This is a genomic window from Streptomyces curacoi, from assembly GCF_001513975.1.
GTDB lineage: Bacteria > Actinomycetota > Actinomycetes > Streptomycetales > Streptomycetaceae > Streptomyces > Streptomyces curacoi.
The window spans coordinates 634226-690434 of sequence record NZ_KQ947984.1; the positions used below are offsets into that span (position 1 = coordinate 634226).

Genomic DNA, 56209 nt, shown 5'->3' on the forward strand with positions numbered 1-56209 from the left:
GCCTCCCCCGTCGATCCATAACGAACACAGGCGGCGCCCGGATCAGCGGTCCGGCTCCCGCCGCGCGCCTCGCGCGTGACCTCTCCGGCGCCGGCCGTGCTCGGGCGAGGGATGTGCTGGGAGCCGGTGAGCGGGGCCGTGCCTTCCGCTGTCGGTGGGCTGTAGGCCATGTCGGTGATCTGTCGGCCGTTTGTCGGTGGCCCCTGACACCGTCGTCTGCATGACGCGAATCGACAAGAACCCCGACGGTGCGAGCACCGCCGTCTCTGTGCGGGGGTTGGTCAAGCACTACGGCGAGACCAAGGCTCTGGACGGTGTGGACCTCAGTGTGCGGGAGGGCACCGTCATGGGGGTGCTCGGGCCGAACGGGGCCGGGAAGACCACCCTGGTGCGGATCCTGTCCACCCTGCTCGCACCGGATGCCGGACAGGCCACCGTGGCCGGCTACGACGTCGTCCGCCAGCCCCGGCAGCTGCGGCGGGTGATCGGGCTCACCGGGCAGTACGCCTCCGTCGACGAGAAGCTCCCCGGGTGGGAGAACCTGTATCTCATCGGACGGCTGCTGGACCTGCCCCGCAAGGAAGCACGCGCGCGTGCCGACGAGCTGCTGGAGCGGTTCTCCCTGACCGAGGCCGCCAAGCGGCCCGCCGGCACCTACTCCGGCGGTATGCGGCGGCGGCTCGATCTCGCCGCCTCCATGATCGGGCGGCCCGTCGTGCTGTTCCTCGACGAACCGACCACGGGACTCGACCCCCGTACCCGCAACGAGGTGTGGGACGAGGTCAAGACCATGGTCGGGGACGGTGTGACCGTGCTGCTGACCACCCAGTACATGGAGGAGGCCGAGCAGCTCGCGACCGAGCTGACGGTCGTTGACCGGGGCAAGGTCATCGCGGGCGGCGGCATCGAGGAGCTCAAGGCCAAGGTCGGCGGGCGGACGCTGCGGGTCAGGCCGGCCGATGCCCTGCAGTTGCGGCCCCTCGCCGGATACCTGGACGAGCTCGGCATCACCGGGCTCGCCACCACCACCGTGGACACCGAGACCGGCGCGCTGCTCGTCCCGCTCCTCAGCGACGAGCAGCTCACCGCCGTCGTCGGCGCCATCGCCGCGCGGGGCATCACGCTCTCCTCCATCACCACCGAACTGCCCAGCCTGGACGAGGTGTTCCTGTCCCTCACCGGCCACCGTGCCAGTGCCCCGCAGGACGCCGTGCCCGCCGACACCCGCGAGGAGGTCGCCGTATGAGCGCCGCCACCACTGTCACCACCACCGACGCCCGCATTCCACTGCGGGCGCATCTGCGGCACACCGGCGCCCTCGTCCGCCGCAACCTGCTGTGGGTCCGGCAGAACCCGGAGTCGATGTTCGACGCGATCTTGATGCCGATCGTGTTCACCCTGCTGTTCGTGTACGTCTTCGGCGGCTCGATCGGCCAGGCACTGGGCGGCGGCCAGGACGACTACGTGCAGTACGTGGTGCCCGGAATGATGGCCATGATGGGCATGAGCATGGCCATGTCGGTCGGCACCGGCTTCAACCAGGACTTCAACACCGGCGTCATGGACCGCTTCCGGTCCCTGCCGATCGGACGCGGCTCGGTGCTCTTCGCCAAGATCGCGGTGGAGCTGCTGCGGATGCTGGTCGCGACCGCGATCATGCTGGTCGTCGGTGTCCTGGTCGGCTTCGACATCACCAGCTGGGGCGGGCTGCTCGCGGCCGTGGCACTGGCCGCGCTGTTCGCCACGGCGCTGATGTGGGTGTTCCTCACCCTCGGCGTGGTGCTGCAGAACGCGCAGTCCGTGCAGGCGATGGGCTTCCTGGTGCTGATGCCGCTCCAGTTCGGCTCGTCGATCTTCGCACCGACCGAGTCGATGCCGGGCTGGCTGCAGTCCTTCACCGACGTCAACCCGCTGTCCTCGCTCGCGGACGCCGCGCGCGGGCTGATGGTGGGCGGCCCGGTCGCGCACGACCTGTGGGTGACCGTCGCCTGGTCGGTGGGGATCACGGCCGTCATGGCGCCGATCGCGATCCACAAGTTCCGCACGAAGAGCTGAGACGCGGTCAGATCAGGGCGGCGGCCTCCACGGAGGAGAGACCGCTGCCCTCCGCGTACGCCGCCTCGTACGCCGCGTCGCCCAGTACGGCGCGGGTGTGCCGCACCGCCCGGTGGCGCACCTCGCGCTCCTGGGACGACGGGACGTGCCGGGGCGGCAGCAGGGCGTCGGCGGCGCCCAGGCAGCGGGCGGCGTCGCGGGCGCGCCGTCCGCCGTCGACCCGGGCGAGGGCGAACGCGGCAGTGGTCAGATACGCCGAGCGCATCTGCGGGGCGATGGCCTCGGACAGCGGGTCCCCGGCGCGTTCCAGGGCACGCCTGATCGTGTGCAGGGACTCCGCGTAGCACCCGTCGACGGCGTCCAGCCAGGCCTCCGCGCCGAGGATGAACGCGTCGAAGATGATGAAGTGCGCGATCTTGAACTGCTCGCGCAGCAGCCGGAGCTGCTCACGCGCCTGGGGAACCCGGTCGGTCATGCCGAACAGGCCGGCCAGGATCAGCCGGGCGAAGGGCATCGCCTGGTCGGTCGCGCCGCTCGACTGCTCGATGACCTCGCGCAGCAGCCGCTCCCCCCGCTCGGCCTCGCCCCCCTCGATCAGGACTGCGGCGAGCCGGGCGCTGAGCACGCCCGTCTGGGCGCGGGCGCCGAGGCGTTCGGCATGGTCGATCGCCGCCTGGTAGTCGTCCGCGGCCGCCCGGTAGTCGCCCCTGCGCTCATGTGCCTCGGCGCGCGCGGCGAACGCCTCCGCGGTGCCCCACAGATCGCCGAGGCGGCGGTAGATCGCCAGCGACTCGTCGGCGTCCTGGGTGGCGTCACCCGCCCATTCGGGGCGGTTGGCGAGCAGATTGGCCCTCATCTGCAGATTGGCGGCGAGGTCCCACTCGAATCCGGGGGCGCCGCGGCAGGTTTCGACGGCGGCGTCGGCGATCGTCCGCACCCGCCGCACGTCCCCGGTGAGCAGGACGGCGTAGAACCACAGGGAGCCCGGGAACCGGCACCCCTGCGGGAGCCCGGGCTCGTACGTCTCGCCGACGACGCGCAGCTTCCGCTGCCTCTCCGGTGTCTGCCAGGCGTCCAGTTCGGTGTCCATGCAGGCGAGGTGGACCAGGTGGACACCGCGCCGGGCCTCGGCGAGAACCTCGCCGGTCCAGGGCGGCGGGGTGGCCGTGCAGCGCTCCCACAGCGGGGCGGGGGGCCGGGCGGGCTCGGTGAAGGGGTCGGGGCCGAGGTCATGGACCGCGCGGCACCAGTTGCGGGCGAGGATGCGCTGGTCGCGCATCTGCCAGTACCAGGCCATCGACAGGACCAGGCACAGCGCCTCCTGCTCGTCGCGTACGGCGACGGCGTGGTGCAGGGCGGCGCGGATGTTCTCGCTCTCGCGCTCGATCCGCTGGATGGCGGCGAGTTGACCGGCGCCGTGCAGCAACGGCTCGGTGGTGCGGGCGAGTTCGCGGTAGTACGTCAGATGCGCGCGCTCGGCCTCCGCCCGCTGTCCGGCCTCGTCGAGCCGTTCGGCGGCGTACTCGGCGACGGTCTCCAGCAGCCGGTAGCGCATGCCGCTCCCGGCCTCACCGTCCGGTAAGGGGGTGGCCACGACCAAGGTCTTGTCGACGAGCGAGCCGAGCGAGTGGAGGGCGGCGGGCCCGCACACGGCCTCGGCGGCGGCGAGATCACAGCCGCCCGCGAACACCGACAGCCGCCGCAGCACATCCCGTTCGCCCTCGTCCAGCAGCTCCCAGGACCAGTCGACGACCGCGCGGAGGGTCTGCTGCCGGGGCAGGACGGTACGGCTGCCGGAGGTCAGAAGGCGGAAGCGGTCGTCGAGCCGGTCGGCGATCTGGCGTGGCGTCAGCATGCGGAGCCGGGCGGCGGCCAGCTCGATCGCGAGGGGGAGGCCGTCGAGCCGCCGGCAGATCTCGGCGCAGGCCGCCGCGGTCTCGTCGTCGGCGTCGACGCGGAAGCCGGGCCTCGCGGCGGCGCCCCGGTCGGCGAGGAGCCGCAGCGCGACGGGCTCGGGCAGCGGCTCGACGGGGCGCAGCAACTCCCCCGGCACGCCGAGGGGTTCACGGCTGGTGGCGAGCACCGTCAGCGCCGGGCAGCGCTCCAGCAGCTCCTCCACCAGACGGGCGGCGGCCTCGACGACGTGCTCGCAGTTGTCGAGGATCAGCAGCATACGGCGCCTGCCGCAGTGCTCGGCGAGCCGCTCGACGGGGTCGTCGTGCCGGTCGGTACCGGCGCGCATCGCCTCCGCCCCGGCGCCGTACAGCACGGTCTCGCGGGCACCGACGGCGGTGAGCACGGCGTCCGGTACGGCCTTGGGGTCGTCCACCGGCGCGAGCTCGGCCAGCCACACCCCGTCCGGGGCACTGTCCCGGACCCTCTCGGCGGCCTCCTGCGACAGCCGCGTCTTCCCGGCCCCGCCGGGGCCGAGCAGGGTGACGAGCCGGGCGGTGCCGAGGTCGCCGCGGATGGCCTCGATGTCGGACTCCCGGCCGACGAAGGAGGTGAGCCGGGCGCGGAGGTTGCCGGGTGGGAGTGGGGCGGGTGGCAGTGGGGCGGGTGTGGGGGCGGGAGTGCGGTGTGGGTGGGTGGTGAGGTCGGGGGCGGGGCGCTCGGCGGGGCCGGTGGGGTCGCCGGAGGGCCCGCACGGGGGCGGGACCGTCGGCCGCAGCAACTCCTCGTGCAGGGAGCGCAGTTCCGGCCCCGGGTCGGAGCCGAGGCGGTCCGCAAGGAGTCGGCGTACGTCCTCGTAGGCCGCCAGTGCCTTCGCCGTGCGGCCAGCGTCGCGCAGGGCGCGCAGACGGAGGGCCTGGAGGGGCTCGTCCAGGGGGTGGGTGTCGCACAGGGCGGTCAGCTCGGGCAGGCACTGTTCGGCGTGGCCGAGGGCGAGGGCGGCGGTGTGACGGGCGCGCAGGGCGTCGAGCCGCCGGGTCTCCCAGCGGGCCGCCTCGGCGGTGCGGTCGGGGAGATCGGCGAGGGCGGGGCCGCGCCACAGGGCGAGGGCGTCGTCGAGGACGCCGGCCGCCTTGCCGGGGTCGTCGTCGGCCAACGCGCGCGTGCCCTCGCCGACGAGGCGTTCGAAGCGGTGCAGGTCGATGTCGTCGGGCGCGGCGGCCAGGCGGTACCCGCCCTCCGCCGACAGGACGGCGTCCGCTCCGAGCGCCCGCCGCAACCGCCCGACGAGCGCCTGCAACGCCCCCGTCGCGTCGGCGGGCGGATCCCCGTCCCACACCTCGTCGACCAGCAGCCCCATCGGCACGGCCCGGCCACCCCGCAACGCCAGCACGGTCAACAGAGCACGCAAACGCGCCCCACCGACCGGAACGGGGCTGCCGTCGGGGCGGAGTACCTGGGTGGTGCCGAGGATGCGATAGCGCACGGGGTCCATTGTCTCTGGTGGGGTGGGGGCGGTCAGGGCAGTGGGGCGGTCAGGGGTGGGGGCGGCCGGGAGATCCAGGGCCGGGCCGGATGGCGAGGTCATGGGGCGGCGCACGAGAGCTCGCCTCCGCCAACCGACCTCAGCCCGCCCCTCCCCCTGGCCGAGGGACTGTGCTCAGGGTCTCCAGCAGGTCTGCCGGCGCGGCCGGTGGCAGGCCCGTCACCTCTGTGCCCGGTGTCGTGCCGTCGTGGGGCAGGCCCCGGGCCTCGCGGACCGCGTGCGACAGCCAGGAGTCCGTGCCCGGCACCTCAAGGGTCACGAGGACGCCCTTGTCGGCCTCCGCGAACCACTTCGGGCACTCCCGTACCGACCGCAGCGACCGCTCCCCGGCACCCGGCTCCCCTGTGCGCGAGCCCGGCGCCGCCTCGGCCAAGCCCTGCCTCAGGACCTGGATGGCCCGTACCCGGCCCCGCGTCTCCGGCAGGTCCGGGTCGCCGTGGAACTCGGCCGTGAGCAGGCCGGTCAGGCGTAGCCGGTCCCCCGGCACCACGTCGCCCAGCTCCTCCTCCGCGAGGACCTCGACCGGATATGTGTGCAGAGCCACCACGAGCCCGCTCTCCGCCCGCAGGACCCGCACCGCGCCCCCGTCCCCCGGCACGTCCTCCACCGGACCGGCGATCTCGGTGAGCCGGTCGTGCCGGCCGCCGCCCAGCAGGTCGTCGGCGGGCTGGAACAGCAAGGGCCAGCTCACCTCGTCCCCCAACGAGAACGGCGTACCGCAACACTCCATCTGCCAGTCCGCGTAGAACACATGCCACAGCCCCATGCCCCCACCTTCCCCGGAACCACCGGCCGACCGCGAGACGTTTTCCCCCCATGCCCGGTACGGTCGGGCAGTCCCGACACCCCGTCCCACAGGAGCCCCGCCCCATGACCACCGCCCTCACCCGCCCCGGCGACCGACGGATCAGCCCCGTCTTCGTCGGGATCCTGGCCGTCACGGCGGTGACCGGCTGGGCCACCTGGACCGGCTTCGCCGAGCAGCCCGGCCTGGCCGTGTTCCTGTTCGTGACCGCGGCCTGGATCGTGTCCCTGTGTCTGCACGAGTACGCACACGCGCGTACCGCCCTGCACAGCGGCGACATCTCGGTGGGCGCGAAGGGCTATCTCACGCTCAACCCGCTGAAGTACACGCACGCGCTGCTCAGCATCATCCTCCCCGTCATCTTCGTGATCATGGGCGGTATCGGGCTCCCCGGCGGTGCCGTCTTCATCGAGCACGGACGGATCCGGGGGCGCTGGCGGCACAGTCTGATCTCGGCGGCCGGCCCGCTGACGAACGTCCTCTTCGCCGTCGTGTGCACCGCCCCGTTCTGGCTGGACGCGCTCCACGGCGTCCCCCACCACTTCCGGTTCGCGCTCGCCTTCCTCGCCCTGCTCCAGGTCACGGCCGCGATCCTGAACTTCCTGCCGGTCCCGGGTCTGGACGGCTACGGCGTGATCGAGCCCTGGCTGCCGCACTCCGTCAAGCGCCAGGTGGAGCCGTTCGCCCCGTTCGGCCTGCTGCTCGTATTCGCGCTGCTGTGGCTGGGGCCGGTCAACGGCGTGTTCTTCGACTTCGTCGACGCCGTCCTGCGCGGGCTGGGCATCAACGAGTTCGAGACGTACTGCGGCTACAACCTGTTCCGCTTCTGGCAGGACCCGAACGAGCTCTGCTCGATCAGCCCCTGACGGCGTCCTTGCGGGCGGCCCGGCCGCGCTTGACGTAGTACCAGGCCATGTTCGACGACAGCCCCGCGAGCAGCACCCACACGATCCCCAGCCAGCTGCCCCGGGTGAAGGACACGACCGCCGCGGCCACGGAGAGCACACAGAGGATCAGGGTGTAGTAGGCGAGGCGGGGCATGGGGTCGGCTCCTGTCGGGGGACACTGCTTGCACTGCTTGGACTGCTTTGGTGAAGCCAGTGTCCCCCATCGGCTCATACGTCCGTGACGCGGAGCCCCGCGTGCGCCTTGTACCGCCGGTTCACCGAGATCAGGTTCGCGACCAGCGACTCCACCTGGTGGGCGTTGCGCAGCCGGCCCGCGAAGATGCCGCGCATCCCGGGGATACGGCCGGCCAGCGCCTGGACGATCTCGACGTCCGCCCGCACCTCGCCCAGCACCATCACATCCGTGTCGATCTCGTCGATCTCCGGGTCCTGGAGCAGGACCGCCGACAGATGGTGGAAGGCCGCCGTCACCCGCGAGTCCGGCAGCAGGGCCGCGGCCTGCTCGGCGGCGCTGCCCTCCGCCGGCTTCAGCGCGTAGGCGCCCTTCTTGTCGAAGCCGAGCGGGTTGACGCAGTCGACGACCAGCTTGCCGGCCAGTTCCTCGCGCAGCGACTCCAGCGTCTTGCCGTGGCCCTCCCACGGCACGGCGACGATCACGATGTCGCTGCGCCGCGCGCACTCGGCGTTGTCCGCCCCCTCGACACCGTGCCCGAGCTCCTCGGCGGCGGTCTGGGCGCGGTCGGCGGCCCGCGAGCCGATGATCACCTTCTGGCCGGCCTTGGCGAGCCGGTAGGCGAGGCCCTTGCCCTGCGGCCCGGTCCCGCCGAGGACGCCGACGACGAGACCGGAGACGTCGGGGAGGTCCCACGGGTCCTTGGCGGGGGCCTTCGCGGGAGCCCCCTCGGGCTGCTGTGCACTGTCGGTTGAGGTCATGGCCCGACTTTACGTGCGCCCCGTCCGCACCGGCGGCTCAGGTGAGCTGCGTCACGGGCAGCCGCCGGAAGGTGATGGTCTCGTACGGGCCGAAGTCGCCGGTCTCGTAGAGGAGTCCGACGGTCCCGGCGTCGATCCGTACGAGGTCCGAGTACGCGGCGGGCAGCCCGTCGACCGTGTGCACGGGCCGCCAGGTGGTGCCGCCGTCGGTGGAGGCGCGGATGGTCATCAGGGCGCGGGCGGCGGGGTCGGCGGGTCCGGAGAAGAGCAGCACGTCGGGGTCGCGGAGCTGGAGCACACTGCCCTCGCAGATCGGGGCGGCCAGGCCGGCCTGCGGGCGGAAGGGCTTGACCAGCGTCTTCCCGCCGTCCGCGGAGTGGGCGTCGGCGCGGTTGCCGGGGGACGGGGAGTCGTTGCGGGTGTTGAAGTAGACGCGGCCGTCGGGGAGTTCGGCGGCGGTGGTCTCGTTGACGTTGACGTAGCCGTCGGTGTTCTCGTCGACATAGCCGAGGTACCAGTTGGCGCCGCGGTCGTCGCTGAGCAGACAGTGGCCGCTGTTGTACCGGGCCTCCGTGCCGGTGTCGGTGCCGGTGGGCGGGATCGTGTGGTTGGCGGGGACGACCACCCGGCCGGTGCTCAGCTGGATCGCATGGCCGGGCGTGGTGGCGTACCACCGCCACCCCGGCCTCTTCACCTGCGCGGTGATCTCCTTCGAGCTGGACCAGGTGAGGCCGTCGTCGTCGCTGTGGCGCACCCAGATCCGGCGGCCGTCGGCGTCGCTCACCTCGCCGCGCAGGATGGCGTCCTCGGTGGCGGTGGCGTGGTTGCGGATGTAGACGAGCAGGATGCGGCCCGTGTCGAGGACGACGGGAGCGGGGTTGCCGGCGAGGTGCCAGTTGTTGTCGGCGGCGACCTGCAGGGGGCCCCAGGTGCGCCCGCCGTCCGTCGACCGCTTCAGCACGATGTCGATGTGGCCGTGGTCGCGGGCGGAGTCGACCCGGCCCTCGCAGAAGGCGAGCACCGTGCCCGGCCGGCTGACGACGACGGCCGGGATACGGAAGGAGGCATACCCCTCCCGGCCCGCGCGGAAGGGGACGCTGGTCTCGGACATGGTCGGACTCCTCAACATGGCCACCGGGCCCTGTGCTTCCCCATGCCGGGCGAATTCGTGGTGAACTCCGGGTCACGAGTGTCCGTTTGCGGCAGGATGCGCCCTATGGACGCCGTACGGGTCGCGTTGCTGCGGGAAGTCCTCGCCGGGACCGAGTGGTTGGGGGCCACTCGGCGGTTCGCGGGGGCCCTGCGGGCGTCGGCGGTGTCGCACGGCGGCGGGCTGCTGCTGGTCGGCACCCGGGAGTACGAGCCCTGGCATCTGGCGGCCCATCTGGTGGACGAGGCCGCGTGGACCGGGACACCGGAGCTGGCCCCGACCCTCGTACGGCATCACGCGCGTGCCTCGGATCCGGCTCATCTGGCGGTCGGCCTCGGGCGGTTGGCGGCGGCACGGCGCGGGGAGACGCTGCTGGTGGTGTCGCCGGCCGGCCCGGGGGCGCCGCTGCTGGAACGGGTGCACGACGCCCGGCGGGCCGGGGTGACCGTGCTGGCGCTCGGTGCCGGCGAGGGGGAGTTGACGGCCATGGCGCACGAGACGCTGGCCGTGCCGGAGGGTTCGGCGCTGGACCTGGACACCGTGCAGCACCTGGTGAGCGCGGCGGCCGGCGAGAACGCGCTGCCCTCTCCACGGGGACGCCGCCGGTTCAGGGACCGTCTGTCACGCCTGGCGGAGTCACTGACGGCACCGCCACCTCTGCGCTGGTGACGCTGCACGCGCAACGGGCCGGGCCCGCGGACCGCACAGCCCGGCCACGGCAACCCTCCCTGCCACCGCCCCGGCCTCGCCCCCCCGCCTGCCACCGCCCCGGCCTCGGTCACGCCCCTACCTCCGCCCCGGCCTCGCCGTCGCCGGCCCGGACCCGCCCACCGCTCCCCACTCCCCGCTCCCCGCTCCCGGCTCACAAACCCGCTTGCCCCCAGGCTCACAAAACCGCTTGCCCCCCAGCTCCGCCCCGCCCGAGCATGGCCCCTCGTGACGGACGACTCCCCAACCGCTGCCCCGCCTTCCTCCCCGCCCTCCCGCCTGCGTGCCGTACTCCCCGATCTCGCTCCCTGGCGGGCCTCCGCCGACTTCCGGAAGTTGTGGCTGGCGGGGCTGATCTCCTCCTTCGGCAGCTTTCTGACCTTCGTCGCGCTGCCGGTGCAGATCAAGGAGCTCACCGGGTCGGCCGCGGCGGTCGGGGCGATCGGGGCCGTGCAGCTGGTGCCGCTGGTGGTGTTCGGGCTGTACGGGGGTGCGCTCGCCGACGCCCTCGACAAGCGGAAGCTGATCGTGTGGACGGAGGCCGGGCAGGCGGTGCTGAGCGCGGCGCTGCTGGTCAACGCCGCGCTGCCGAGCCCGGCCGTATGGCCGCTGTATGTCGTCGCCGCGCTGTCCTCCGCCCTCGTCTCGGTTCAGCGGCCCGCGCTCGACTCGCTGTGGCCGCGGATCGTGGCCCATGAGCACCTGCCGGCGGCCGGCTCGCTCAACGCTCTGCGCTGGCAGGTCGGCGGCGTCGCGGGCCCGGCGCTCGCGGGCGTGGTCGTGGCGTACGCGGGGGCCGGCTGGGCGTACGGCGCGGACCTGCTGACCTTCGTCGCCTCCGTCCTCCTCACTCTCGGCATCGCCCCCTCCCCCGCCTCCCACGCGGCGGCGAAACCGTCCCTCAAGGCCATCGCCGAGGGCGCCCGCTACGCCTGGAGCCGCAAGGAGCTCCTCGGCACGTACGTCATCGACATCGCGGCGATGCTCTTCGCGATGCCGCTCGCCGTACTGCCCTTCCTCGCGGACGAGTTGAACGCCCCCTGGTCGCTAGGCCTGATGTACGCGGCGGTCCCGGCCGGCGCGATGCGAACGTATGGCTGGTGCTGCTGTTCCTGACCGTCGGCGGCGCCGCCGACATGGTCAGCGGCATCTTCCGCGGGGTGATGTGGAACCAGACGATCCCGGACGAGCTGCGGGGCCGGCTCGCCGGGATCGAGCTGCTGTCGTACTCGGTCGGCCCGCAGCTCGGCCAGACCTATGTGGGCGGCGTCGCCGCCTGGCAGGGCGTGCGGACGTCCGTCTGGTCGGGCGGGCTGCTGTGCGTGGGCGCGGTGGGGCTGCTGGCCCTGTGCCTGCCGAAGCTGATGACGTACGACGCGCGCACGAACGAGCACGCGGTACGGCTGCGGGAGCAGCGGGCGGCGGCCCCCACGGCGGCGCCGGCACAGGCCCAGGCACAGCAGACCTGATCAGGCATGAGCCGGCCCCGCCCGGTGGTACGACCGCTCAGTCGTCGTCCGTGCTTGCCGCCGGGGTGTCGTGCCACCGGGGGTCGTTCTCCCACTCGACGTTGCGCTCGCGGGCCAGCTGCATGGCGTGCTCGGCCTCCGCGCGGGAGGCGTAGGGCCCGAAGCGGTCCTTGGCCGGGCACTCCGGCCCCTCCTCGACCTTCTTGTGCACCAGGCAGTAGTACCACTCGCCCGGCTTCCCGACCGTGCGCTTCTTGAACAAGGCCATGACCGGCTCCTCTCGCCACCGACATGTTCCCCCATGCCCGCTGGTTAGACTCGCTGGCATGTCTGGCCAGTCGCTGCTCGTCCCAGGGGAGCTGTCCCCCACCCGTTCCGTGCCCGGAAACATCCGCCGTCCCGAGTACGTCGGCAAGCCCGCGCCGACCCCGTACACGGGTCCGGAGGTGCAGACCCCGGAGACCATCGAGGCGATGCGCGTCGCCGGCCGGATCGCCGCGCGGGCGATGGCCGAGGCGGCGAAGCTGATCGCGCCCGGGGTCACGACGGACGAGTTGGACAAGGTGGCGCACGAGTACATGTGCGACCACGGCGCCTACCCCTCCACGCTCGGCTACCGCGGCTTCCCCAAGTCCCTGTGCACGAGCGTCAACGAGGTGATCTGCCACGGCATCCCGGACTCCACGGTGCTGCGCGACGGCGACATCATCAACCTCGATGTGACGGCGTACATCGGCGGGGTGCACGGCGACAACAACGCCACGTACCTGGTGGGTGACGTGGACGAGGAGAGCCGCCTGCTGGTAGAGCGCACCCGCGAGTCCCTCAACCGCGCGATCAAGGCGGTCAAGCCGGGCCGCCAGATCAACGTCATCGGCCGGGTGATCGAGTCGTACGCCAAGCGCTTCGGCTACGGCGTGGTCCGCGACTTCACGGGCCACGGCATCAACTCGTCCTTCCACTCGGGCCTGATCATCCCGCACTACGACAGCCCGCACGCGACGACGGTCATGCAGCCGGGGATGACGTTCACGATCGAGCCGATGCTGACGCTCGGGACGCACGAGTACGACATGTGGGACGACGGCTGGACGGTCGTCACGAAGGACCGCAAGCAGACGGCGCAGTTCGAGCACACGCTGGTGGTGACCGAGACCGGGGCGGAGATCCTGACCCTGCCCTGATCATCGAGCAACGAGCCCGCCCTGCGAGGGCGGGCTTTCTCTTGTACGCTTTTACCGACAGAGTGTCGGCAACCCATTGACTTAGGTTAGCCTTACCTTAGAGGATATGGCTCATGGACTCCTTCTCGACACTCATCCGCACGGCGTCCCATGAACAGCACATGGAGGCCGAGACCTCGACGTTCATGAGCGACCTGCTCGGCGGACGGCTCGGCGTCGACGCGTACGCGCGGTACACCGAGCAGCTGTGGTTCATGTACGAGGCACTGGAGACCGGGGCCGAGCGGCTGACGTCGGACCCGGTGGCGGGCCCCTTCATCCGGCCGGAACTGTTCCGGCTGCCGGCCCTGGAGCGGGACCTGGCGCATCTGCGGGGCCCGCACTGGCGGGCGGGCCTGTCGGCGCTCCCGGCGACGCGGGCCTACGCGAACCGGGTACGGCAGTGCGCCCGCGACTGGCCGGGCGGCTACATCGCCCACCACTACACCCGCTACCTCGGCGACCTCTCCGGCGGCCAGATCATCCGCGACAAGGCGGAGAAGACCTGGGGCTTCGCCAAGAAGGGCGACGGGGTGCGGTTCTATGTCTTCGAGGGGATCCCCAACCCGGCGGCGTTCAAGCGGAGTTACCGCGAGCTGCTGGACGCGGTGCACGCCGACGACCTGGAGAAGCAGCGGATCGTGACGGAGTGCAAGAAGGCCTTCGCCCTCAACACGGCCGTGTTCCGGGCGCTGGGCGAGGAGTTCCCGCTGAGCGCCTGAGACTCAGCGCTCCAGGAAGACCCGCCCGCCGACCTCCACCCAGCCCCCGGGCTGCGGTGCCGTGAGAATCTGCGACCCCGCCCCCTGGGTGATGTTGAGGGCGCGCCCCAGCCGGTCCGTGAGCAGCAGCGCCGCGGCCCCCGTGGCCTCGTCCTCCTCGATTCCGTCACCCCGGCCGGGGAAGCCGCGGGCCCGGACCCGTCCGCCCGCCTCGTCCTCCCAGGCCCAGGCGTAAATCCACTCGCCGGGCGGCGGGACGTCCAGCGCCTCCACCTCGGCGGCCGTGGCGTACTGCCGCAGGGTCCGCGGCGGAACCCACTCCGCCCGCGCCTCGATCCAGCTGAACTCCCCGTCCAGCCGCGCGCCCACCACACCGGCCGGAGTGACCAGCTCCGGCACATCGAGCAGCCATGCCGCACCCACACAGGGGTAACCGGCGAAGGGCAGCCGCAGCGTCGGCGTGTAGATGTCGATGACCCCGCGCTCCGGATCGTCGACGAACACCGTCTCGCTGAAGCCCAGCTTCGCGGCCATCGCCTGCCGATCACCCCGCTCCGGGATCACCGACCCGTCACGGACGACGCCGAGTTCATTGCCGTATCCACCGCCGGGTCCACAGAAGACGCGGAGGACGTCGTAGTCAGTCACGGGGGCATTCAAACATCGCGCGGGCGGCCAGGTCGTCCCAGGCGGAGGCGCCGCCCGGGATCGGCCAGGTGGAGGTATGCCGCACCTCGTACGGCAGCGAGCTCACGGCCTCGGCGTAACCCCGCTCCAGAGCGGCCCGTTGACGAGCCAGGCCGGGGTGGGCGGGGCGCGACATCAGCGTCCGCATGCGCTCCTCGTGCGCCTCGGTCACCTCCTCGACGATCCGCCGCCAGACACCCTCGCCCTCGACCCGCTCCAACACCACACACACCGGCTCCGCCCCCCTCCAGCAGCGCCGCCACGGCCCGTCACCCCCGGAGACGTCCTCGCCGAGGCGGACAACCTCCGCGTCCGCCTCGGCACCCGCACCGTCCTGCACGGCGTGTCCGTCACCGTGCGCGCCGGTGAGGTCCTCGCTCTCGTCGGCCCCAACGGCGCGGGGAAGTCCACCCTGTTGAGCGCCCTGGCCGCCGATCTCCCCGCCGCCGAGGGCGTCGTACGGGTCCACGGCCGCCCGACGGCCGACTGGTCCGCCCCCGAACTCGCCCTCCGCCGCGCGGTCCTGCCGCAGTCGGCGACGCTCTCCTTCCCCTTCACGGTCGAGGAGGTCGTACGGATGGGCCGCGCGCCCCACGCCTCCTCGCCCGCGGAGGACGACCGGGCCGTGGCCGAGGCGATGGCCGCCACCGAGGTGACCGCCTTCGCCGTACGGCCGTTCTCCGCGCTCAGCGGCGGCGAGCGGGCCCGCGTGGCGCTGGCCCGGGTGCTCGCCCAGCGCCCAGCGCGCCCCGCTGCTGCTGCTCGACGAACCGACCGCGGCGCTGGACCTGCGGCATCAGGAGCTGGTGCTGCGGGTGTGCCGGGAGCGGGCGCGGGCCGGGGACGCCGTGGTGGTCGTACTGCACGACCTGGGGCTCGCGGCGGCCTACGCGCACCGGGTCGCGGTCCTGCGCGCCGAGCGGGCCGCCCGCCGAGGTCTTCTCCGAGCGGCTGCTGTCGGAGGTGTACGACCAGCCCGTCGAAGTGCTTCCCCATCCCCGGACAGGAGCGCTTCTGGTGCTCCCGCTGCGGAACCTTTGACTTGTCTTTGACTCGGCCATGGCGGCGTTTTTGGCCACTTGGGCGATCCTTAGGTGCGTTAGGTGAGCCTCACCTTCCTGGACTGTGAGGCGCGTCACGCACTCTTTCCGGCCATCTCCTGGAGTCCTCATGCCCGCCGCCAGACTCTCCGTCACCACCGCCATCGCCGCCGTGGCGGCTCTGACCGCCGTCACGGGGTGCACCGAGAAGGGCAGTTCGACGGGTGGTGACCGGGTCGTCAACGTGACCGCCACGGACGACAAGTGCGAGGTGTCGAAGAAGGAGTTCCCGGCCGGGCACGTCGAACTCGCCATCGAGAACAAGGGTTCCAAGGTCACCGAGGTCTACATCCTCTTCCCGGACGACCGCATCGTCACCGAGCGCGAGAACATAGGCCCCGGCACCAAGCAGACGGTCACCGCCGAGGTGAAGGCGGGCGACTACACGATCGCCTGCAAGCCCGGCATGAAGGGCGACGGCATCCGGCAGACCGTCAAGGCCACCGGCGAGGGCGCGGCCGCCAAGCGCGACCCGCGGCTGGGCAAGGCCGTCGCCGCCTACCGCGAGTACGCGCAGGAGCAGTCCGACGAGACCCTGCCGAAGGCGCAGGCGTTCGCCGAGGCGGTCCAGGACGGTGACATCGAGGCCGCGAAGAAGGCCTACGCCCCCTCCCGCATCGGCTGGGAGCGCACCGAGCCGGTCGCCGAGTCCTTCGGCGACATCGACCCGAAGGTCGACGTCCGCGAGGACGGCCTGGCGGCCGGCCAGGACCCGGCCACGGACTGGACCGGCTGGCACCGGCTGGAGAAGGCCCTGTGGCAGGACAAGAAGATCGGCGACCGAGAGAAGGAGCTCGCCGGCCTGCTCATCAAGGACCTGAAGGACTGGCAGAAGCGGGTCGGCAAGGCCGAGATCACCCCGACGTCCATGGCCAACGGCGCCAAGGAACTCCTCGACGAGGTCGCCACCGGCAAGGTCACCGGCGAGGAGGAGCGCTACTCGCACACCGACCTGGTCGACTTCAAGGCCAACGTCGAGGGCGCCCAGAAGGCCTACGAGCTGCTGAAGCCGGTCGCCAAGGAGAACGACCCGGCGCTGGTCACCGAGCTCGACAAGCAGTTCGCCGCGCTGCACGGGCTGCTCGACAAGTACCGGGCTGACAAGTCGTCGTACGACTTCACCTCGTACGACAAGGTCGGCGACGCCGACCGCAAGGAGCTGTCGGACGGTGTCAACGCCCTCGCGGAGCCGCTGTCCAAGCTCGCCGCCGCCGTCGTCGTGAAGTAGGGGTACCCGGGCATGACGGACTCGACGGACCCGACACAGGCCACCGCGCCCTCCCGGCGTGCGCTGATCGGCTGGGGCGGTGCCGGGCTCGCCCTCGGTGCCGCCGCGGCCGGCGGTGCCGTGGCGATGACCCGCACGGGCGACGACGTGGACCCGGCCGGTGCCGCGACGGGCGCCGCGGTCGCCTTCCACGGCGCCCACCAAGCGGGCATCGCCACCCCGGTGCAGGACCGGCTGCACTTCGCCGCGTTCGACGTGAAGACCGACGACCGCGCCGAGTTCGTGCGGATGCTGAAGGACTGGACGGCGGCCGCGCGCCGGATGACCGCCGGGCAGCCGGTCGGTGAGGGCGCGTACGGCGGGCTGGCCGAGGCGCCGCCGGACGACACCGGTGAGGCGCTGGGGCTGAAGCCGTCACGGCTGACGCTGACGATCGGCTTCGGGCCGTCCCTCTTCGAGAAGTACGGCGCGCGGTTCGGCATCGCGGACGCCCGCCCCGAAGCCCTCGTCGACCTGCCGCACTTCGCCGGCGACAACCTCGACAGGAACCGCAGCGGCGGCGACCTGTGCGTCCAGGCCTGCGCGGACGACCCGCAGGTCGCCGTGCACGCGATCCGCAACCTGGCCCGCATCGGCTTCGGCAAGGTCGTCATCGGGTGGTCCCAGCTCGGCTTCGGCAAGACGTCGTCGACGACGCCCGAGGAGCAGACTCCGCGCAACCTCATGGGCTTCAAGGACGGCACCCGCAACATCGCGGGAACCGAGAGCGATCGCCTGAAGAAGTTCGTGTGGGTGGGCGAGGAGGACGGCCCGCGGTGGATGACCGGGGGCTCGTATCTCGTCGCCCGCCGTATCCGCATGCACATCGAGACCTGGGACCGTACCTCCCTGCAGGAGCAGGAGGACATCATCGGCCGTGACAAGGGCGAGGGTGCCCCGGTCGGCAGGGCGAAGGAGCGCGACGAGCCGTTCCTGAAGGCGATGAAGCCCGACGCGCACGTACGGCTCGCGCACCCCGACTCCAACGGCGGGGCGACGATCCTGCGCCGCGGCTACTCCTTCACCGACGGCACCGACGGTCTCGGCCGGCTGGACGCGGGCCTGTTCTTCCTCGCCTACCAGCGCGATGTGCGCGAGGGGTTCGTCCGGATCCAGCGCAACCTGGCCCTCGACTCACTCAACGAGTACATCCAGCACGTGGGTTCGGCGGTCTTCGCGGTCCCGCCCGGCGTCCGTGACAAGGACGACTGGTGGGGCAGCACGCTGTTCTCCAAGGAGGCATGAAGCCCGTGTTCGCCAACTATCTGATCGGCCTGCGCGAGGGGCTGGAAGCCGGCCTCGTCGTCTGCATCCTCATCGCCTATCTGGTCAAGACCGGCCGCCGGGACGCGCTGAAGCCCATCTGGACCGGCATCGGCGTCGCGGTCGCCCTGGCGCTCGGCTTCGGCTGCGCCCTCGAATTCGGCTCGCAGGAGCTGACGTTCGAGGCGCAGGAGGCGCTCGGCGGCTCCCTGTCGATCCTCGCGGTGGGCCTGGTGACCTGGATGGTGTTCTGGATGCGGCGCACCGCCCGGCATCTGAGGTCCGAGCTGCACGGCAAGCTGGACGCGGCCCTGCGGATGGGCACGGGCGCGCTGGTGGCGACCGCGTTCCTGGCCGTCGGCCGGGAGGGCATCGAGACGGCCCTGTTCGTGTGGGCGTCGGTGCGCGCGGCCGGTGACGGCAGCCCGGCCCCGGTGATCGGCGCCGGACTGGGCCTGGCCACCGCGGTGTTCCTGGGCTGGCTGTTCTACCGCGGTGCCCTGCGCATCAACCTCGCCAGGTTCTTCACCTGGACCGGCGGCATGCTGGTGGTCGTGGCGGCGGGCGTGCTGGCGTACGGCTTCCATGACCTGCAGGAGGCCCGCTGGCTGCCGGGTCTGAAGACGCTGGCCTTCGACATCAGCGACACCATCGACCCGGCCAGTTGGTACGGCACCCTCCTGAAGGGCATCTTCAACTTCCAGCCGGATCCGACCGTCCTCCAGGTCACGGTGTGGCTGCTGTACCTGATCCCGACGCTCGCGCTGTTCCTCGCCCCGGTAGGGTTCGCCTCCGGGAAGGGGAAGGTGAAGGAACCTGATGAGCAGGGATCGCGGCCCTCGACGGCTCCGCAGGCTTGACCGGAGCGCACTGATAGCTGCCTCGGTGACCGCTTTGTCGCTGACGGCGAGCGGATGCGTGGTGGTACACGGGGAGCGCGAGGTGCTCCCCTCGGCCACCAGGGCGGAGGCCGCCAAGGCACTCGAACAGTTCACGACCGCGTACAACAAGGCGGACAAGGCATACGACAGCTCCCTGGACGCCGACTACGTCACCGGCGCCCTGGGCGACATCGACGCGGCGCGGCTGAAGGCCGGCAAGGCGATCAGCCCGGCCGGCAATGCGGCGCACTCCCCGCTGAAGCTGTCGGACGTCAAGTTCACGATCCCGAAGAAGGCGGGCTGGCCACGCTGGTTCGTGGCCGACGCGGCCGGCAACAAGTACGGCAGTGCGCGCTGGATCTTCGTGTTCACCCGCAACGGCCTCAACGAGCCCTGGCAGGCCACGTATCTGACGCTGGCGCTCCCCGGCGACGTACCGAAGTTCAAGACGGACAAGGACGGCTGGGCCGAGGCCGTGCCCGCGAACTCGACCGAACTGGCCCTGCCGCCCGGAGACCTGAGCAAGGCCTACTCGACCTACCTCAAGGAGGGCGGGGACGTCTTCGAGGACGGCCGCCACACCAGCAAGTGGCGTGCCGACCGGGCGAAGGACGCCAAGCGGCCGGGCCTGGTCAGCCAGTTCATCGACGAGCCGCTGACGGACGGGGACTACGCGCCGCTGGCGCTGCGCACCACGGACGGCGGCGCGCTGGTGTTCTTCACCACGCGCTACTACGAGAAGCAGACGGCTTATGCGGGCACGTCCGTCCCCTCGCCGGGCAAGGCCGTGGAGGCCCTGACGAAGGGCGAGATCAAGCAGTCGCTGACGATGGAGTTCGTCTCCAACGAGATGGCGCTGGATCCGAAGGGCTCCGGAAAGGTGCGGGTCATCGGCCGGACCCAGGGGCTCACCTCGGCGAAGGGCGAGTAGCGCCGTTCCGTACGGCGCTCAGTGGCGCAGGGGCCAGGACGCGGAGACGTGGTCGGGCTCCTCGCCGGCGTACCGGGCACAGGCGTCGGTGAGGACTTCCAGCAGGCTCAGCGGGTCGGGCAGCGGGTGTTCCAGCCCGCGCACCCAGTGCACGGTCTGGCTCTCGCCGGGCAGCTGGGCGGGCGGTACCAGGACGTAGGACCCGCGGCAGTGCCAGCGCAGTCCCGGGTGCTCGTCCATGGTCTCGGGGTGGCAGTCCAGCTCGCAGGGCCACCACTCGTCCTCGTCCTCGGGGGTGCCGCGGGTGAGGGTGAAGAAGAGCATGCGGCCGTCGTCGCTCTCGGCGACGGGCCCGACCTCGATGTCGGAGTCGAGCAGCCGCCGCAGCGCGGCGCGCCCGGCCTCGATCGGCACGTCGAGGACGTCGTGCACCATGCCGGTGGCGGTGATGAAGTTGGCCTGCGGCTGATGGCGGGCCCACCGCTCGATCTGGGCGCGGTCGGTGGTGGACTGCGTCTGCCAGGCGAAGGACACCGGGTGCCGGGCGGGCGTGGGACAGCCGACGCGGTCGCAGGAACAGCGGTAGCCGGGGGCGGGGTGCGCGGCGGGCGCGAGGGGCAGTCCCGCCCCGGCGGCGGCGAGCAGCAGGGCCTCCCGGCCGCCGTCGTCGGCGGCCTCCTTGGGGCGGCGTCCGCGCAGCCACTGGGAGAGTTTGCCCTGCAGGCCGGTCCGGCCGCCCAACTCCGCGCTCATCTATCCCCTCGCCTCGCTGTCGTGCGGAACAGCATGCCCTATGGTCCCACCATCGTGCGCTCCGGGGGGCCGTAGCGGACAACCGGCCCAGGTGGGGCGAGATGTACACAGCACCTGGATCAGCGGTAATGGGCTGCTTTGGCGGGATTTACTCACCTACCGGGTGCGCGGGGCGAGGCCGTGGAGGGCGTAGTCGACGAGGGTGTCGGTGTACTCGTACGAGATCGGGCCCGTGTACTGGAGCCAGCGCTGGGCGAGAGGTGAGACGAAGAGTTCGAGCGCGATGCGCGGATCGACGTCGGGTCGCACCTCCCCCGCTTCCTGTGCGGCGCGCAGCCGGTCGACGTAGAGCTGGAGCGAGGGTTCCATGAGCTTGGCCACGTACTCCCGGCCGAGCTCCTCGTTGACCAGGCCCTCGGCGGCGAGGGCGCGGGACGGGGCGGCGAAGCGGGGGTCCTTCAGCTGGTCGACGGTGGCGCGCAGGACGCCCTTCAGATCGGCCGCGAGGTCTCCGGTGTCCGGGATGACGTACGACTCCTGCCCGGCTTCCTGCGCGGCCTGCTCCCCCAGGTCGAGGAACGCCTCCATCAGCACCTCGGCCTTCGACGGCCACCACCGGTAGATCGTCTGTTTGCCGACACCGGCGCGGGCGGCGATGCCCTCGATGGTGGTCCTCGGGTAGCCGACCTCCGCGACGAGGGCGAGGGCGGCGTCGTAGATGGCACGACGGGACCGCTCGCTGCGGCGAGCGGAGCTGGGGGCGGGCTGGGCGGACTTCTGGGCTGCCATGGCTCGAATTTACCAGGTTGACAAGACGGAGCGTCTCGCTCACTCTGGACGAGTGGCCGACCGAGACGAGACGTCTCGCATACACCGAGTCTCGTATCTGCTACGTCCGTATTGACCCCACGGCGCAGAAACGCGAGCTGCTGCGCAAGTTGCAGGAGGCCTACTCCGCCACCGGCGGCCAGGCGTCGCCCCAGTCCGCGTCGCGGGCGGCCTTGTAGAGGTCGCCGTGGCGTTTGGTGACCGTCGTCCGGCGCAGGGACGGCTCGGTCTCGCACAGGTCGAGGAGCACCTGACCCTTGCGGATCTGGGGTTTGCGGACGACTCGGGCCGGGGCCGGGGTGACCGGGAGGCGGGTGGCGGCGACGTAGCTGAACTTCTCGTCCTCGTAGGCGAGGGAGCCGCCCTTGATCTGGCGGTGCAGGGAGGAGCGGCTGACCCGGGCCGAGAAGTGGCACCAGTCCGTGCCGGGGGCGATGGGGCAGGCGGCGCTGTGCGGGCAGGGGGCGGCGATGTGGAAGCCGGCGGCGATCAGGCGGTCGCGGGCCTCGATGACGCGGGCGTAGCCGGCGGGGGTGCCGGCCTCCACGATCACCACGGAGCGGGCGGCGGCTGCGGCGGTGTCGACGAGGGCGGTGCGGTCGGGGGCGGTGAGCTCGTTGAGGACGTAGGAGACGGTGACGAGGTCGGTGCTGTCCAGGGTGAGCGCCGATCCGATCCGGGCGCGCTGCCAACGGGCGTTCTTCAGCGCCGGGTTGGCTTCGGCGATGTCCCGGCCGAGGGTGAGTGCGGGCTCGGCCCAGTCCAGCACGGTGACGCTGCGCTCGCCGGGCCAGGTCGCGGTGACCGCCCAGGTCGCGGCGCCGGTTCCGCCGCCGATGTCGGTGTGGCTGCCGGGCACCCAGTCGGGTACGGCCTGCGTGAACGCCTCCAGCGCCGAGTGGACCGCCGCGAAGGTGGCGGGCATTCGGTAGGCGGCGTAGGCGGCCACGTCGGCGCGGTCGCGGAGGATCGGGGCGTCGGTGGGGGTGGCGCCCCGGTAGTTGGCGATCAGCCGGTCGACTGCCTGGGCGGCCTGGCGGGGCGGGAGGCCGTCGAGGAGGGCAGCGAGCTTGCTGCGCAGGGCTTCGGCCGGGCTTGCGGGGTCGTTCACCCGGCGATTCTATTTCGCCCCCGCCGCCCCTACCCTTCCCGTCCTCCAGGGGCTCCGCCCCTTCGACCCCGCCAGGGGGCTCCGCCCCCTGGACCCCCGCTCCTCAAACGCCGGAGGGGCTGATTTCAGCCCGTCCGGCGTTTGAGGACGAGGCCCGTTCAGGGCCGAAGCGGGGGTCTGGGGGCCGCAGGCCCCCAGGGACGGGAAGGGTAGGGGCGGCGGGGGCGAGAAACCCTGGCGGTCCCGCTAAAGCTCCCGCACCGCCCGGGCCACCCTCGTCCCCGCCGCCGCCCTCGGCCCGCTGTCCGGCGTCCGCCTGCGGGGGTGGACCGTGTTGGCCAGCAGGACGAGGAACGTGTCCGTCGCCGGGTCCAGCACCAGGGACGTCCCCGTGAACCCCGTGTGCCCCGCCGCACCCCGCCCCGCCAGCTCCCCCATGAACCACGGCTGGTCGACCGCGAACCCCAGCCCGGGCGGGCTCAGCAGCAGCTCCACGAAGTCGGGGCCGAGGACGCGCGCGGGGCCGTACGCGCCGCCGCAGAGCAGGGCGCGGCAGAAGACCGCCAGGTCGTGGCCCGTCGAGAACAGGCCGGCGTGGCCCGCGACCCCGCCCAGCGCCCAGGCGTTCTCGTCGTGGACGACGCCCCGCAGCATCCCCCGGTCCGACTTGGCCCACGGCCGCCGCTGGTCCTCCGTCGCCGCGGCGCCGGGGCAGGGGCCGAAGTGCGTCGCCGTCATGCCCAGGGGGCGGGTGATGCCGTCGTGGATCAGGACGTCGAGGGTGCGGCCGGTGATGCGTTCCAGCACGTGCTGCAGCAGCAACAGGTTCAGGTCGGAGTAGCGGTAGGTGCCGGGCACTCCCACCGGCGCCTCCGCCCGCAGCAGCTCCAGTCGCTCGGCGTCGTCGGCGCAGTCGTAGAGGGGGAGTTCGGGCCGTAGCCCGGAGGTGTGGGTGAGCAGCTGCCGTACGGTGATGCCGTGCCGGGCGGCGGCCCGGAAGTCCGGCAGATACGCCCCGACCCGCGCGTCGATGCCGAGGGTGCCGCGCTCGATCTGCTGGACGGCGGCGACCGAGGTGAAGAGCTTCGTGAGGGAGGCCAGGTCGAAGGGCGTGTCCACGGTCATCGGGACCCGGGAGCCGGGCGGCAGCTCGACGCCCTCGTCCGTCGCCGGGTCGTAGGACGCGTACCGCACCGCCCAGCCCACCGCCTCCTCGACGGCGACGTACGGGCCCCGCCCGACGACCAGCACCGCTCCGGCCGCCCAGGGGCGGGAGCCGGTGGTGAGGTCGTGGACCTCGCGGACGAGATGACGGATCTCCTCGGGGTCGAGTCCGGCCCTTTCCGGTGTGTCCCGGCGCAGCCTCGGCACGCTCAGCTGTCCGCTCCCTCCGCGCCCGCACGTCTGTTCCAGGGACGGCACATTCCCATGAAGCAGGCCAGCGCCACCAGTGCTGCGGCCAGTTGGACGACGGCCATCGGGACGGCGGTGTCCTCCCCGGCGACCCCGACCAGGGGCGAGGCGATCGCGCCGATGAGGAAGGAGGAGGTACCGAGGAGCGCGGAGGCGGAGCCGGCGGCCTGCTTGGTGCGCATGAGGGCCAGGGACTGGGCGTTGGGGAGGGTCACCCCCATCGCGGACATCAGGACGAAGAGCGCCGCGGCCACGGGGGCCAGCCCGACCTCGCCGAAGACGCCGAGGGACATCAGCAGCAGCGCCGTCGCGGCCAGGATGACGATCGCCAGGCCCGCGCCCAGTACCCGGTCCAGGCTGACCCGCCCCACGAGCACCTTGCCGTTGATCTGGCCGACGATCACCAAGCCGACCGAGTTGAGCCCGAACAGCAGGCTGAAGGTCTGCGGCGAGGCCCCGTAGATCTCCTGGATCACGAACGGCGACGCCGATATGTACGCGAACAGCGCGGCGAAGGCGAACCCGCCGGCCAGCGTGTAACCGGTGAAGGCGCCGTCGGCGAGCAGCCCGCGCATGGCGCGCAGCGCCTCGCCGACCCCGCCGCCGTGCCGGTCGGCCGCCGGCAGGGTCTCGGGGAGCTTCCACCAGACGAGCCCGGCGAGCAGCACTCCGACGACCGTGAGCACGACGAACACGCCCCGCCAGTCCGTCACCCGCAGGATCTGGCCGCCGATGAGCGGCGCCACGATCGGGGCGGCCCCCGAGATCAGCATGAGGGTCGAGAAGAAGCGGGCCATGGCCACGCCGTCGTACAGATCGCGTACGACGGCCCGCGCGATCACGATCGCCGACGCGCCCGCGAGGCCCTGCGCCAGCCGGAAGGCGACCAGGGACTCGACGGTGGGCGCGAACGCGCAGAGCACGGTGGCGACGACGTACACGGCCAGGCCCACGAGCAGCGGGCGTCTGCGGCCCCAGCGGTCGCTCATCGGGCCGACCACCAGCTGCCCGAGCGCCATGCCGGCCAGGCAGGCGGTGAGCGTGAGCTGGACGGTCGCGGCGGGCGCGTGCAGGGATCTGGTGACCTCCGGGAGGGCGGGGAGGTACATGTCCATCGCCAGCGGGGGCGTGGCGGTCAGGCCGCCGAGGACGAGGGTGACCAGGAGGCCGGTGCGGCGCAGGGAGCGGACGGGCGGTCGCTCTGTCTTCGGTACGGCTGTCTGCGGCACGTCCGGTGCCGGCCCCCCACGGTCGCCCATGCGCCCCTCCCTCTCCGAGTGATCCGCACTCTATGCTCTCAGCTCGTACTGAGTGCCGAGGGTCACATGAGCGAGGGGTGGGGCCGCAGTGGCGGAACGAAGCGTACGGTGGGGGATCCTGGCGACCGGCGGGATCGCCGCCGCCTTCACGGCGGACCTGATCGACCTGCCCGACGCCGAGGTGGTCGCGGTGGCCTCCCGGAGCCAGGGCTCCGCGGACGCGTTCGCGGAGCGGTTCGGCGTACCCCGGGCGTACGGCGACTGGAACGCGCTCGCGCAGGACGCGGACATCGATGTCGTGTACGTCGCCACTCCGCACGCGGCGCACCGCGCCGCCGCCGGGCTCTGCCTGGAGGCCGGCCGCAACGTGCTGTGCGAGAAGGCGTTCACGCTGAACGCGCGTGAGGCCGAGGAACTGGTCGCGCTGGCCAAGGCACGCGGGAGCTTCCTGATGGAGGCGATGTGGATGTACTGCAATCCACTGGTCCGGCGGCTCAAGGCGCTGGTGGACGACGGCGCGATCGGCGAAGTGCGCCACATCCAGGCCGACTTCGGGCTGGCCGGCCCGTTCCCGCCCGCGCACCGGCTGCGCGACCCGGCGCAGGGCGGCGGCGCGCTGCTGGACCTCGGCGTGTACCCGGTCTCCTTCGCCCAGTTGCTGCTCGGGGAGCCGTCGGACGTCGCGGCGCGCGCGGTGCTGTCCGCGGAGGGCGTGGATCTGCAGACGGGCGCCCTGCTGTCCTGGGACGGCGGCGCCATGGCCTCGGTGCACTGCTCCATCGTCGGCGGTACGGCGACCTCCGCCTCCGTCACCGGCTCGCTGGGCCGGATCGACGTGCCGCACGGCTTCTTCTTCCCGGACCGCTTCGTGCTGCACCGCGACGGCCGTGACCCGCAGGAGTTCACGGCCGACCCGGCGGACGGGCCCCGGGGCAGCCTCAGGCACGAGGCCGCCGAGGTGATGCGCGCTCTGCGCGCCGGTGAGACCGAGTCCCCGCTGGTCCCGCTCGACGGCACGCTCGCCGTGATGCGGACACTCGACGCGATCCGGGACCGCGTCGGCGTCCGCTACCCGGGCGAGGCCCCCGACGGGGACATCGCACCCGAGGCGCCCGAGCTCACGCCTGCTTGAGCCCCGGCGCCCCCGCCTCCGTCACGAAGGACCCGGCCGTCGTGAGCGCCGCGCCGGGCGTGGTCACGTACGGCACCGTCTTGAAGTCGGCCCGCGCCAGCTCCCGCCCCAGGGCGACGGTCACGTAGCCGCGCCGCCCGTTGTAGAACTTCAGGTGGGGGTTGGCCTTCATGTACGTGTCCCAGTTGGCGGGCTTGTCGATGCCGTCCCGGCCGCTGGCGACCGAGGTGGCCGCGATCTCCGTGCCGAGGGTGGCGGAGTCGGGGTCGTCGAAGTCGTCCTTGATGTCGAAGCCGTACCCGACGTGCACGTCACCGGTGAGCACCATCAGGTTCTCGACACCGGCGGCCTTGGCCCCGTCGAGGATCCGGCGGCGGCAGGCGCGGTAGCCGTCCCAGGCGTCCATCGACACCCGTGACGGCGACGTGAGGTCGAACTTCCGCTGGGAGAAGATCACCTGCTGGGGTACGACGTTCCACAGCGCCGTCGAGGAGAGCCATCCGTCGAGCAGCCACTCCTCCTGGGCCGCGCCGGTCATCGTGCGCGCCGGGTCGTCGATGTCCGGACCCGGGACCTTCGCGCCGTCGCCGTACGCCTGGTTGGAGCGGTACTGCCGGGTGTCCAGCACGTCGAACTGCGCGAGCCGGCCCCAGTGCAGGCGCCGGTAGAGCCGCATGTCCGGGCCGGCGGGCTGCTGCCGGAGCCGCAGGGGCTGGTTCTCCCAGTAGGCGCGGTAGGCGGAGGCCCGGCGCAGCAGGAACTCCTCCGGCGGGACGCCGTTCTCGGGGGTGTCGTCGGCGTAGTTGTTCTCGGTCTCGTGGTCGTCCCAGGTGACGACGAAGGGGTGCGCGGCGTGCGCGGCCCTGAGGTCGGGGTCGGTCTTGTAGAGGGCGTAGCGCAGGCGGTAGTCCTCCAGGGTCGTCGTCTCGCGGTTGAAGAGCGCGGGCAGTGTGCGGTCGGTGTAGTGGCGGTAGCCGCCGACGGAGTTGACGGCGTACTCGTACAGGTAGTCGCCGAGGTGGAAGACGACGTCCACGTCGTCCTGCGCGAGATGGCGGTACGGCGTGTAGTAGCCGTCGGTGTACGCCTGGCAGGAGACGGCCGCCAGGGTGAGCGCGCTCGCCGGGCTGCCCTTCGCCGGGGCGGTGCGGGTGCGGCCCGTCTCGCTGTGCCAGGTGCCGGCGCGGAAGCGGTAGTAGAAGACGCGGTCCGCGTCGAGCTGGTCGACCTCGACATGGACCGTGTGGTGGAACTCCGGGTGTGCGGTGGCGGTGCCACGTCTGACGATCTTGCTGAACCGCTCGTCCTCGGCCAACTCCCAGTCGACGCTGACCCGTTCGGCGGGCAGTCCGCCGTCGGGCTCGAACGGGGCCGGGGCGAGGCGAGTCCACAGCAGGACGGAGTCGGGCAGCGGGTCGCCGGAGGCGACACCGAGCGTGAAGGGGTCGTCGGGGATCCGGCGGGCGTCGAGCCGGGCGGCGCTCGCCGCGCCCGCGGCCGGCAGGTGCACGGCGAAGGCGAGCGCGGCGGCGGCGCCGGTCAGGCTCAGAAAGCGGCGGCGGCCGATGTGGCGGGCGGCCGCTCTCAGTTCGGGGGCGTGCTGGGGCAGGTGTGTTGTGATTGTCATACGGTCCTCCCCTGACCGATGGATGCATGAGCCATGGGAGCGGTCGGGGACGACACTCGCTTGGCGCGTACACAACACCCAGATGGCGGACGGATGAGTTCCGAATGGCGGACCCTCCCGTACGCTGCGACCCCATGGACGACACGCAAAGGGACACGAGGATCGCCGTGGTGACCGGCGCGGGCTCCGGCATCGGCCGTGCGGTCGCCGTGGAGCTGCTGCGCGCGGGCTGGTCGGTGGCGCTGGCGGGACGGCGCATCGAGACGCTGGAGGAGACGGCGGGGCTCGTACCCGGCGGCGCCGCGCTCGCCGTACGGACGGACGTGTCACGGCCGGAGGACGTGGCCGCTCTATTTGCCACCACGGTGGAGCGGTTCGGGCGACTCGACCTGCTGTTCAACAACGCGGGCACGTTCGGGCCGGGCGGGGTGCCGGTCGAGGAACTGTCGTACGACGCCTGGCGGCATGTGGTGGACACCAACCTCAACGGGGCGTTCCTGTGCGCGCAGGCGGCGTACCGGCAGATGAAGGAGCAGGACCCGCAGGGCGGCCGGATCATCAACAACGGCTCGATCTCGGCGCACACGCCCCGCCCGCACTCGGTGGCCTACACCGCGACCAAGCACGCGCTGACCGGCCTGACCAAGTCGCTGTCGCTGGACGGGCGGCCCTACCGCATCGCCGTCGGCCAGATCGACATCGGCAACGCGGCGACCGACATGACGTCCCGCATGCAGACGGGCGCCCTGCAGGCCAACGGCTCGGTGGTGCCCGAGCCCGTGATGGACGTGGCCGACGTGGCGCGGACCGTGCGGCACATGGCGGAGCTGCCGCTGGAGGCGAACGTGCAGTTCGCGACGGTGCTGGCGACGGCGATGCCGTACGTGGGGCGCGGCTGAGCCAGCCGCGGCACCTCACCGCCTCCACAACTTGCACAAGTGGAATTCAAAGTTCCACTACATCGCGGCCGGTGGGCGGCTTATGCTCGGATGCACCTGCACCAGAGCTTCACATGTGGAGCAGTGGGCTTCCGTCGGCCACACCGAGGGGGGACGCGGCAGCCGTTCCACGACACCGGGTGGGGGGACCTCGCGTGGGACCGCGAGGTGCACACCGGTGCGTGGAACGGCTGCCGCGTGGGCATGAGGGCGGTGCTCAACGACCTCCTCGGCCCCTGAAATGCGATTAAGCCTGGCCGGTCTCGAAACGGGAGATCCTGCCGTCGTCCTCGACCTCGAAGTGCCACCGGGTGCGCATCTCGCCCCAGGTGTCGTTGCGGTAGGACGCGAGGAGGTCGCGGCCGTTGTTCGACTCGTTGTCGACCTCCAGGTGACCGTGCGAGGTGAAGATCTCCCGGTCGATCCAGTCGGTGAGGTCGCGGTCGGTGCCGTCGTCCGCCATGGTCGCGCCGGGCGCGAGGATCTTCATGAAGCCCTCGCGGTCATGGGCGTTGACGGCGGTGACGAAGGCGCGGACGGACGGGTCGCTGAGTCTGGACGTCTGAATCGTCATACCGGTCAGCGTCACATCGCCCCCGACGCCCCGCCACCCGAACGGCGGCCAGGGCAGGCCGGGCGGGTGTCGTCGGTGCGACGGTGGATACGCGGAGGGGATCTGATCCTGCTGTCTGTTCCGGGAGCCACCGTGAGTGCTTACGACCGACGTGATCTGGGCCTGCTGTTGCTCCGGCTGGGTACCGGCGGGGTGCTGGCCGCACACGGCACACAGAAGCTGTTCGGCTGGTTCGGCGGACACGGCATCGAGGGGACCGGCCAGTTCATGGAATCGGTCGGCTACCAGCCCGGCAAGGTCAGCGCGACGGCCGCGGGCCTGGCGGAGGCCGGTGGCGGCACGCTGCTCGCGCTGGGCCTGGCGACACCGGCGGCGGGTGCGGCGGCGGCCGGCGGGATGGCGGGAGCGGCCACCGTGCACGCCCCGAACGGCTTCTTCAACCAGGAGGGCGGCTACGAGTACGCGGCCACCCTCGGCCTCGCCGCGACGGGCCTCGCGATCGCGGGCCCCGGCCGCCTCTCCCTCGACCACGCCCTCGGCCATGTCTTCGACCGCGGCTGGATGGTTCCCACGGCCCTCGCGGCGACGGCCGCGGTGACCGCGCTGGTCGTGGGGGCACGGAACAAGCGGCTGGACAGGGCCGAGAAGGAGGAGGCGGCGGAGGAGCAGTTCGACGAGCAAGAGGCTCTGTTCGGGGAGTAGGAGCCGGGTTCGGGGAGTAGGAGGCTTCGCGCGGGGAGTCAGGACGGCTCCTCCGCCGAGTGGGCGGCTGTGTGCCAGGCTGCCCGCATGACTCAACAGGCCGCCCCCTCCGCCGACACCGACACCGACACCGACACCGCGACCACCGCCGCGACCTCCGCCGACCTGTGGGCGTCCATCGACGACCTGTGCGCCTGGCTCGACACCAACCGGCCGACCGGCGGCGAGGAGGGCATGCTGCTGCGCATGCTGAAGCTGTCCGAGGAGGTCGGCGAGGTCGCCGAGGCGGTGATCGGGGCGACCGGGCAGAACCCGCGCAAGGGCGTCACCCACACGTGGGAGGACGTCCAGGGCGAGCTGTGCGACGTGGTGATCACCGCACTCGTCGCCCTGCGGACGCTGACCCCCGACACCCGTGAGGTCTTCACCCGGCATCTGGCCCGGGTGAAGGAGCGCTCACTGGGTTCGGTGTCCTGACGGGCCGCCTCAGCCTCAGCACGGTCCCCTCACCGTTCGCCGACAGCAGCAGCGTGCCGTCCGGGGCCGGCGCCAGTCCCGCGAACCGGCGGGCCATGCCCGGCATCCCGTTCGCGAAGAGGGCGGGTTCCGTACGCGGTACGGCTCCGGGCGGCGGCCCGACCGGCAGGTCCTCGGCGTCGGTGCGGATCTCCCCCGTCGTCAGGGACACCGCGCGCAGCCTGCGCCGCCCCGTCTCCACCGTGAACAGCTCGTCGCCGAGGACCGCGAGGCCCTGCGGCCCGTCCAGCCCGTCCACCACGACCGACGGCGGCCCGTCCGCCTCGATCCGCAGCACCGCGCCGCGCCGCTCGTCGGTGACGTAACAGCGTCCCTCGGCGTCGAAGGCCACGTCCACGGGCTGCTGGAGCCCGTCGGCGAGCACGGTGAGGGCATCGTTCGCGTCGACGGCCACGACCCGCCCGGCGTCCGACTCGGCGACGACCAGCGAGCCGTCCGGCGCGACCGTGATGCCGAGCGGCCGCCGCAGTCCGCCGGCCCGTTCCCGCGTGGTCCCGGCCCGCAGGTCGTACGTCTGGACCTGGCCGAACTGCGAGGTGAGGTGCAGGAGTTCGCCGTCGGCCGCGATGCCGTGCGAGAAGTGCAGCAGGGAGTGGGTGGTGACGGTGCCCTCCCGAGAGGGCTCTGGGGTCGCGATCCGGTAGTGGTCGGCGGCGTACACCCTGCCGCCGAGGTCGATGGTCACGCCGTACGGTCCGTCGAGTCCGCGCGGCACGATCTCGCGGGTCCGCCCGTCGGGGTGCAGCTCGGTGACGCCGCCGCTGGCGTAGCTGGAGACGAACATGCGGTTCCCGGCGTCGAAGGCCGCGTTGTCCAGCCCGACGACCCCGCTGGTGACCAGCGTCCGCGAGCCGCTGCCGTGCAGGTCGATACGGGTGACGATGCCCTCCGGGCCCCGGGACAGGACGTGCAGCACCCCGCCCTGGTCGAACCGTACGGCGACCGGCTGGTGGACGTCGTCCGCGACCACCTCGGGCGTCCCCCCGTCCGGCGGGATCCGCCAGACCTGGCCGGTCAGCAGGGGGTTCTGGCCGCTCATCATGTGCGGGTAGTAGAGGTAGCCGTCCGGGCCGCGCTGCATCGCGTTGCCCAGGGCGAGCCCTTCGGTGAGGACCACCGGGTCGCGGCCGTCGGGGAAGAGCTCCAGCAGCCGGCCGTCGGGCTTCATCTCGTTGACGAACAGCCGGTCGCCGACGCAGGTGATGCCGTTGGGGTTGGCCACCTCCCCGGAGACGAGCGTGTACTCCCCCTGCGGGCTGCGCCGCCACACCCGCCCCGGCACCAGGTCGGCGATGTACATCGAGCCGTCCGCGCCGAAGGCCAGGTCGTCCGGCGACTGCACGGGACCGTCCATCGGCACGACCACCTCGACGTCCCCGGTGCCCGGGTCGACAGCGCTGATCTGCCCGGCGAGGAACTGGGCGACGTACAGCCGCCCGTCCGGCCCGAACGCGACGCCGTTCGAACCCCACAGCCGATTGGGCGGGTTGAGCCGCTCGACCGCCCACCGGGCACTGCCGGCCTGCCGTTCGCCGGTCGCGTCGTACCTGCTCGTCCGCCCCATGCCCGTCACCCCTCGCCCTCCGCCAGCACGTCCCGCATGCCGCCCTCCGCACGCCAGCGCCGCAGCAGTTCGTGGAAGGCGACCGGTCCGTCGCCGTACGCCTCGCTGCGCTCCCTGGGGCTGCCCTCGTTGTTGTAGTAGCCGGGGGTGCACTCGGCCTGGAACTTGTGGAGGTCGGCCGCCTTCCGGCGGATCGTCGCCACCCAGGCGTCCTGGGCCTCGGCGGTCGGCTCGACGTACCGGGACTGCCGCTTGCGCGCCTCGGCGACGATCTCGGCGACGTGCGTGGCCTGCTCGTCGAGGATGTGGACGTAGTTGACGGAGGCGGCGTTCTGCAGCGAGCCGAGCAGGAAGAGGTTGGGGAAGCCGCGGGTGGTGAACCCGTGCAGGGTCTTGAGGCCCTTGGTCATCCAGGTCTCCAGCAGACCGGCGCCGCCCCGCCCGTACACCGGGAGCCTCCCGGACAGTACGCCCGACCTGCCGACGTCGAAGCCGGTCGCGAAGATGATGCAGTCGACCTCGTACTCCGTCCCGCCGACCACGACGGCGTTCTCCGTAATCCGCTCCACGCCGTGGGTGTCGGCGGTGTCGACCAGGGTGACGCCCGGCCGGTTGAAGGTCTGCAGGTAGGTGTCGCTGAACGTGGGCCGCTTGCACATGTAGCGGTACCAGGGCTTGAGCTTCTCGGCGGTCTCCGGGTCCTCGACGATGGCCTCGACACGGGCGCGCAGCTCGTTCATCTTCTGGAAGTCGGCGATCTCGTAGGCGAGTTCTCGCTCCTCGGCCGGGACGTCCGCGTAGGCGTTGGTCGGGATGAGCTTCTCCTGGAGCCGGGCGGTGGACGTCCAGCCGTCGTTCACCAAATCCTCGCCGGTACGGACGCCGGTGACGACCTTCAGGAAGTTGTCCCGGCGCTCCCGCTGCCAGCCGGGTTCCAGACAGTTCGCCCACTGCGGGTCGGTGGGCCGGTTGCCGCGCACGTCGACGGAGGACGGGGTGCGCTGGAAGACGTACACCTGCGCCGCGTCGGCCCCGAGGTGCGGCACGACCTGGATGGCGGTGGCGCCGGTGCCGATGAGGGCGACGCGCTTGTCGGCCAGCTTGTGCAGGCCGCCGTTCGCGTCACCTCCCGTGTAGGCGTAGTCCCAGCGGCTGGTGTGGAAGGTGTGCCCGCGGAAGGTCTCGATGCCCGGGATGCCGGGGAGTTTGGCCTCGCTGAGCGTGCCGCCGGCGACGACGACATAGCGCGCCCGCATCTCGTCGCCGCGATCGGTGCGGACCACCCACTCCGACTCGCCGTCGTCCCAGCGGAGCTCGGTGACCTGGGTCTGGAAGCAGGCGTGGTCGTACAGGCCGAAGCGGCGGGCGATGGCCTGCGCGTGCTCGCGGATCTCCTCGCCCGGCGCGTACTTCCACTTCGGGACGTAGCCGAGCTCTTCGAGCAGCGGCAGATAGACGTACGACTCGATGTCGCAGTGGATGCCCGGGTACCGGTTCCAGTACCAGGTCCCGCCGAAGTCCCCGCCCTTCTCGATCACCCGGATCTCCTGGACGCCCGCCTGCCGCAGCCGCGCCCCGGCGAGCAGCCCGCCGAACCCGCCACCGACGACCACCGCCTCGACCCGGTCGTGCAGCGGCTCGCGGGTGAACTCCGGGTCGGCGTACGGGTCGGCGTCGTACGCGCCGAACTCCCCGGCGAGCTGCCGGTACTGCGCGCTGCCGTCGGGCCGGATCCGGCGGTCGCGCTCGGCGCGGTATCTGGCGCGCAGGGCTTCGGGGTCGAAGTCCAGTTCCTGGGCCGGGTCCTGCTTCAGACTCTTCGGCAGGTCCCGTTTCAGGTCCTCGGCCAGGTCCCGTTCCAGTTCCTTCGTCAGTTCCTTCGTCAGTTCCTTCGTCAGGTCCTTCGTCAGGTCCTTCGTCAGGTCCTTCGTCAGATCCTGCGGCTCGGGCATGGGCGGCTCTCCTCGGTCGCGGGGCCGGCCGTGGAAGGGCCGGGACAGGGGAAGTCGGGCCCAGTACAGCGAACCGGGCTGACAGCTCCCAGACATATCCCGGACACCTGATCGATGTGGTCCAGGACACAAGCGGCTGACGGAGGGGGCCGGCCGCGGCAGCCCTACGGCCGTGTCGCTCGGCCCAGCCAGTAGCCGAAGCCCCGCCGGGTGTGGATGAGCGCCGCCTGCTCCCCGTTCACCTTGCGCCGCAGCCGCGACACGAGCCGCTCGACCGCGCCGTCGGTCGGCGGGTCGTCCCAGACGTGCCGCCCGATCTGCTCCTTGGACAGCACGCGTTCGGCGTTCAGCAGCAGGCAGCGCAGCAGGCGGTACTCCGCGGGCGTGAGCTCGATGGTGCGCTCGCCGCGCCGCGCCCGGCGGGTGGCGTCGTCCAGCACCAGGTCGCCGTGGCGCAGGGCTCCGTCCCATCCGGCGGGCGCGTTGCCTCGTACCAACTGCCGGGCCCGCGCGAGGACTTCGGCCACCCGGCCCGGCGCCCGGCTCGTCGGTCCGTCGCCGCCGGGGCCGTCCCCGCCGGGGCCGCCACCCCCGGGCATGCTGCCCAGGAACTCGCCGCCGCCGGTGAGGAGCAGTACGGCAGGACGGCCTGGGGCGAGGAAACAAGGGCAGCTCTTGAGCTCCGCCACATCCGGCAGGGTCACGTCGAGGATGACCAGATCGAACCGGCGCCCGGTGAGCAGGACGGCCGCCTCGGTGGCGCAGTCGACCACGACGGCCCGGTGGCCGGCGAGCTCCAGCATCGCGGAGAGCGGCTCGGACGTATGGGGATCACCGACGACGAGCAGGACATCCGGTACCGCGTCGGTCGACGGCGGCTTCGGCATACGGCCACTCTACCTGCGGGTTGCGTGAGGCAAGTAAACACCGGCGAGGTCCCGCCACAGCCGGAGCAAACCCATGCGACGGACGCGCCGCCCTCCCCCGTAGAGCAGACGACGGACAGTCGTCTGCAGGGAGGGGAACATACCGTGGCAGGGCACGGAGTCAGAGCAGTCCGAGGTACGGCGGCCGCGGTGGCGGCGATGGTGGCGGTGACCGCCTCACAGGCGCCCGGAGCTGTCCCGGCACGCGCCGCGGCGCCGGCACCGAGGCAGGCGTCCGCCGCGCACGGACCCAGCATCTCCGGCGACACCCCGTACCGCACCGAGCTGCCGCCGCTGCGGGCCGGAAAGGCCGACGGCACGGACGAGGCACCGGCGCAGGCGGGCGCCGCGCTGCCGGCGAGCGTGTTCGCCGCGTACCGGCGGGCCGAGGAGCGGCTCGCGCGCGAGGCGCCCGGCTGTCGGCTGCGGTGGCAGCTGCTGGCGGCGATCGGGCAGGTGGAGTCGGGGCAGGCGCGGGGCGGCCGGGTGACGTCGGACGGTACGACCGTGACGCCGATCCTCGGCCCCCGGCTGGACGGCGTGGCCTTCGCGCTGATCCGGGACACCGACGGCGGCGCCCACGACGGGGACACGGCGTACGACCGCGCGGTCGGGCCGATGCAGTTCATCCCGTCGACCTGGGCCCGCTGGGGCGCGGACGGCAACGGCGACGGGCGTACGGATCCGAACAACGTCTTCGACGCGGCGCTCGCCGCCGGGCGCTATCTCTGCGCGGGCGGGCGGGACCTGTCCGACGCCGCCGACCTCGACCGGGCGATCCTCGGCTACAACCACTCGGCGGCGTATCTGCGCACGGTCCGGGCCTGGTACGCGTACTTCCTGGACGGGCACCGGGTGGTGCCGGACGGCTCCGCCGGCTCCTCGGCACGGCCCGAGGCGTCGCGGTCACCCTCGAAGCCGAAGAAGGAGGCTTCCCCGACGCCCTCCGCACGCCCGGCCGCCCCGCCGTCGCGCACCCCGTCGCCCCCCGACGCCGCACCGGCCCCCACCCCGTCCCGTCCGTCCGCCGAACCCACGCAGACGGCGGAGCCGCAACTTCCGCTCCCCGGCTCCGACATCGAGCTCCCCGGCGACGACCTGCTGTCCAGCGGTGCCCCACTGACCAGTAACAGCGCGGACTCGATGACCGCCACCCCCTCCACAACCGCCGATACTCGGCGGTAATGTCGCGCCCCACCGGACGGAACGAAACCGGTGGGGTGAAGCGCGAAGGGGCCCTCATGGCGACGGACATGCCTGCGGACATGCCCGCAGAGACACCTGTGGAGATGCACGCCGCCGACGAGCGTTGGCGGCGCATGTGGAGCCACCGCGAGCAACTGCTCAAGGTGGCCCGGCGCAGGTCGATGAGTGCGGAGGACGCCGAGGACGCGGTGCACGAGGCGATGCTGCGTGCCGCGGAACGCCCCGACCTGGACGACGAGCGGCTCGCCGCGTGGCTGACCACGGTCACGATGCGGCTCTGCGTCGACCGATACCGGCAGGTCAACCGCGAGGCCGAGGTGCGCACGAGCCCGACCCTCGTCGCCCCCGGCCCCGTCCCGGTCGAGGAGGCGGTGTGTGACCGCGCCGAGGCGAAGTGGCTGGCGGTGCGCAGTGGTGAGCTGCCCGCGCGGCAGGCGGAGGCGCTGCGGCTGAAGTCGGAGGACCTGGACGTCGGGCAGGTCGCGGTGCGGATGGGGCTCAGTTACCGGACCGTCGAGTCGCTGCTGGCCCGGGCGCGGCGGACGCTGCGGCAGTCGCTGGCCGCCACGCTCGGGTTCGCGCTGTTCCTCATCGGGTGGGGACGGCCGCGCGGCGGCGGCAGGGTGCACGCCGTGGCGGTGGCTTCTACGGCGGCGACCCTGGCAGTGACGGGGTTCGTCCTGCCGTACGCCCTCGACGGGAACGGGGACGGCGACGGCACGGCACCTCGGCCCGCCGTCGCCTCGCCGGGCGACGCGGAGGCGCTGCGGCCCGGCGGCAGCGGTGACGGCCGTACACCTCGGGGGAACACCCCCACGGCCACCTCGGGCGACCGGGGAGCGGCCGACTCCCCGGCGGCCGAATCGTTCCTCCCGCTGTCCGTCCCGCCCTTGCCGGACGTCCCGGCGTCCCCCCTCCCGACGCTGTCCGCCCCGGAGGTCCCGGCGGTACCGGACGTGCCGGAGGTGCCGGACGTGCCGGAGGTGCCGGACGTGCCGAACCTGCCCGACATCCCCGGCCTGCCGACAGAACCCCCCGTCGACCCGACGGCCACAACGACACTCCCGGACCTCCCCACCGCCGTACCGTCCGCCTCCCTCCCTGTGCCGACGGCGAGCGCACTGCCCTAGCAGGGGACACACGCCCGTAAGTCCGCCGGAGGCCCCGGGCGTCCCGCCGGTCCCCCGAGACGCCGGACGTGCCGGACCTGTCCGAGGCCCCGACCTGCCGGTTGAGCCCTCCGACGTGCCGACCACCACGGCGGCGGTCCCGGACCTCCCCACCGCCGTACCGTCCGCCCTCGCTCCTCCGCTGCCGTCCGAGAGCGCACTACCGCGGCCCGGCACACACGACCGTAGGTTCGCCGGAGGCCCCGGGCGTCCCGCCGGTCCCCCGAGACGCCGGACGTGCCGGACCTGCCCGAGGCCCCGACCTGCCGGTTGAGCCCTCCGACGTGCCGACCACCACGGCGGCGGTCCCGGACCTCCCCACCGCCGTACCGTCCGCCCTCGCTCCCCGTACCGTCCTCCTCCGTCCCCGCGACGACGGCGAGCGCGCTGCCGTAGCCACGGCCTACGGCTGCCGCAACCACGGCCATACGGCTGCCGCACTCACGGCCATACGGCCGCCGTACCCACAGGCCTACGGCCACCCCAGCCGCGCGGATACGCCCGCAAGCCACCCCAAATCCCCCACCCCGAAACCTGCCCGAAAAAAATCCGCCCCGGAAACGACGGACGCCCGTCCCCTCCTCGTAGAGCAGATGTCGGAGCTGCTGCACGGCTGAAGGGTGGACCGGATGGGTGTCGAGATCTGTGTGGAAGGGCTGACCAAGTCCTTCGGTCACCAGGTCATCTGGCAGGACGTCTCACTGACGCTGCCCGCCGGGGAGGTCTCGGTCATGCTCGGCCCCTCGGGCACGGGCAAGTCGGTGTTCCTCAAGACGCTCGTCGGACTGCTGAAGCCGGAGCGCGGGTCGATCACGATCCAGGGCCGGGACATCACCAAGCTGCGCGAGCACGACCTGTACGAGGTGCGCAAGCTCTTCGGCGTGCTGTTCCAGGACGGCGCGCTGTTCGGCTCGATGAACCTGTACGACAACATCGCCTTCCCGCTGCGCGAGCACACCCGTAAGTCCGAGAGCGAGATCCGGCGCATCGTGCTGGAGAAGATGGACATGGTCGGGCTGATCGGCGCCGAGGAGAAGCTGCCCGGTGAGATCTCCGGCGGGATGAGGAAGCGGGCCGGGCTGGCCCGGGCGCTCGTCCTCGATCCGGAGATCATCCTCTTCGACGAGCCGGACTCGGGCCTCGACCCGGTCCGCGTCGCCTATCTCAACCAGCTGATCGTCGATCTCAACGCGCAGATCGACGCGACCTTCCTGATCGTCACGCACGACATCGCCTCGGCCCGCCAGGTCCCGGACAACATCGGGCTGCTGTTCCGCCGCGAGCTGGTGATGTTCGGGCCCCGCGAGGAGCTGCTGACCAGCGACGAACCGGTCGTACGGCAGTTCCTGAACGGCCGGATGCAGGGCCCGATCGGCATGGCGGAGGAGAAGGACGCCGCCCAGGTCGAGCAGGAGCTCGCCGCCCTCGGCGACGGCGGCAAGGACACACAGTCTCCCGGCAGCCAGGCCATGACTCCCCGCCTGCTGCCGGGGCCGGGCATCCCACGGCCACCGCGCTGGGAGGCGATCGCCCGGCGCGAGGCCGCGCTGCACCAGAAGGCGGTGGCCGGCGCATGAGCCTGTCCCCGATCGGAGCGCTGCGGCACTCCGGGAGCCTGTTCGCGATGGCGCTGGACGTCGTCCGGACCATCCCCCGACGGCCCTTCCAGGCAAGGGAGTTCATCCAGCAGGCGTGGTTCGTCGCGAGCGTCACCATCCTGCCGACGGCGCTCGTCTCCATCCCCTTCGGAGCCGTCATCGCGCTGCAGATCGGCAGCCTGACCCGGCAGCTCGGCGCCCAGTCCTTCTCCGGCGCCGCCTCCGTGCTCGCCGTGCTGCGCGAGGCCTCGCCGATCGTCACCGCGCTGCTGATCGCGGGCGCCGGCGGCACGGCGATCTGTGCCGACCTCGGGGCGCGGAAGATCCGCGAGGAGATCGACGCGATGCAGGTGCTGGGCATCGACCCCATCCACCGCCTCGTCGTACCCCGCGTGCTGGCGTCGATGCTGGTGGCGGTGCTGCTCAACGGCCTGGTGTCGGTGGTCGGCGTGGCGGGCGGCTACTTCTTCAACGTCGTCCTGCAGAACGGCACCCCCGGCGCCTACCTCGCCTCCTTCACCACCCTCGCCCAGCTCTCCGACCTGTGGGCGGCCGAGGTGAAGGCACTCGTGTTCGGCGCGATCGCCGGGATCGTCGCCTCCTACAAGGGACTGACCGCGAAGGGCGGCCCGAAGGGCGTGGGCGACGCGGTGAACCAGTCGGTGGTGATCACCTTCATGTTGCTGTTCGTGACCAACTTCGTGATGACCGCGGTGTACTTCCAGGTCGTCCCGCAGAGGGGTTAGGAGGTTCAAACGATGAGACAGCCGATGAGACTTCTCGATCGCCCTCTGCGCTCCCTGGAAGCACTGGGCACCCAACTCTCCTTCTACGGCCGCTCCCTGGCCTGGACCGGCCGCACCCTGCGCCGCTACAAGAAGGAGATCCTGCGCCTGCTCGCCGAGGTGAGCTTCGGCCGTGGCGCGCTGGCCGTCGTGGGCGGCACGGTCGGCATCATCGCCTTCCTGTCCTTCTTCACCGGCACCGAGGTCGGCCTCCAGGGCTACGCGGCCCTCAACCAGCTCGGCACCTCCAACTTCGTGGCGTTCCTCTCGGCGTACTTCAACACCCGCGAGATCGCCCCGCTGGTGGCGGGACTCGCGCTCTCGGCGACCGTGGGCGCCGGGTTCACGGCCCAGCTCGGCGCGATGCGGATCAGCGAGGAGACGGACGCCCTGGAAGTCATGGGCGTGCCCTCGCTGCCGTTCCTGGTGACGACGCGGATGATCGCCGGGTTCGTCGCGGTCATCCCGCTGTACGTGGTCGGCCTGCTGTCCTCCTACCTCGCCGCCCGGACCATCACCACCGGCTACTACGGCCAGTCCGCCGGCACCTACGACCACTACTTCCAGCAGTACCTGCCCCCGGTGGACGTGCTGTGGTCCTTCGGCAAGGTGCTCGTCTTCGCCGTCCTGATCATCCTGGTGCACTGCTTCTACGGCTACTACGCGAGCGGCGGCCCGGCGGGCGTCGGCGTCGCGGTGGGCCGCGCGGTGCGGACCTCGATCGTGGCGATCAACGTCCTGGACTTCTTTCTGTCGTTGGCGATCTGGGGCGCCAACACGACCGTACGGATCGCGGGGTGAGCCGCCGGATGAAGGTGCTGAGACTGCGGTTGTACGGCGTGGTGTTCCTGGCCGTACTCGCGCTGCTGCTGTCGTTGTCCGTGGCCGTCTACCGGCAGGCCTTCACGCCGGTCGTGCGGATCACCCTGGAGGCCGACAGCCTGGGCAACCAGCTCGACCCGCAGGCCGACGTCAAGCTGCGCGGGCTGCTGGTCGGCGAGGTGCGCGAGGTGCACGCCGACGGGACGAAGGCACGGCTCGACATCGCGCTCAAGCCGGAGCACGTCGCGCACATCCCCTCGGACGTGCACGCCCGCCTGCTGCCCAAGACGCTGTTCGGCGAGAAGTACGTCGACCTGGTGCCGCCCGCCGGCGCCGGCTCCTCATCGGCGCGCCCGATCCGCGCCGGTGACGTCATCACCCAGGACCGCACCCGCGTCGGCATCGAGGTGCAGCAGCTGCTGAACGACCTGATGCCCCTGCTCCGGACGGTCCAGCCCGGCAAGCTCAACGCCACCCTCTCCGCCTTCGCCGGCGCCCTCGAAGGCCGCGGCGACCGCATCGGCGACAACCTCACGCGCCTGGAGGCCTACCTGCGCCGCCTCAACCCCCACCTGCCCTCCCTCACCGAGGACATCGCCCGCTTCGCCGAGGTCGCCGAGATCTACGGCGACGCGGCACCCGACCTGATGGAGATCCTGCGCAACACCGTCACCACCAGCCGCACGCTCGTCGAGCAGAAGGACCGGCTGGCGGCGGCGCTGAGGACCACGGCCACCGTCGCCGGCACCGCGGAGGACTTCCTCGACACGAACGGCGACCGGATGATCACCCTCGGCCGGGTCTCCCGCCCGACACTGGAGCTGTTCGCCCGCTACTCCCCCGAGTACCCGTGTCTGATGGCCGGTCTGGTCCGCCAGGAGAAGGCCTCGGAGGAGGCGTTCCGGGGCGGAAAGATGCACATCACGCTGGAGGTCGTACGGCCGCAGGGGGCGTACGAGCCGGGTGAGGAGCCGCGCTACGGCGAGCGGTCCGGGCCGAACTGCCATGGCCTGCCGCATCCTCGCGTGCCGGCACCGGGCGTCCATCTCAACGACGGCTCCAAGAAGCTGAGTGCGTCCTCCGGTCCGCCCGGCGTCTCCGCCACCCGGTCCGAGCAGCGGGCGGTCGGCTCGCTCGTGGCCCCGGTCCTGGGCGTGCCCGCCGACGAGGTGCCGCCCGTCACGACGCTGCTGTTCGGGCCGCTGGCGCGCGGGACGGCGGTGAGTGTGGCATGAGCCGTACGAAGTCCAGGGGTGCCCAGCAGACGGCCGCCCCGCTGGTCAAGTTCAGTCTCTTCGCGGTGGTGACCGTGCTGGCGACAGCGCTGCTCGCGGCCACCATCGTGAACATCTCCTTCACCCCGGAGCATCGCTATCGCGCGGTGTTCAGCGACGTCACCGGCCTGGAGGAGGGCGACGACATCCGGGTGGCCGGGGTGCGGGTCGGCGAGGTCGAGGACATCCGGATCAAGGACCGGACGCTGGCCGAGGTCACCTTCACGGTCAGCCAGAACCGGCCGCTGCTCACCTCCACGGGCGCGGTCATCCGGTACCGCAACCTCGTCGGGCAGCGGTACGTCGCCCTGACCGAGGGCGCGGGCGACGGCACCCGGCTGCGGCCCGGCGCGACGATCCCGCTGTCCCGCACCCAGCCGGCGTTGGACCTCAACGCCCTGCTGAACGGCTTCAAGCCACTGTTCGCCGCGCTCAGCCCGAAGGACGTCAACCAGCTCGCCACCGAGATCATCAAGACCCTCCAGGGCGAGGGCGGGACGGTCAACAGCCTCCTCGCGCACACGGCGTCGCTCACCTCGACCCTGGCCGGCCGCGACAAGCTGATCGGCTCGGTCATCGACAACCTCAACACGGTGCTGGGCACCCTCGACAAGCGGGGCGCCCGCTTCTCCGGCCTGCTCAAGCAGCTGCGCCGCGTCATCTCGGGCCTCTCCGCCGACCGCAAGCCCATCGGGCAGTCGCTGGTGAGCATCGGCGACCTGACGGAGGCCACCTCGGGGCTGCTGAAGGACGCGCGCCCGCCGCTCAAGGACGACATCGCCGAGCTGACCGAGCTCACCGGAACGCTGAACGACAACGAGAAGACCGTGGAGGGCGTGCTGAAGCGGCTGCCGAACAAGCTCAACGAGCTGACGGGGACGGCGTCCTACGGCTCGTGGTTCAACTTCTACCTGTGTGACTTCGACGGCCGGATCGTGCTGCCGAAGACGGACTCCGGGGCACCGCAGGTGCTCACGCCCGAACTGCACGTGGCGAGGGCGAGGTGCGGGGCATGAGCCGCAGGAACCGCCCGGAGCCGCTGTTCAAGGTCCGTGTGGAGCCGCCTCGCATACGGCTCCCGCGCATCCGCCGCCCGCATCTGCGCCCCTTCCGCGAGCGCAACCCCGTGGTCATCGGCGCGGTCGGCCTCACCGTCCTCGCGCTGCTGACGGTGGCCGCCTTCAACGCCGACCGGCTGCCGGTCATCGGCGACGGCGAGACGTACAGCGCGGCCTTCGCGGAGGCGGGCGGGCTCAAGCCGGGCGACGAGGTGCGGATCGCCGGCGTCAAGGTCGGCAAGGTGGAGGAGGTCGACCTGGACGGCGACCACGTCAAGATCACCTTCAAGATCAAGGGCGAGCCGGCCTTCGGCACGGACACCGGTGCCTCGATCCGGGTCAAGACCATCCTCGGCGCGAAGTACCTGGCCCTGCACCCCAAGGGCCAGGGTCAGTTGGAGCCGGGCAGCAAGATCCCGCTCGGGCGCACCGTCTCCGCGTACGACGTCGTACAGGCCTTCAGCGACCTCACCACCACGACGGAGGAGGTCGACACGGACCGCGTGGCGAAGGCCCTGGACACGATCTCCACCACCTTCGAGGACTCCCCGGAAGAGGTACGGGCGTCCATCAAGGGCCTGTCGCAGATCTCCCGGACGGTGGCCTCCCGCGACAAGGCGCTGCGCGAGCTGCTCGACCACGCGAACGGCGTCACGGAGGTACTGGCCAACCGCTCCGAGGACTTCACCACGCTGGTCAAGGACGGCGACAAACTGCTCAAGGAGATCAGCAAGCGGCGCGAGGCGATCCACAAACTGCTGAAGAGCTCCGCCGCGCTCGGCATCCAGCTCTCCGGCCTGGTCCAGGACAACGACAAGGAGATCGGGCCCGCGCTCAAGGGCCTGAACCGCGTGGTGGACATGCTCGAACGGAACCAGTCCAGCCTGGACAGGAGCATCAAGCTCCTCGCCCCCTATGTGCGGCTCTTCACCAACACCCTCGGCAACGGCCGCTGGTTCGACTCCTATGTGCAGAACCTGGTCGCCGCTCCGGTGGTGCCGCGGACGCGGACGGGAGGTGCGCGGTGAGCACCCCCTGGAGGAAGCGCCTGGCCCTGCTGACCGTACTGACCCTCGTCGCCGGGCTCACCTACGTGCTGTGGCCGCGCCCCGAGCCGGTCCGTGTCACGGCGTACTTCCCGCGCACGGTCGGCATCTACCCGGGCTCGGACGTCCGCGTGCTGGGCGTGCGGATCGGCGAGGTGAAGGAGATCAGGCCGGAGGGCGGCCGGGTGCGGGTCGAGCTGGAGTACGACGCGGGCCGCAAGGTGCCGGCGGACGCGCAGGCCGCGATCATCAACTCCTCGGTGGTCAGCGACCGTTATGTGCAGCTGCTGCCGGTGTACCGGGGCGGTCCGGTGCTGCGGAGCGGGGACGAGATCCCCGAGTCGCGTACGGCCGTACCCGTCGAGCTGGACCGTATCTTCGACAGCCTGCACACCACGGCCGAGGCCCTCGGCCCGGACGGCGCGAACAAGGACGGCTCCCTGTCCCGGCTGCTCGGAGTGAGCGCGGACAACCTGGACGGCCAGGGCAAGAACCTCCACCAGACGGTCGAGGACCTCTCCGAGGCGGTCGCCACCCTGTCCGACGGCCGCACGGACCTGTTCGGCACGATCCGCAACCTCCAGGTCTTCACGGCGGCGCTGGCGGCGGACGACAAGAGCGTGCGGTCGTTCAACAGCAGCCTGGCGGAGGTCGCCGAGCAGCTGGCCGGCGAGCGCGAGGAGCTGGCGGCGGCGCTGAAGAACCTGGGCACGGCGCTCGGTGACGTGTCGGCCTTCGTGAAGAAGAACAAGAAGTCGCTGACCTCGAACGTGGAGGGCCTCAGCAAGGTGACCAAGGTGCTCGTCACGCAACGGGCGGCGCTGGAGGAGCTGTTGGAGGTGGCGCCGACCGGCATGTCGAACCTGAACAACGCCTACAACCCGTCGGCCGGCACCCTCGACACCCGCAACAACCCCGATCATCCGCAGGATCCGGCGTCGCTGCTGTGCTCCGTGCTGCGGACGACGGGTGACGAGGGCGGCAAGAACCCCGACTGCACGGAGCTGAGGGAACTGTTCGACTCCCTGCCGGAGGTGCCGCAGGGCCCCGCGGTGACGGGGACGGTCGACCGGACGCTCGGCGGAATTCTGGGGGCGAGCGCATGAGGGCCGAGCGCATGAGGGCCGAGCGTAAGAGGGCCGAGCGTGTGACGGGGCTGCGCAGGTCCGGGGTGGCGGCGTGGGCGGCGGTCGGTTCGCTGCTGCTGACCGGCTGCGAGTTCAACGGCTGGTACGACGTCCAGCTGCCGGGTGGTGCGGCGGCGGACGGGAACGCGTACCACGTCACCGTCGAGTTCCGCGACGTACTGGACCTGGTGCCGCAGTCGGCGGTGAAGGTCAACAACGTGACGGTGGGCGCGGTCGAGAAGGTGGAGCTGGACGGCTGGCACGCTCGCGTGCACCTGCGCGTCGCCGACTCGGTGAAGCTGCCCGGCAACGCCATCGCCGAGCTGCGCCAGACCAGCATGCTCGGCGAGAAGTACGTGGCGCTGTCCAAGCCGGTGGGCAACGCCCCGGTCGGCCGGCTCGCCGACGGCGATGTGATCCCCCTGTCCCGCAGCGGTCGCAACCCGGAGATCGAGGAGGTGCTGTCCGCCCTGTCCGCGCTGCTCAACGGCGGCGGGGTGGCCCAGCTGAAGACGATCACGGTGGAGCTGAACAAGGCGCTGGAGGGCCGGGAGAACAGAGTGAAGGCCCTGCTCAAGGAGCTGAACACCTTCCTGGGCGGCCTGGACGAGCAGAAGGAGGACATCGTCCGGGCACTGAAGGCCGTGGACCGGCTGGCCAAGCGGCTCGGCAAGGAGAAGGAGGCCATCGCCGAGGCGGTCGACACGATGCCGCCGGCCCTGAAGGTGCTGGCGGACCAGCGCCGCGACCTGACGAGGATGCTCACGGCCCTGTCCAGGCTCGGTGAGACGGGTACCAAGGTGGTCAACGCCTCGCACGACGACACGGTCGCCAACCTGAAGCAGCTGCGGCCGATCCTGCAACAGCTGAACAAGGCGGGCAGCGACCTGCCCAACTCCCTCGAACTGCTGACGACCTACCCGTTCCCGCGCAACGCCGTGGACGCCATCAAGGGCGACTACGTCAACCTGCACATCACGGCGGACCTGGATCTGACGGGCATCTACGGCAACCTGACGGACGAGCCGGGCGGCGGCGCGGACGGCAACGGGGACCCGGAGGGCCCCGAGCTGCCCGGGACCCCCGGCCTGCCGGACGTACCGGATCTCCCGGAGGTGCCGGGCGTGCCGACACCCACGGCGCTGCCGAGCCGCCCGGGCGTGCCGTCTCCCTCGGCTCCCTCCGGGGGCGGCGGCGACCTGCTGTGCCCGCCGGTGTGCACCGCCGGCTATGCGGCGGGGGGCGGCTGGCCCGAGGGGATCAACCTCGAACTCGCCGAGCTCATGCTGAAGGGGGTCCAGCCGTGATCACCCGTACGGTCAAGATCCAGCTGCTGGCCTTCGCCACCATGACCGCCGTGGGCGTCTCCTACGTGGGCGCCGAGTACACGGGGCTGGTGGACGCCGCCCTGGACCGCGGTTACACGGTCCGCGCGGACTTCGCCGACTCCGGGGGCGTGTTTCCCGGCGCCGAGGTGACGTACCGCGGGGTGCCGGTGGGGAAGGTGGGCGCGCTGCATCTGACAGGTTCCGACGGCGTTTCCGTGGCCCTGGACATCGAGGACGGGGCGCCGCGCATCCCCGCGGACACGCTGGCGGTGGTGGCCAACCGTTCGGCGATCGGCGAGCAGTACGTCGACCTCCAGCCCCGCACCTCCCACGGCCCCTACCTCCTCGACGGCAGCACGATCCCGCGCGAGAGCACCCGCGTGCCGCTGCCGACGACGGACCTGGTCCTCAGCCTGGACCGCCTGGTCAACTCGGTGGGCAAGGAGGACCTGCGGGTCACGGTCGACGAACTGGGCGAGGCGTTCGCCGGAACCGGCCCGAACCTGAGCCGGCTGGTGGACTCCGGCAACGGGCTGATCGAGTCGGCGTCGGAGGCGCTGCCGGAGACGATCTCGCTGATCGAGGACTCCCGGAAGGTCCTGAAGACCCAGGCGGACCAGGGCTCGTCGATCAAGTCGTTCGCGCGCGATCTGGCCGCCCTCACCGCCCAGGTGAAGGCGAGCGACGGGGACCTGCGCAAGCTGATCGGCAACGCGAGGCCGGCGGCCCAGGAGGTGAACTCGCTGCTGAAGTCGTTGGGGCCCGAGCTGTCGGTCCTGCTGGCGAACCTGATCAGCGGCGGCCAGGTGACGCTGGCCCGGCTGCCCGGCGTGGAACAGGCGCTGGTCACCTTCCCGGTGATGGTGGCGGGCAGCTACACGGTGGTCCCCGGTGACGGCACGACCCACTTCGGCATGGTCGTGAACGCCGACGACCCGCCGGCCTGCACCCAGGGCTACGGCACGGCGCGCCGCGATCCCGCGGACACCAGCACCCGCGAGGCGAACACCAAGGCCCGCTGCACGCTGCCGCGCGGGAGCGAGTCGTCGGTGCGGGGCGCGCAGAACGCCCCGGGCGCGTCGGCCGCCTACGGCGGCGCTCGGCAGACAGCGCACATCACGCCGTACGACCCGGAGACCGGCACCACCACCGGCCCGGACGGCAGGGCCGTCGAGATCGGCTCGACGGGCGGCCAGCAGGCCGCGTTCGGAAAGGAGTCGTGGCAATGGCTGCTCGTTGGCCCGATGGCATGAAAAGCATGAAAAGCATGAGAAGCATGACGAGCTCCAGGGCAGGGGCGGTGGGACTGGCTGCGGCGACCCTCCTCACCACCGCGCTGACGGTCTGGCTGGCCCTGGCCCTGTACGACCAGCGCGAGGCGGACCAGCGCCGCCAGGACGTCCTGGCGGCGGCCCGGCAGTCGGCACTGAACTTCACCTCGCTCGACTACCGCCACTACGACCGCGACAGCGCGAACGTCCTCGCGGGTGCGACGGGCGACTTCAAGAAGCAGTTCGCGGCGCAGACGGGCCAGTTGACGGATCTGGTGGCCGAGAACAAGTCGGTCTCCGAGGGCCAGGTCCTGGAGGCCGGCATCGTCCGCTCCGACGAGGACTCGGCCCGGGTCCTGGTGGTGGCCGACAGCAAGGTGACGAACACGGCCGTGCCTCAGGGCGAGGCGCGCACCTACCGCCTCCAGCTGGACCTGGTGCACAAGGACGGCCGCTGGCTGACGTCGGACGTCGAGTTCGTCGGCTGACAAGCAGGAGTGAGGAGTACGACCATGCCGAAGACGACCACCACTCGGCGCACGCTGACGGCAGCCGCCCGCGCCGCGGCCAAGCGCGCGGAACGCGGCCACGGCGACGCCGCCCCGGCGGCGGCCACCGACGAGGACTCGGACACCCGTGCCGAGCGCCCGCTCGCGGGCCGCACGGTCCTCATCGAGGCCCCGAAGAACGGCTGGCAGGACCCGCCGGAGCCGTCGCCGGAGGCCTTCGAGGAGGACGACGACGCACCGGAGCACCGCAGCACACCCCGCCGCCGAAGGCTGCTCACGGCCCTGCTCGGCGTCCTGCTCGTGGCGGCCCTGGTCGCGCTCGCCGTACTGGGATGGCAGTACCGGGACGCCCGACGCACGGAGACGGCCCGCACGGAGGCGGTCGCGGCCGCACGCGAGGCGGCCCCCGTCGTCCTGTCCTACGACTACCGCCACCTGGACAAGGACTTCACAAAGGCCCGCGCCCACCTGACCGGCGACTTCCGCGACGAGTACGCCAAGACGACGAAGACCGTGGTCACCCCGACGGCCAAGAAGTACCACGGCGTGGTGAAGGCCACGATCGCCGCCCCGTCCTCCGCCGGCACCCCGGCCGCCTCCGTCGTATCGGCCTCCCCGGACAGGGTCGTGGTCCTGCTCTTCGTCAATCAGGTCACCGAGAGCACACAGGTTTCGGGGTCGCGGGTGGACTTGAACCGGGTGCGGATGACGATGACGCGGACGGACGACGGGTGGAAGGTGAGCGCGGTGGACGCGCTCTGAAAACCCTTTGGCGGATCGTCAGTACCGGATCTCGATGACGCGCCCTTCCGCGTCCGCCTCAGGGACCTCTGGAATCCGGCCCGCGACACCCAGCGCGATCCGGTGTGCCGACCAGGCCGCCGCAGCGGCGTCGAGAACGTCGTCCACAGGAACGCGGTCCGCCTCGCCGAGCTCGTCCGGCAGCACGAGCCCGGCTGCGGCCAGCAGCCGGCGGCGCAGGTTCTGGCCGCGCCAGGTCCTTTTGGGGTAGTCCAGCGGCACGCCGCCGGCCAGCGCGCGGAAGGACACCTCGGGATGCACCTCGTGGATCCGGTCGTCGGCGAGCCAACACGCCCTGGCCTCCAGCAGCTTGGGAGCCAGCGACCATGCCTGCCTGCTCAGCCGACACCCGGTGAGCGCCCGGCATCGCTCCGAGGCCGCCGGGTAGTCCGGCTCCAGCCACGCCGGCCGCGGTGCCATGAGGAAAACACTGCTTCGCCGCACCCGCAGCAACGCCCGCGCCTGGAGATCCGCGGCCCGCCAGCCCTGCTCGACCAGCCCGAGCGGCATGTCCACCGCGATCGCCGCCACCCCGGCGGCACGCTCGATCAACGCATCGAGCCGGACGCCGACCAGGCTGCCCGCGTACGCCCCGTCCGCGAGCCTGATCCCGGCCCACCCCTGCTTGCCACAGGCATCGATCCCCAGGACGTCCATGCCGCGTCGCCTCTCCTACGCGATTCGCAAAGACGGCCTCTGGGCTGCGCGGACGTTCTGCGTGACCAGAAGCCGTGCAGGACACGTGCACACCGGCCAGGGCCGAGGTCGTCGCAGCGATACGACGAGGCGTCGGCGCGGTTACCATCCTCTTGGCCGCCGTAGTCCTCGGCTTCATCGGGGACCACCTGCTCTCCGCCCATGATCGCGTCACGTGCGCGCTCGGGCCGCTCACGGTCCGGGCCACCGAACATGAATACCGCGATGAGCGTCGTCCCACTTCCCGCGTATCACGTTAGCCGACTGGCCCTGCACCGGCTCGCCAAACCCGACTGCGGGCTGCTTACCGCCGACAAGATCTTCGGAGAGACCACCGACGCCACCGGAGCTACCTGCTAGGCCTTGGGATTGACCAGGCGCAGCGGGTTGCCACGCGTGCGGCGGCGGCCACCGGGCGTGGTCTGTACCCGATGCCGTTCTCGGAAGTGACCGAGCCGTGCCAGTCCTTCAGCTCGATCATGCGGACGCGCCGGGGCGACGACCAGCAGGTCTCCCTCGCGGAAGTGGCCGGTGTTCGCGGTGAAGGTGAAGTTCGACCGGGCACACCAGGGATCGGAATCGGGCAGCTTCTCGCGGATCGCCTCCAGGCTGCGGCGTTCGGGATCGAACTCGGACTCGGTGACCGTGACCCACCGGCCTTCCCGCCTGCCTGTTCCCCGCTCCTCGTGTCCCGCGAGAGCTGCCGTTCCCCATGGTCGAGGAGACCGCGAAGCAGGGCCCGTCCTTCTCCTTGACATGGCACATCTGCATCACGCTCACTGCTTCCGGGCCGGAAATCCGGCGTCTCCTGAAGCTGCATGGGCCCTCCGTACCCGCGTGGTGCGGTTGCCGCAGCGGCATGACGTCTGGCGAATCTCAGGCTCCAACTCCAGCCAACGGCCAAGGGGTTGTCCTGATCCCGTACCCGCACTGTGCGATAGGCTTTTTCCTCGCTGCGCACCTTCCCGGAGGGTACGAGGCGGAGTCCGCGGTCCAGTCCGCTGGTCGTGAGTGACGGATGGGACGGATGCCCGGTAGGGCGGTCCTACCATTCCGAACTCACACCATGGAGTGGGCCCATATGGAATCGGTCGAGTACAAGCCTGCGCGTCGTCCTTGGATCCGCGAGATCCTGGCCGGCGCCGCCGCAGGCCTGATCTCCAACCTCGTATTGGAGGCACTGGCGGTGGCAGCACGCCACCTCATCTGAGGCGGGCACGTGGCGGGCCCGGGAGCCCGCCACTCCTCTTCACACCTGACTTCCTATATACGGCGAGGATCCGTCAGAAGAGGAGTTCTTGCCCAGGAGCGGTGTCATTGCCTTTCCTCTTCGGGCTGGGGCGATGCGGTACCCGCGCCTCGGCAGGAAGGTTTTCCCACGTGGGTCGGAGGCCATGTATCTGCACGTCACCGACGCAGGCCTTGAGGTAATCCTGGGTCTCCTCGTCCGTCGAGTAGAGCACCGTCGCGCGGCTGGCCCTCGTCATGAGCACGTGGTAGGCGTGCCGGACGCACCGGGCGAACTCTTCCTCGCTGTCTTCCTTACTCCCCGTCGTCTCCCTGAGCTTCATGTCGAACGAGCCGGGGACTTTGACGCGTTTAACCTTGGCTTCCGAGTCCTCATACCACTGCCCCTTGCGATAGACCCAGCGGTCGCCGCGTCTCACCATGTCGTCACCGAGGATCACCCCGCACCAGTCCCACTCAAGTCCCTGCGCCGTGTAGACACAGCCGATCTGGTTGATGCCGAAGGGGTGGACAGACCAAATCGTTGAGGGGGGCACCGCTCCGTCCTCGCAGAAGGAGTCGCTTTTGGCGTTCCACGGCCGGTGCCAGCCACCGATCCGCACGTCTGCCTCCAGGCGTGCGGCTTTGCCCTTTCCCACCGGCTCAGTCCACGGCCAGCAGAAGCCGGCCACCATGCGGGCCGTCGCTCCCGCCTCTGCCTCGGTCCTGATGATGTGCTCGAGTTCCTCCGGGCTGTCGGCCACCTCCACATGCATCAACCCGTCAGGGGTCCACTCGGTGGTTCCTGCCTCAATGCCCAGGACAGCACGGACCCAGCGGATGTAGGCGTCACTGCCTCCGCAGCGCCATTCCTCCCTGAGCCGATAGTGGAGCGGAGTGATCCCCCGCGCTCTGGCTGCTCCCTCGATCAGGCTTACCGTTCCGACCTCCTTCGGCCGCACGGACTGGCTCTCGTCGAGAAAGAACACCGTGAGCCGGGAGGCGTCAAGCAGATCGTCCACCTGAGGCTGCTTGCCGGACTTCTCTTCCCGGCGGTACATGTCGATGGTTCGCTCTCTCAAGCGATGCGCCTCGTCACAGATGAGGACGTCCAGGCGAGGCTCGGGAGGGGTCACGAAGTGGCTGAAGTAGGCGAACCTCTTCCTGAACTCCTTGTCCGTGTAGCCCACCTGCTCCTTGAGTGCCCCATTGAAGGCGCGGCTGCCACTGGCGTACTTCACCGTGTGGCCGCCCGCCTCAAAATCGGCCCTGAGCTGTAGACCGACCGCGCTCTTTCCAGTGCCTGCACCGCCCGTCACGATGAACACGGCTCGTCCGTCGTCCGGCAGCGCGACGGACTGGTCGGGATGACCGAGGACTGCTGCGGCTCGTTGCCGCACACTGGCCGCCACTCTCTTCTGCTGTCCGCGCAGGGTGAACACCGTGTCCTCTCCGCGGGATCTGATCATCGCGTCGAGAAGGGGCGTGTTGCGCAAATTCATCAGCCGCAGCAGTTGCTCTGCCTCGGAAGCCGCGCCCTCCTCCGCGAAATTCCCTCGCAGGTCCGCAAGGAGCAGGTCACGGCTGTCGCGGGTGTACACACGTTCGTAGGCGCCGGTCGGTGCCAACGTATCCAGCAGCGGCCGGACCGAGTCATCGGTGGCGTTGTGCAGGTATGCGAATCCGCCGCATTCGATCGAGATTCCACGCAGTGGTCCCTGATCCCCGGTGAACAACTGGTATGTGTCGCGGAGTTGTAGCGCAGGGTGCTTCTTTGGCTTCTTGATTCCCGGCACACTCACCAGCTCCGCCGTGGCCGCTTCCACCTGCGTCACCGTTGACCATCGCTTCAGTTCGACGAGTTGGAATGAGGGCAGACGCGTCTCAGGATGTCGGCCCACGAGCACGACATCGATGAGCCGCGGCTCGCCCCTCTCCGGTTCGTCGACCGTCGCTGCACACTCGACGACCATCTCGACGTTGCCCCGCTCCGCTGCGACCAGGTCCTCCGCCAGCTCGACCAGGCTCTCGGCCCACGCCTCGCGCTCGGAGTCCGACACATCGCGGCCTCGAAAGTACTGATACCTGGCCGCGAGATGAGGCACCATCCGCCGCCTCGAGTTCAGGGTGAGCAGATCCTGCGCGGACAATCTCAGCAGGAGCATGGACACGAGGTGGTTCCCCCAGGGCACGAGTGACTCGCGCGGGTGGGGGCATGTCCCTGGGGAAGCCCGTCGGGCCGCAATCCGGTACCGGTGATCTTAGAAACACGGCCCCATACAGAGAAACCGGATGCTTGTTCGTCGGCCCGATCCGTAGGCATCGTGGCCGGATCACGCTGCCAGTGGCATGGGCTTGGACGAACTCATGACCGTTCATGATGTTGCCGCCGCGCTGCTGGACATCCCCGGCCTGCGAGAGATGTGCCGTTCCATCGCCATAACCGCAGCCGTGCTGAATCCCTGCGACTACAAGTACTACTCCTTCGACGTGCGCTGGTCGGAGACTGAGGAAGCCTTTCTCGATGCGGAGCGGCAGCGGGGACGAGTTCGATGTCGTCTTTTCCCTTGCCGGCGCGTACATACGCGGCTTCGACCACGAGTCGCCGATGAGTCCGAACGCTGAGGACGTGGTCTGGCCGGGCGTGCTCGACTCGGTGCCTGGGGCCTTCCACGCCCAGATCGCAGAGCTGGCCCGACGGCTCCGGCTGGATGCTCGACCTGCTTGTCGAGCCCACTCCTGAAGCAGTCGTTCGCAGAGGACTAATACGAGTGCCCCGTCGACCTCGACGCCGTCTGCCACATTTATGGACAGCGGCCACTGGCGCCCGAGATCGCGGCTCGTCTGAATTCCGCTGCCTCCTTCGAGACGGTCTCAAAGGAGGCGGAGCGAACGGGCTACCCGGTTTGACCCGTTCTGGCCGCCTTCTGACCCGTTTCAGCTGCCTTCCCTGCCGGACCGTCCACGCTGCGGTCAGCCCCCTGCGGGGTCCCGTTCCAGACGGCCCCCAGCTCGCGTAGCTTCTCTCGGGTCTCTGGGTCCGTCGAATACACGACTGTGCCGACCATGCCCCGGGTCAGCAGCACCTTGTAGGTGTTGCGGATCAGGCGGTCCACGTCATGGTCAGGGGTGGACCTCTTGAAGACCGGGTCCTTCGACGCCGTGCGGTCCGTGATCCAGCGGTCGCCGCGCCAGACCAGATCGGGGCCGATGATCACGCCGGACCAGTCGTACTCGAAGCCCTGGGCGGTGTAGACGCAGCCGACCTGTCCGAAGCCGGCCGGGTCGGTGGCCCACAGGGCGGCCGGGGGCGCGCCGGAGACGGAGCGGTCACCGCGCAGGTTCCAGGGACGGCCCCAGTCGCCGATGACGACGTCGGGCGGGAGCGGGTCGCCGGGCTTGGGTTCCGGGGACCAGCTCCAGCAATAGCCCGCGGACATACGGGCGCCGTAGCCCTGGGTCCGACGGGCTTCGAGGAAGGCTTCCATCTCCTGCGGGCTGTCGGCGACCAGCAACTGCATACGGTCGTCGGGCTCCCATACGACCGGTCCGCCCGGCTCCAGGCCGAGGAGGCGGACCACCCAGCGCAGGTAGGCGTCACTGCCACCGCAACGGAACTGGCTGTCCAGGGGGACGACACTGCAGGGGATGCCGCGCTTCGCCGCTGCCGCCTTGATGTCGGCCACGGTGCCCATCTCGCCGGGGCGGACGACCTGGTGCTCGTCGAGGAAGAAGACGGGCACGTAGGCGACGTCGATGAGTTCGTCGATCTGTGCCCTGCCGGTACGATGCTCGGCGCGCGTGTAGCGGTTGGCCGAGGTCTCCCGGATACGGTGTGCCTCGTCGCAGATCAGGGCGCCCAGGCTGTTCTTCTCGGCCGTCATGAAGCTGTTGAAGTACTTGAACAGGTCCTGGACTTCCCGCTTGCGGGCTCCAGCGACCTTCCTCATCGTCTTCGTGAACGACTGCGAGCCGGTGGCGTGCAGCGCCGGAACCCCACGCCGGTAGAGCTCGCCGAGCAGTTGGAGAGCGATGACGCTCTTGCCGGTGCCTGGGCCGCCCGTGACGATGACGACCTCCTTGCGATCGGCGTGCTTGGCCTTCTCCACCGCGTTGAGCACCATGCGGTACGCGACCTGCTGCTCGTCGAGGAGGACGAACTGCGTGCGTTCGCGCACCTCCTGAGCGGCCACGGACATGAGCTGCTTCGACGGCACCGTGGCGCCTGCGCGGAGTTCGTCCGCCGCCCGGGCTCCCGGGTGCTTGTCGCTCAGCCTTGAACGAAGGTGGTCCAGGAAGGCGCCTCGGCGTTCCGCCGTGAAGAGCAGTCCGTGGCCGTCGCGCTCGATCTCCCGCAGTCCGGTCACTCCGAACTCGGTGGCATTGTGCAGATACGCCACTCCGGCCACCCGGTGCCCGTGTTCGGCCACCGCCCCATTGAAATTGACGAGATATTCGCAGTAGCGGCGCACCTGCTCGATGGGATTGAGTACCGGCTGGGCATAGGCGTCGACATGACACAGGGTGGGGTCGTCCTCATGTGGCAGTGCCTGGCTCCACTGCTTCAGCTCCACCACGACATAGGACGGCTCTCCCGTGACCGGGTGCACTCCAGCGAGGACGACATCGGCGCGCTTGCTGTTCAGCGGGAGCGCGTACTCCAGCATGACCTCCACGTCGCCCAGTCCGGCGTCGTTGAGTGCGGCGGCCAGGACGGGGATGCTGCGCTCCCAGGAACGCACTTCCGAGGCGCCGGGCCGATAGCCGTGCATGTGGACGAACTTGTCGGTGAGGTGCAGGAACAGCGAACCGTCGAGTGCCATGACGGCGACCGTTTTCGCGGACGCGCGGAACAGCAAGGACTTCCCCCAGGCAGCACGAAAAGACTCGTGCGGGTGGGGGCATGTCCTTCGAGACTCCACCGGGGTGGAGCGGAAGCCCGTCGGGCCGCGTTGACGATGTGTTTGAGGGTACCTGGCGGCACTGGCACTGGTACCGGTGGCGGCAGCAGACGCTGTGTCCGGGGTCTTCCCTGCCAACGCCAAGACGCCCGTCGCCAGCTGTCAGCGGTGCACTTGCGCCGACCCCCTTGCTGGCTCGCCGTGCCGGGCGTCATCCGGAGAACATGGCCTATGGCCAATGGCCGTGGAAATGTGAGGCGGCAGACGAGTCGGGCTGTACGCCGGGTTCTGTTCCGAGGGGTCCTCGCGGACCCCCCGGCGACGGCCATCCATCTAGGGCCGGCGTTGCCGTCGGCCTCCTGCGGTCTACCCGCGGACTCGGGCGGGCAGCCCTCGAACGTCCGCGCAGGGTCGCCCGCTCTTGCGAGAAGGCGGCCCCTCTTGACCTTGCTCCGGGTGGGGTTTACCTAGCTGCCCAGGTCACCCTGGGCACTGGTGGTCTCTTACACCACCGTTTCACCCTTACCCAGCGCC

General features: G+C 71.2%; 50 protein-coding genes, 1 other RNA gene and 3 pseudogenes (1 of these 54 only partly in view). 31 read left to right on the forward strand and 23 right to left on the reverse strand.

From position 1 onward, the window contains the following. The first annotated feature begins 220 nt into the window (after positions 1 to 220). Positions 221 to 1246 (forward strand): ATP-binding cassette domain-containing protein, encoded by a 1026-nt coding sequence (locus tag AQI70_RS02820; RefSeq protein ID WP_062143571.1) that lies wholly within the window; start codon positions 221 to 223, stop codon positions 1244 to 1246. Further along, on the forward strand, positions 1243 to 2055 hold the full coding sequence (locus AQI70_RS02825) for an ABC transporter permease (RefSeq protein WP_062143574.1): 813 nt from the start codon (positions 1243 to 1245) through the stop codon (positions 2053 to 2055). Before AQI70_RS02820 ends, AQI70_RS02825 begins: the two co-directional genes overlap by 4 nt. Before the next feature lie 7 nt (positions 2056 to 2062). On the opposite strand, the gene AQI70_RS02830 is transcribed toward AQI70_RS02825, so the two are convergent. Further along, the gene (locus tag AQI70_RS02830) at positions 2063 to 5443 is read right to left on the reverse strand and encodes an AfsR/SARP family transcriptional regulator (RefSeq protein ID WP_062143576.1); all 3381 of its coding nucleotides are present in this window, start codon (positions 5441 to 5443) and stop codon (positions 2063 to 2065) included. Between the two features lie 130 nt (positions 5444 to 5573). Next, entirely contained in the window at positions 5574 to 6260 is a 687-nt protein-coding gene (locus AQI70_RS02835; protein ID WP_062143579.1) for a DUF6578 domain-containing protein, read from the reverse strand. Positions 6261 to 6364: 104 nt separating this feature from the next. Here AQI70_RS02835 and AQI70_RS02840 point away from each other — a divergent pair, with 104 nt between their 5' ends. Beyond that, the gene (locus tag AQI70_RS02840; RefSeq protein ID WP_062143581.1) at positions 6365 to 7165 is read left to right on the forward strand and encodes a site-2 protease family protein; all 801 of its coding nucleotides are present in this window, start codon (positions 6365 to 6367) and stop codon (positions 7163 to 7165) included. Here AQI70_RS02840 and AQI70_RS02845 read toward each other — a convergent pair. The 3 genes from AQI70_RS02845 to AQI70_RS02855 form a co-directional block, all read right to left on the reverse strand. Next, positions 7155 to 7340, reverse strand: a complete 186-nt coding sequence (locus AQI70_RS02845; RefSeq protein WP_004001746.1) for a hypothetical protein — start codon at positions 7338 to 7340, stop codon at positions 7155 to 7157. The two genes, AQI70_RS02840 and AQI70_RS02845, sit on opposite strands and share 11 nt — an antisense overlap. Positions 7341 to 7414: 74 nt before the next feature. After that, complete coding sequence (gene npdG / locus AQI70_RS02850; RefSeq protein ID WP_062143583.1) at positions 7415 to 8140, reverse strand: NADPH-dependent F420 reductase; 726 nt, start codon at positions 8138 to 8140, stop codon at positions 7415 to 7417. A gap of 37 nt (positions 8141 to 8177) precedes the next feature. Further along, positions 8178 to 9251 carry a sialidase family protein gene (locus tag AQI70_RS02855; RefSeq protein ID WP_079051118.1) on the reverse strand — a complete coding sequence of 358 codons (1074 nt, stop codon included), beginning with the start codon at positions 9249 to 9251 and terminating at the stop codon, positions 8178 to 8180. 105 nt (positions 9252 to 9356) lie between these two features. Between AQI70_RS02855 and AQI70_RS02860 the strand changes: the two genes are divergently transcribed. Continuing rightward, the gene (locus AQI70_RS02860) at positions 9357 to 9959 is read left to right on the forward strand and encodes a hypothetical protein (protein ID WP_062143586.1); all 603 of its coding nucleotides are present in this window, start codon (positions 9357 to 9359) and stop codon (positions 9957 to 9959) included. A 267-nt stretch (positions 9960 to 10226) separates the two neighbouring features. Beyond that, a pseudogene (locus tag AQI70_RS02865) lies at positions 10227 to 11467 on the forward strand (MFS transporter). A 37-nt stretch (positions 11468 to 11504) separates the two neighbouring features. Here the strand turns inward: AQI70_RS02865 and AQI70_RS02870 are convergent. Further along, positions 11505 to 11735: a hypothetical protein gene (locus AQI70_RS02870; protein ID WP_062143588.1), complete on the reverse strand. Its 231-nt coding sequence runs from the start codon at positions 11733 to 11735 to the stop codon at positions 11505 to 11507. A 58-nt stretch (positions 11736 to 11793) separates the two neighbouring features. On the opposite strand from AQI70_RS02870, the gene map reads away from it, so the two are divergent. Together map and AQI70_RS02880 are read left to right on the forward strand one after the other, a co-directional pair. Then, positions 11794 to 12651, forward strand: coding sequence for a type I methionyl aminopeptidase (gene map / locus AQI70_RS02875; RefSeq protein WP_062143590.1), 858 nt, complete (start codon positions 11794 to 11796; stop codon positions 12649 to 12651). Positions 12652 to 12764: 113 nt separating this feature from the next. Beyond that, positions 12765 to 13412: a biliverdin-producing heme oxygenase gene (locus AQI70_RS02880; protein WP_062143592.1), complete on the forward strand. Its 648-nt coding sequence runs from the start codon at positions 12765 to 12767 to the stop codon at positions 13410 to 13412. 3 nt (positions 13413 to 13415) lie between these two features. Here AQI70_RS02880 and AQI70_RS02885 read toward each other — a convergent pair whose 3' ends face one another. Both AQI70_RS02885 and AQI70_RS39740 read right to left on the reverse strand, forming a co-directional pair. Beyond that, positions 13416 to 14060, reverse strand: a complete 645-nt coding sequence (locus AQI70_RS02885) for a PhzF family phenazine biosynthesis protein (protein WP_062143594.1) — start codon at positions 14058 to 14060, stop codon at positions 13416 to 13418. Beyond that, positions 14053 to 14271 carry a hypothetical protein gene (locus AQI70_RS39740; protein ID WP_159042603.1) on the reverse strand — a complete coding sequence of 73 codons (219 nt, stop codon included), beginning with the start codon at positions 14269 to 14271 and terminating at the stop codon, positions 14053 to 14055. The genes AQI70_RS02885 and AQI70_RS39740 overlap by 8 nt, the downstream gene beginning before the upstream one ends. Here AQI70_RS39740 and AQI70_RS36975 point away from each other — a divergent pair. The 5 genes and pseudogenes from AQI70_RS36975 to AQI70_RS02910 all read left to right on the forward strand — a co-directional run bounded on the left by AQI70_RS36975 (position 14257) and on the right by AQI70_RS02910 (position 19541). Continuing rightward, positions 14257 to 15140 (forward strand): annotated as a pseudogene (locus tag AQI70_RS36975) (heme ABC transporter ATP-binding protein). The gene AQI70_RS39740 and the pseudogene AQI70_RS36975 overlap by 15 nt on opposite strands. Positions 15141 to 15269: 129 nt before the next feature. Beyond that, a complete protein-coding gene (efeO, locus tag AQI70_RS02895; RefSeq protein ID WP_062143596.1) occupies positions 15270 to 16427 on the forward strand; it encodes an iron uptake system protein EfeO in 1158 nt (385 codons plus the stop codon). 12 nt (positions 16428 to 16439) lie between these two features. Further along, positions 16440 to 17711 carry an iron uptake transporter deferrochelatase/peroxidase subunit gene (gene efeB, locus AQI70_RS02900; RefSeq protein WP_062143597.1) on the forward strand — a complete coding sequence of 424 codons (1272 nt, stop codon included), beginning with the start codon at positions 16440 to 16442 and terminating at the stop codon, positions 17709 to 17711. Positions 17712 to 17716: 5 nt separating this feature from the next. Continuing rightward, positions 17717 to 18589 (forward strand): iron uptake transporter permease EfeU, encoded by an 873-nt coding sequence (gene efeU, locus AQI70_RS02905; protein ID WP_062144986.1) that lies wholly within the window; start codon positions 17717 to 17719, stop codon positions 18587 to 18589. Continuing rightward, on the forward strand, positions 18549 to 19541 hold the full coding sequence (locus AQI70_RS02910) for an SCO2278 family lipoprotein (protein ID WP_079051120.1): 993 nt from the start codon (positions 18549 to 18551) through the stop codon (positions 19539 to 19541). Before efeU ends, AQI70_RS02910 begins: the two co-directional genes overlap by 41 nt. An 18-nt stretch (positions 19542 to 19559) precedes the next feature. On the opposite strand, the gene AQI70_RS02915 is transcribed toward AQI70_RS02910, so the two are convergent. From AQI70_RS02915 to AQI70_RS02935, 5 genes are all read right to left on the reverse strand, one after another. Then, entirely contained in the window at positions 19560 to 20294 is a 735-nt protein-coding gene (locus AQI70_RS02915; protein ID WP_062143598.1) for a bifunctional DNA primase/polymerase, read from the reverse strand. 156 nt (positions 20295 to 20450) lie between these two features. Further along, the gene (locus tag AQI70_RS02920; protein WP_062143599.1) at positions 20451 to 21083 is read right to left on the reverse strand and encodes a TetR/AcrR family transcriptional regulator; all 633 of its coding nucleotides are present in this window, start codon (positions 21081 to 21083) and stop codon (positions 20451 to 20453) included. Between the two features lie 160 nt (positions 21084 to 21243). Beyond that, the gene (locus AQI70_RS02925) at positions 21244 to 22233 is read right to left on the reverse strand and encodes a small ribosomal subunit Rsm22 family protein (protein ID WP_062143601.1); all 990 of its coding nucleotides are present in this window, start codon (positions 22231 to 22233) and stop codon (positions 21244 to 21246) included. Between the two features lie 246 nt (positions 22234 to 22479). Beyond that, positions 22480 to 23655: a serine hydrolase domain-containing protein gene (locus AQI70_RS02930; RefSeq protein WP_062143604.1), complete on the reverse strand. Its 1176-nt coding sequence runs from the start codon at positions 23653 to 23655 to the stop codon at positions 22480 to 22482. After that, positions 23607 to 24905 carry a multidrug effflux MFS transporter gene (locus tag AQI70_RS02935; protein ID WP_062143606.1) on the reverse strand — a complete coding sequence of 433 codons (1299 nt, stop codon included), beginning with the start codon at positions 24903 to 24905 and terminating at the stop codon, positions 23607 to 23609. Before AQI70_RS02935 ends, AQI70_RS02930 begins: the two co-directional genes overlap by 49 nt. Before the next feature lie 88 nt (positions 24906 to 24993). On the opposite strand from AQI70_RS02935, the gene AQI70_RS02940 reads away from it, so the two are divergent. Continuing rightward, the gene (locus tag AQI70_RS02940; RefSeq protein WP_062143609.1) at positions 24994 to 26037 is read left to right on the forward strand and encodes a Gfo/Idh/MocA family protein; all 1044 of its coding nucleotides are present in this window, start codon (positions 24994 to 24996) and stop codon (positions 26035 to 26037) included. Here AQI70_RS02940 and AQI70_RS02945 read toward each other — a convergent pair. Continuing rightward, positions 26024 to 27664, reverse strand: coding sequence for an alkaline phosphatase D family protein (locus AQI70_RS02945; RefSeq protein WP_062143612.1), 1641 nt, complete (start codon positions 27662 to 27664; stop codon positions 26024 to 26026). The two genes, AQI70_RS02940 and AQI70_RS02945, sit on opposite strands and share 14 nt — an antisense overlap. Positions 27665 to 27798: 134 nt before the next feature. Here AQI70_RS02945 and AQI70_RS02950 point away from each other — a divergent pair, with 134 nt between their 5' ends. Next, positions 27799 to 28563, forward strand: a complete 765-nt coding sequence (locus AQI70_RS02950; protein ID WP_062144992.1) for an SDR family oxidoreductase — start codon at positions 27799 to 27801, stop codon at positions 28561 to 28563. Between the two features lie 286 nt (positions 28564 to 28849). Here AQI70_RS02950 and AQI70_RS02955 read toward each other — a convergent pair whose 3' ends face one another. Next, entirely contained in the window at positions 28850 to 29176 is a 327-nt protein-coding gene (locus tag AQI70_RS02955) for a hypothetical protein (protein ID WP_062143615.1), read from the reverse strand. Positions 29177 to 29308: 132 nt separating this feature from the next. On the opposite strand from AQI70_RS02955, the gene AQI70_RS02960 reads away from it, so the two are divergent. Beyond that, on the forward strand, positions 29309 to 29878 hold the full coding sequence (locus AQI70_RS02960; RefSeq protein ID WP_062143618.1) for a DoxX family protein: 570 nt from the start codon (positions 29309 to 29311) through the stop codon (positions 29876 to 29878). Positions 29879 to 29965: 87 nt separating this feature from the next. After that, positions 29966 to 30355, forward strand: a complete 390-nt coding sequence (locus tag AQI70_RS02965; RefSeq protein WP_244181434.1) for a MazG-like family protein — start codon at positions 29966 to 29968, stop codon at positions 30353 to 30355. On the opposite strand, the gene AQI70_RS02970 is transcribed toward AQI70_RS02965, so the two are convergent. From AQI70_RS02970 to AQI70_RS02980, 3 genes are all read right to left on the reverse strand, one after another. Then, positions 30303 to 31979, reverse strand: a complete 1677-nt coding sequence (locus AQI70_RS02970) for an NHL repeat-containing protein (RefSeq protein ID WP_107116913.1) — start codon at positions 31977 to 31979, stop codon at positions 30303 to 30305. The two genes, AQI70_RS02965 and AQI70_RS02970, sit on opposite strands and share 53 nt — an antisense overlap. 5 nt (positions 31980 to 31984) lie before the next feature. Further along, on the reverse strand, positions 31985 to 33931 hold the full coding sequence (locus AQI70_RS02975; protein ID WP_079051121.1) for a flavin-containing monooxygenase: 1947 nt from the start codon (positions 33929 to 33931) through the stop codon (positions 31985 to 31987). Positions 33932 to 34095: 164 nt separating this feature from the next. Continuing rightward, the gene (locus AQI70_RS02980; RefSeq protein ID WP_062143626.1) at positions 34096 to 34818 is read right to left on the reverse strand and encodes a response regulator transcription factor; all 723 of its coding nucleotides are present in this window, start codon (positions 34816 to 34818) and stop codon (positions 34096 to 34098) included. Between the two features lie 198 nt (positions 34819 to 35016). Here AQI70_RS02980 and AQI70_RS02985 point away from each other — a divergent pair, with 198 nt between their 5' ends. From AQI70_RS02985 to AQI70_RS03045, 13 genes are all read left to right on the forward strand, one after another. Then, positions 35017 to 36042, forward strand: coding sequence for a lytic transglycosylase domain-containing protein (locus AQI70_RS02985; RefSeq protein ID WP_062145010.1), 1026 nt, complete (start codon positions 35017 to 35019; stop codon positions 36040 to 36042). 56 nt (positions 36043 to 36098) lie between these two features. Further along, on the forward strand, positions 36099 to 37193 hold the full coding sequence (locus AQI70_RS02990) for a sigma-70 family RNA polymerase sigma factor (protein ID WP_062145013.1): 1095 nt from the start codon (positions 36099 to 36101) through the stop codon (positions 37191 to 37193). Between the two features lie 668 nt (positions 37194 to 37861). Further along, positions 37862 to 38809, forward strand: coding sequence for an ABC transporter ATP-binding protein (locus AQI70_RS02995; RefSeq protein WP_062143630.1), 948 nt, complete (start codon positions 37862 to 37864; stop codon positions 38807 to 38809). Continuing rightward, on the forward strand, positions 38806 to 39576 hold the full coding sequence (locus tag AQI70_RS03000) for an MlaE family ABC transporter permease (protein ID WP_062143633.1): 771 nt from the start codon (positions 38806 to 38808) through the stop codon (positions 39574 to 39576). The genes AQI70_RS02995 and AQI70_RS03000 overlap by 4 nt, the downstream gene beginning before the upstream one ends. Before the next feature lie 24 nt (positions 39577 to 39600). Beyond that, positions 39601 to 40416, forward strand: a complete 816-nt coding sequence (locus AQI70_RS03005; protein WP_062143636.1) for an MlaE family ABC transporter permease — start codon at positions 39601 to 39603, stop codon at positions 40414 to 40416. 8 nt (positions 40417 to 40424) lie between these two features. Further along, positions 40425 to 41672, forward strand: coding sequence for an MCE family protein (locus AQI70_RS03010; RefSeq protein WP_062143639.1), 1248 nt, complete (start codon positions 40425 to 40427; stop codon positions 41670 to 41672). After that, the gene (locus tag AQI70_RS03015) at positions 41669 to 42727 is read left to right on the forward strand and encodes an MCE family protein (RefSeq protein ID WP_062143641.1); all 1059 of its coding nucleotides are present in this window, start codon (positions 41669 to 41671) and stop codon (positions 42725 to 42727) included. The genes AQI70_RS03010 and AQI70_RS03015 overlap by 4 nt, the downstream gene beginning before the upstream one ends. Then, positions 42724 to 43797 carry an MCE family protein gene (locus AQI70_RS03020; protein WP_425264596.1) on the forward strand — a complete coding sequence of 358 codons (1074 nt, stop codon included), beginning with the start codon at positions 42724 to 42726 and terminating at the stop codon, positions 43795 to 43797. Before AQI70_RS03015 ends, AQI70_RS03020 begins: the two co-directional genes overlap by 4 nt. 20 nt (positions 43798 to 43817) lie before the next feature. After that, complete coding sequence (locus tag AQI70_RS03025; RefSeq protein WP_062145019.1) at positions 43818 to 44921, forward strand: MCE family protein; 1104 nt, start codon at positions 43818 to 43820, stop codon at positions 44919 to 44921. A gap of 11 nt (positions 44922 to 44932) precedes the next feature. After that, positions 44933 to 46249, forward strand: coding sequence for an MCE family protein (locus AQI70_RS03030; RefSeq protein WP_244181435.1), 1317 nt, complete (start codon positions 44933 to 44935; stop codon positions 46247 to 46249). After that, on the forward strand, positions 46246 to 47523 hold the full coding sequence (locus AQI70_RS03035) for an MCE family protein (RefSeq protein ID WP_062143645.1): 1278 nt from the start codon (positions 46246 to 46248) through the stop codon (positions 47521 to 47523). The genes AQI70_RS03030 and AQI70_RS03035 overlap by 4 nt, the downstream gene beginning before the upstream one ends. A 23-nt stretch (positions 47524 to 47546) precedes the next feature. Beyond that, the gene (locus AQI70_RS03040; RefSeq protein WP_107116893.1) at positions 47547 to 48029 is read left to right on the forward strand and encodes a hypothetical protein; all 483 of its coding nucleotides are present in this window, start codon (positions 47547 to 47549) and stop codon (positions 48027 to 48029) included. Positions 48030 to 48053: 24 nt separating this feature from the next. Next, the gene (locus tag AQI70_RS03045) at positions 48054 to 48812 is read left to right on the forward strand and encodes a hypothetical protein (protein ID WP_062143652.1); all 759 of its coding nucleotides are present in this window, start codon (positions 48054 to 48056) and stop codon (positions 48810 to 48812) included. 18 nt (positions 48813 to 48830) lie between these two features. Here the strand turns inward: AQI70_RS03045 and AQI70_RS03050 are convergent, their stop codons facing one another. Both AQI70_RS03050 and AQI70_RS39960 read right to left on the reverse strand, forming a co-directional pair. Next, positions 48831 to 49508 (reverse strand): DUF429 domain-containing protein, encoded by a 678-nt coding sequence (locus tag AQI70_RS03050; RefSeq protein ID WP_062143655.1) that lies wholly within the window; start codon positions 49506 to 49508, stop codon positions 48831 to 48833. A 398-nt stretch (positions 49509 to 49906) separates the two neighbouring features. Then, positions 49907 to 50155, reverse strand: a pseudogene (locus AQI70_RS39960) (nuclease-related domain-containing protein); the annotation flags it as partial. A gap of 473 nt (positions 50156 to 50628) precedes the next feature. Between AQI70_RS39960 and AQI70_RS39965 the strand changes: the two are divergent. Next, entirely contained in the window at positions 50629 to 50757 is a 129-nt protein-coding gene (locus AQI70_RS39965) for a DUF6408 family protein (protein ID WP_244181436.1), read from the forward strand. Positions 50758 to 50830: 73 nt separating this feature from the next. On the opposite strand, the gene AQI70_RS03055 is transcribed toward AQI70_RS39965, so the two are convergent. After that, the gene (locus AQI70_RS03055) at positions 50831 to 52939 is read right to left on the reverse strand and encodes a DUF2075 domain-containing protein (RefSeq protein ID WP_244181463.1); all 2109 of its coding nucleotides are present in this window, start codon (positions 52937 to 52939) and stop codon (positions 50831 to 50833) included. A 184-nt stretch (positions 52940 to 53123) separates the two neighbouring features. On the opposite strand from AQI70_RS03055, the gene AQI70_RS39970 reads away from it, so the two are divergent. Next, positions 53124 to 53399 carry a hypothetical protein gene (locus AQI70_RS39970; protein ID WP_244181437.1) on the forward strand — a complete coding sequence of 92 codons (276 nt, stop codon included), beginning with the start codon at positions 53124 to 53126 and terminating at the stop codon, positions 53397 to 53399. 272 nt (positions 53400 to 53671) lie between these two features. On the opposite strand, the gene AQI70_RS03065 is transcribed toward AQI70_RS39970, so the two are convergent. Both AQI70_RS03065 and rnpB read right to left on the reverse strand, forming a co-directional pair. Beyond that, positions 53672 to 55633, reverse strand: coding sequence for a DUF2075 domain-containing protein (locus AQI70_RS03065; protein ID WP_062143671.1), 1962 nt, complete (start codon positions 55631 to 55633; stop codon positions 53672 to 53674). A gap of 303 nt (positions 55634 to 55936) precedes the next feature. Continuing rightward, positions 55937 to 56209, reverse strand: an RNA gene (gene rnpB / locus AQI70_RS03070) — RNase P RNA component class A; it runs 141 nt beyond the window's last position.

Coding starts and splice junctions, on each gene's coding strand:
- AQI70_RS02820 (WP_062143571.1), top strand. CDS start 221: ATGACGCGAATCGACAAGAACCCCGACGGTGCGAGCACCGCCGTCTCT.
- AQI70_RS02825 (WP_062143574.1), top strand. CDS start 1,243: ATGAGCGCCGCCACCACTGTCACCACCACCGACGCCCGCATTCCACTG.
- AQI70_RS02830 (WP_062143576.1), bottom strand. CDS start 5,443: ATGGACCCCGTGCGCTATCGCATCCTCGGCACCACCCAGGTACTCCGC.
- AQI70_RS02835 (WP_062143579.1), bottom strand. CDS start 6,260: ATGGGGCTGTGGCATGTGTTCTACGCGGACTGGCAGATGGAGTGTTGC.
- AQI70_RS02840 (WP_062143581.1), top strand. CDS start 6,365: ATGACCACCGCCCTCACCCGCCCCGGCGACCGACGGATCAGCCCCGTC.
- AQI70_RS02845 (WP_004001746.1), bottom strand. CDS start 7,340: ATGCCCCGCCTCGCCTACTACACCCTGATCCTCTGTGTGCTCTCCGTG.
- npdG (WP_062143583.1), bottom strand. CDS start 8,140: ATGACCTCAACCGACAGTGCACAGCAGCCCGAGGGGGCTCCCGCGAAG.
- AQI70_RS02855 (WP_079051118.1), bottom strand. CDS start 9,251: ATGTCCGAGACCAGCGTCCCCTTCCGCGCGGGCCGGGAGGGGTATGCC.
- AQI70_RS02860 (WP_062143586.1), top strand. CDS start 9,357: ATGGACGCCGTACGGGTCGCGTTGCTGCGGGAAGTCCTCGCCGGGACC.
- AQI70_RS02870 (WP_062143588.1), bottom strand. CDS start 11,735: ATGGCCTTGTTCAAGAAGCGCACGGTCGGGAAGCCGGGCGAGTGGTAC.
- map (WP_062143590.1), top strand. CDS start 11,794: ATGTCTGGCCAGTCGCTGCTCGTCCCAGGGGAGCTGTCCCCCACCCGT.
- AQI70_RS02880 (WP_062143592.1), top strand. CDS start 12,765: ATGGACTCCTTCTCGACACTCATCCGCACGGCGTCCCATGAACAGCAC.
- efeO (WP_062143596.1), top strand. CDS start 15,270: ATGCCCGCCGCCAGACTCTCCGTCACCACCGCCATCGCCGCCGTGGCG.
- efeB (WP_062143597.1), top strand. CDS start 16,440: ATGACGGACTCGACGGACCCGACACAGGCCACCGCGCCCTCCCGGCGT.
- AQI70_RS02910 (WP_079051120.1), top strand. CDS start 18,549: ATGAGCAGGGATCGCGGCCCTCGACGGCTCCGCAGGCTTGACCGGAGC.
- AQI70_RS02915 (WP_062143598.1), bottom strand. CDS start 20,294: ATGAGCGCGGAGTTGGGCGGCCGGACCGGCCTGCAGGGCAAACTCTCC.
- AQI70_RS02920 (WP_062143599.1), bottom strand. CDS start 21,083: ATGGCAGCCCAGAAGTCCGCCCAGCCCGCCCCCAGCTCCGCTCGCCGC.
- AQI70_RS02935 (WP_062143606.1), bottom strand. CDS start 24,905: ATGGGCGACCGTGGGGGGCCGGCACCGGACGTGCCGCAGACAGCCGTA.
- AQI70_RS02945 (WP_062143612.1), bottom strand. CDS start 27,664: ATGACAATCACAACACACCTGCCCCAGCACGCCCCCGAACTGAGAGCG.
- AQI70_RS02950 (WP_062144992.1), top strand. CDS start 27,799: ATGGACGACACGCAAAGGGACACGAGGATCGCCGTGGTGACCGGCGCG.
- AQI70_RS02955 (WP_062143615.1), bottom strand. CDS start 29,176: ATGACGATTCAGACGTCCAGACTCAGCGACCCGTCCGTCCGCGCCTTC.
- AQI70_RS02965 (WP_244181434.1), top strand. CDS start 29,966: ATGACTCAACAGGCCGCCCCCTCCGCCGACACCGACACCGACACCGAC.
- AQI70_RS02970 (WP_107116913.1), bottom strand. CDS start 31,979: ATGGGGCGGACGAGCAGGTACGACGCGACCGGCGAACGGCAGGCCGGC.
- AQI70_RS02975 (WP_079051121.1), bottom strand. CDS start 33,931: ATGCCCGAGCCGCAGGATCTGACGAAGGACCTGACGAAGGACCTGACG.
- AQI70_RS02980 (WP_062143626.1), bottom strand. CDS start 34,818: ATGCCGAAGCCGCCGTCGACCGACGCGGTACCGGATGTCCTGCTCGTC.
- AQI70_RS02985 (WP_062145010.1), top strand. CDS start 35,017: ATGGTGGCGGTGACCGCCTCACAGGCGCCCGGAGCTGTCCCGGCACGC.
- AQI70_RS02990 (WP_062145013.1), top strand. CDS start 36,099: ATGGCGACGGACATGCCTGCGGACATGCCCGCAGAGACACCTGTGGAG.
- AQI70_RS02995 (WP_062143630.1), top strand. CDS start 37,862: ATGGGTGTCGAGATCTGTGTGGAAGGGCTGACCAAGTCCTTCGGTCAC.
- AQI70_RS03000 (WP_062143633.1), top strand. CDS start 38,806: ATGAGCCTGTCCCCGATCGGAGCGCTGCGGCACTCCGGGAGCCTGTTC.
- AQI70_RS03005 (WP_062143636.1), top strand. CDS start 39,601: ATGAGACTTCTCGATCGCCCTCTGCGCTCCCTGGAAGCACTGGGCACC.
- AQI70_RS03010 (WP_062143639.1), top strand. CDS start 40,425: ATGAAGGTGCTGAGACTGCGGTTGTACGGCGTGGTGTTCCTGGCCGTA.
- AQI70_RS03015 (WP_062143641.1), top strand. CDS start 41,669: ATGAGCCGTACGAAGTCCAGGGGTGCCCAGCAGACGGCCGCCCCGCTG.
- AQI70_RS03020 (WP_425264596.1), top strand. CDS start 42,724: ATGAGCCGCAGGAACCGCCCGGAGCCGCTGTTCAAGGTCCGTGTGGAG.
- AQI70_RS03030 (WP_244181435.1), top strand. CDS start 44,933: ATGAGGGCCGAGCGTAAGAGGGCCGAGCGTGTGACGGGGCTGCGCAGG.
- AQI70_RS03040 (WP_107116893.1), top strand. CDS start 47,547: ATGACGAGCTCCAGGGCAGGGGCGGTGGGACTGGCTGCGGCGACCCTC.
- AQI70_RS03045 (WP_062143652.1), top strand. CDS start 48,054: ATGCCGAAGACGACCACCACTCGGCGCACGCTGACGGCAGCCGCCCGC.
- AQI70_RS03050 (WP_062143655.1), bottom strand. CDS start 49,508: ATGGACGTCCTGGGGATCGATGCCTGTGGCAAGCAGGGGTGGGCCGGG.
- AQI70_RS39965 (WP_244181436.1), top strand. CDS start 50,629: ATGGAATCGGTCGAGTACAAGCCTGCGCGTCGTCCTTGGATCCGCGAG.
- AQI70_RS03055 (WP_244181463.1), bottom strand. CDS start 52,939: ATGCTCCTGCTGAGATTGTCCGCGCAGGATCTGCTCACCCTGAACTCG.
- AQI70_RS39970 (WP_244181437.1), top strand. CDS start 53,124: ATGGGCTTGGACGAACTCATGACCGTTCATGATGTTGCCGCCGCGCTG.